The 53211-nt window shown below is 63.2% G+C and carries 63 protein-coding genes (1 of these 63 only partly in view); 18 read left to right on the top strand and 45 right to left on the bottom strand.

What is annotated here, in order from left to right; all coding sequences use genetic code 11:
* From AC5P5V_RS14640 to AC5P5V_RS14670, 7 genes are all read left to right on the top strand, one after another.
* Positions 1–439 (top strand): ClpB D2-like domain containing protein (locus AC5P5V_RS14640; protein WP_495215923.1); only part of this gene is annotated, 439 nt, incomplete at its 5' end.
* A gap of 16 nt (positions 440–455) precedes the next feature.
* On the top strand, positions 456–1886 hold the full coding sequence (cls, locus tag AC5P5V_RS14645; protein ID WP_236213252.1) for a cardiolipin synthase: 1431 nt from the start codon (positions 456–458) through the stop codon (positions 1884–1886).
* Between the two features lie 27 nt (positions 1887–1913).
* The gene (ftsH, locus tag AC5P5V_RS14650) at positions 1914–3797 is read left to right on the top strand and encodes an ATP-dependent zinc metalloprotease FtsH (RefSeq protein WP_236213251.1); all 1884 of its coding nucleotides are present in this window, start codon (positions 1914–1916) and stop codon (positions 3795–3797) included.
* On the top strand, positions 3794–6397 hold the full coding sequence (locus AC5P5V_RS14655; protein WP_495215924.1) for a putative bifunctional diguanylate cyclase/phosphodiesterase: 2604 nt from the start codon (positions 3794–3796) through the stop codon (positions 6395–6397). Before ftsH ends, AC5P5V_RS14655 begins: the two co-directional genes overlap by 4 nt.
* Before the next feature lie 183 nt (positions 6398–6580).
* On the top strand, positions 6581–7051 hold the full coding sequence (locus tag AC5P5V_RS14660) for a phosphate-starvation-inducible PsiE family protein (RefSeq protein ID WP_495215925.1): 471 nt from the start codon (positions 6581–6583) through the stop codon (positions 7049–7051).
* Positions 7052–7058: 7 nt separating this feature from the next.
* A complete protein-coding gene (locus tag AC5P5V_RS14665; RefSeq protein WP_236213250.1) occupies positions 7059–8024 on the top strand; it encodes a zinc metalloprotease HtpX in 966 nt (321 codons plus the stop codon).
* Between the two features lie 23 nt (positions 8025–8047).
* Positions 8048–9202, top strand: a complete 1155-nt coding sequence (locus AC5P5V_RS14670; RefSeq protein WP_236213249.1) for a S1C family serine protease — start codon at positions 8048–8050, stop codon at positions 9200–9202.
* 81 nt (positions 9203–9283) lie between these two features.
* On the opposite strand, the gene AC5P5V_RS14675 is transcribed toward AC5P5V_RS14670, so the two are convergent.
* From AC5P5V_RS14675 to AC5P5V_RS14810, 28 genes are all read right to left on the bottom strand, one after another.
* Positions 9284–9751: a lysozyme gene (locus AC5P5V_RS14675; protein WP_170265834.1), complete on the bottom strand. Its 468-nt coding sequence runs from the start codon at positions 9749–9751 to the stop codon at positions 9284–9286.
* Positions 9748–10224 carry a hypothetical protein gene (locus tag AC5P5V_RS14680; protein WP_236213248.1) on the bottom strand — a complete coding sequence of 159 codons (477 nt, stop codon included), beginning with the start codon at positions 10222–10224 and terminating at the stop codon, positions 9748–9750. Before AC5P5V_RS14680 ends, AC5P5V_RS14675 begins: the two co-directional genes overlap by 4 nt.
* Entirely contained in the window at positions 10221–10526 is a 306-nt protein-coding gene (locus tag AC5P5V_RS14685) for a DUF6127 family protein (RefSeq protein WP_020200523.1), read from the bottom strand. Before AC5P5V_RS14685 ends, AC5P5V_RS14680 begins: the two co-directional genes overlap by 4 nt.
* 65 nt (positions 10527–10591) lie before the next feature.
* The gene (locus AC5P5V_RS14690; RefSeq protein WP_236213247.1) at positions 10592–10942 is read right to left on the bottom strand and encodes a DUF2793 domain-containing protein; all 351 of its coding nucleotides are present in this window, start codon (positions 10940–10942) and stop codon (positions 10592–10594) included.
* A 3-nt stretch (positions 10943–10945) separates the two neighbouring features.
* On the bottom strand, positions 10946–11542 hold the full coding sequence (locus AC5P5V_RS14695) for a glycosyltransferase family protein (protein ID WP_236213246.1): 597 nt from the start codon (positions 11540–11542) through the stop codon (positions 10946–10948).
* A complete protein-coding gene (locus tag AC5P5V_RS14700) occupies positions 11542–13815 on the bottom strand; it encodes a phage tail protein (protein ID WP_236213245.1) in 2274 nt (757 codons plus the stop codon). Before AC5P5V_RS14700 ends, AC5P5V_RS14695 begins: the two co-directional genes overlap by 1 nt.
* Positions 13815–14027, bottom strand: coding sequence for a hypothetical protein (locus AC5P5V_RS14705; protein ID WP_120966998.1), 213 nt, complete (start codon positions 14025–14027; stop codon positions 13815–13817). Before AC5P5V_RS14705 ends, AC5P5V_RS14700 begins: the two co-directional genes overlap by 1 nt.
* Positions 14024–14251: a hypothetical protein gene (locus tag AC5P5V_RS14710; RefSeq protein WP_236213244.1), complete on the bottom strand. Its 228-nt coding sequence runs from the start codon at positions 14249–14251 to the stop codon at positions 14024–14026. Before AC5P5V_RS14710 ends, AC5P5V_RS14705 begins: the two co-directional genes overlap by 4 nt.
* Positions 14252–14269: 18 nt before the next feature.
* Entirely contained in the window at positions 14270–15058 is a 789-nt protein-coding gene (locus tag AC5P5V_RS14715) for a DUF2163 domain-containing protein (protein WP_236213243.1), read from the bottom strand.
* A 5-nt stretch (positions 15059–15063) separates the two neighbouring features.
* Entirely contained in the window at positions 15064–16647 is a 1584-nt protein-coding gene (locus AC5P5V_RS14720; RefSeq protein ID WP_236213242.1) for a hypothetical protein, read from the bottom strand.
* On the bottom strand, positions 16644–17702 hold the full coding sequence (locus AC5P5V_RS14725) for a hypothetical protein (protein ID WP_236213241.1): 1059 nt from the start codon (positions 17700–17702) through the stop codon (positions 16644–16646). Before AC5P5V_RS14725 ends, AC5P5V_RS14720 begins: the two co-directional genes overlap by 4 nt.
* Positions 17703–17722: 20 nt before the next feature.
* Positions 17723–20428, bottom strand: coding sequence for a coiled-coil domain-containing protein (locus tag AC5P5V_RS14730; RefSeq protein ID WP_236213240.1), 2706 nt, complete (start codon positions 20426–20428; stop codon positions 17723–17725).
* Positions 20428–21069 (bottom strand): DUF6441 family protein, encoded by a 642-nt coding sequence (locus AC5P5V_RS14735; protein WP_236213239.1) that lies wholly within the window; start codon positions 21067–21069, stop codon positions 20428–20430. Before AC5P5V_RS14735 ends, AC5P5V_RS14730 begins: the two co-directional genes overlap by 1 nt.
* A gap of 3 nt (positions 21070–21072) precedes the next feature.
* Positions 21073–21228, bottom strand: coding sequence for a hypothetical protein (locus AC5P5V_RS14740; protein WP_009521710.1), 156 nt, complete (start codon positions 21226–21228; stop codon positions 21073–21075).
* 29 nt (positions 21229–21257) lie between these two features.
* Positions 21258–21659, bottom strand: a complete 402-nt coding sequence (locus AC5P5V_RS14745) for a DUF6631 family protein (RefSeq protein ID WP_236213238.1) — start codon at positions 21657–21659, stop codon at positions 21258–21260.
* Positions 21659–22411, bottom strand: coding sequence for a phage tail tube protein (locus tag AC5P5V_RS14750; protein WP_236213237.1), 753 nt, complete (start codon positions 22409–22411; stop codon positions 21659–21661). The genes AC5P5V_RS14745 and AC5P5V_RS14750 overlap by 1 nt, the downstream gene beginning before the upstream one ends.
* A 2-nt stretch (positions 22412–22413) precedes the next feature.
* Positions 22414–22617: a DUF7210 family protein gene (locus AC5P5V_RS14755; protein ID WP_236213236.1), complete on the bottom strand. Its 204-nt coding sequence runs from the start codon at positions 22615–22617 to the stop codon at positions 22414–22416.
* 4 nt (positions 22618–22621) lie between these two features.
* Positions 22622–23047 carry a hypothetical protein gene (locus AC5P5V_RS14760; protein ID WP_023113946.1) on the bottom strand — a complete coding sequence of 142 codons (426 nt, stop codon included), beginning with the start codon at positions 23045–23047 and terminating at the stop codon, positions 22622–22624.
* A 10-nt stretch (positions 23048–23057) separates the two neighbouring features.
* Positions 23058–23336: a head-tail joining protein gene (locus AC5P5V_RS14765; protein ID WP_236213235.1), complete on the bottom strand. Its 279-nt coding sequence runs from the start codon at positions 23334–23336 to the stop codon at positions 23058–23060.
* Entirely contained in the window at positions 23336–24358 is a 1023-nt protein-coding gene (locus AC5P5V_RS14770; RefSeq protein WP_020200538.1) for a major capsid protein, read from the bottom strand. Before AC5P5V_RS14770 ends, AC5P5V_RS14765 begins: the two co-directional genes overlap by 1 nt.
* An 87-nt stretch (positions 24359–24445) precedes the next feature.
* A complete protein-coding gene (locus tag AC5P5V_RS14775) occupies positions 24446–24823 on the bottom strand; it encodes a head decoration protein (protein ID WP_236213234.1) in 378 nt (125 codons plus the stop codon).
* Between the two features lie 3 nt (positions 24824–24826).
* Positions 24827–26134 (bottom strand): S49 family peptidase, encoded by a 1308-nt coding sequence (locus AC5P5V_RS14780; protein WP_236213233.1) that lies wholly within the window; start codon positions 26132–26134, stop codon positions 24827–24829.
* 1 nt (position 26135) lies between these two features.
* The gene (locus tag AC5P5V_RS14785) at positions 26136–27668 is read right to left on the bottom strand and encodes a phage portal protein (RefSeq protein ID WP_236213232.1); all 1533 of its coding nucleotides are present in this window, start codon (positions 27666–27668) and stop codon (positions 26136–26138) included.
* Positions 27669–27670: 2 nt separating this feature from the next.
* Positions 27671–27892 (bottom strand): phage head-tail joining protein, encoded by a 222-nt coding sequence (locus AC5P5V_RS14790; protein WP_009521720.1) that lies wholly within the window; start codon positions 27890–27892, stop codon positions 27671–27673.
* The gene (locus tag AC5P5V_RS14795; protein ID WP_231281496.1) at positions 27892–28284 is read right to left on the bottom strand and encodes a hypothetical protein; all 393 of its coding nucleotides are present in this window, start codon (positions 28282–28284) and stop codon (positions 27892–27894) included. The genes AC5P5V_RS14790 and AC5P5V_RS14795 overlap by 1 nt, the downstream gene beginning before the upstream one ends.
* Positions 28284–28775, bottom strand: a complete 492-nt coding sequence (locus AC5P5V_RS14800; RefSeq protein ID WP_062794248.1) for a hypothetical protein — start codon at positions 28773–28775, stop codon at positions 28284–28286. Before AC5P5V_RS14800 ends, AC5P5V_RS14795 begins: the two co-directional genes overlap by 1 nt.
* Positions 28776–28792: 17 nt before the next feature.
* Positions 28793–30748 carry a phage terminase large subunit family protein gene (locus tag AC5P5V_RS14805; protein ID WP_495215928.1) on the bottom strand — a complete coding sequence of 652 codons (1956 nt, stop codon included), beginning with the start codon at positions 30746–30748 and terminating at the stop codon, positions 28793–28795.
* A 5-nt stretch (positions 30749–30753) separates the two neighbouring features.
* Positions 30754–31302, bottom strand: a complete 549-nt coding sequence (locus tag AC5P5V_RS14810; protein WP_029043081.1) for a hypothetical protein — start codon at positions 31300–31302, stop codon at positions 30754–30756.
* 117 nt (positions 31303–31419) lie between these two features.
* Between AC5P5V_RS14810 and AC5P5V_RS14815 the strand changes: the two genes are divergently transcribed.
* The 4 genes from AC5P5V_RS14815 (at position 31420) to AC5P5V_RS14830 (ending at position 33196) form a co-directional block, all read left to right on the top strand.
* Entirely contained in the window at positions 31420–31617 is a 198-nt protein-coding gene (locus AC5P5V_RS14815; RefSeq protein ID WP_055451284.1) for a DUF6900 domain-containing protein, read from the top strand.
* A 94-nt stretch (positions 31618–31711) separates the two neighbouring features.
* A complete protein-coding gene (locus tag AC5P5V_RS14820) occupies positions 31712–32275 on the top strand; it encodes a DUF3489 domain-containing protein (RefSeq protein WP_236213230.1) in 564 nt (187 codons plus the stop codon).
* A 98-nt stretch (positions 32276–32373) separates the two neighbouring features.
* Positions 32374–32733, top strand: a complete 360-nt coding sequence (locus AC5P5V_RS14825; protein ID WP_023113935.1) for a hypothetical protein — start codon at positions 32374–32376, stop codon at positions 32731–32733.
* A 97-nt stretch (positions 32734–32830) separates the two neighbouring features.
* On the top strand, positions 32831–33196 hold the full coding sequence (locus AC5P5V_RS14830) for a hypothetical protein (RefSeq protein WP_236213229.1): 366 nt from the start codon (positions 32831–32833) through the stop codon (positions 33194–33196).
* Here AC5P5V_RS14830 and AC5P5V_RS14835 read toward each other — a convergent pair.
* From AC5P5V_RS14835 to AC5P5V_RS14910, 16 genes are all read right to left on the bottom strand, one after another.
* Complete coding sequence (locus AC5P5V_RS14835; protein WP_495215929.1) at positions 33160–34422, bottom strand: site-specific DNA-methyltransferase; 1263 nt, start codon at positions 34420–34422, stop codon at positions 33160–33162. The two genes, AC5P5V_RS14830 and AC5P5V_RS14835, sit on opposite strands and share 37 nt — an antisense overlap.
* A complete protein-coding gene (locus AC5P5V_RS14840; RefSeq protein ID WP_236213227.1) occupies positions 34419–35831 on the bottom strand; it encodes a site-specific DNA-methyltransferase in 1413 nt (470 codons plus the stop codon). The genes AC5P5V_RS14835 and AC5P5V_RS14840 overlap by 4 nt, the downstream gene beginning before the upstream one ends.
* A gap of 378 nt (positions 35832–36209) precedes the next feature.
* Complete coding sequence (locus tag AC5P5V_RS14845; protein WP_009521732.1) at positions 36210–36614, bottom strand: DUF6362 family protein; 405 nt, start codon at positions 36612–36614, stop codon at positions 36210–36212.
* Positions 36607–36819 carry a hypothetical protein gene (locus AC5P5V_RS14850; protein WP_009521733.1) on the bottom strand — a complete coding sequence of 71 codons (213 nt, stop codon included), beginning with the start codon at positions 36817–36819 and terminating at the stop codon, positions 36607–36609. The genes AC5P5V_RS14845 and AC5P5V_RS14850 overlap by 8 nt, the downstream gene beginning before the upstream one ends.
* A 1-nt stretch (position 36820) precedes the next feature.
* Complete coding sequence (locus tag AC5P5V_RS14855) at positions 36821–37600, bottom strand: crossover junction endodeoxyribonuclease RuvC (protein ID WP_009521734.1); 780 nt, start codon at positions 37598–37600, stop codon at positions 36821–36823.
* A complete protein-coding gene (locus AC5P5V_RS14860) occupies positions 37597–39786 on the bottom strand; it encodes an AAA family ATPase (RefSeq protein WP_490003366.1) in 2190 nt (729 codons plus the stop codon). Before AC5P5V_RS14860 ends, AC5P5V_RS14855 begins: the two co-directional genes overlap by 4 nt.
* Positions 39783–40538 (bottom strand): PD-(D/E)XK nuclease family protein, encoded by a 756-nt coding sequence (locus AC5P5V_RS14865; RefSeq protein ID WP_236213225.1) that lies wholly within the window; start codon positions 40536–40538, stop codon positions 39783–39785. The genes AC5P5V_RS14860 and AC5P5V_RS14865 overlap by 4 nt, the downstream gene beginning before the upstream one ends.
* The gene (locus tag AC5P5V_RS14870; RefSeq protein ID WP_236213224.1) at positions 40538–40801 is read right to left on the bottom strand and encodes a DUF6511 domain-containing protein; all 264 of its coding nucleotides are present in this window, start codon (positions 40799–40801) and stop codon (positions 40538–40540) included. The genes AC5P5V_RS14865 and AC5P5V_RS14870 overlap by 1 nt, the downstream gene beginning before the upstream one ends.
* Before the next feature lie 155 nt (positions 40802–40956).
* A complete protein-coding gene (locus tag AC5P5V_RS14875; protein WP_236213223.1) occupies positions 40957–42633 on the bottom strand; it encodes a DEAD/DEAH box helicase in 1677 nt (558 codons plus the stop codon).
* 13 nt (positions 42634–42646) lie between these two features.
* Positions 42647–43252 (bottom strand): hypothetical protein, encoded by a 606-nt coding sequence (locus AC5P5V_RS14880; RefSeq protein ID WP_009521739.1) that lies wholly within the window; start codon positions 43250–43252, stop codon positions 42647–42649.
* 2 nt (positions 43253–43254) lie between these two features.
* Positions 43255–44130: an ATP-binding protein gene (locus AC5P5V_RS14885; protein WP_236213222.1), complete on the bottom strand. Its 876-nt coding sequence runs from the start codon at positions 44128–44130 to the stop codon at positions 43255–43257.
* Complete coding sequence (locus AC5P5V_RS14890; RefSeq protein ID WP_236213221.1) at positions 44127–44441, bottom strand: hypothetical protein; 315 nt, start codon at positions 44439–44441, stop codon at positions 44127–44129. Before AC5P5V_RS14890 ends, AC5P5V_RS14885 begins: the two co-directional genes overlap by 4 nt.
* A 5-nt stretch (positions 44442–44446) precedes the next feature.
* Entirely contained in the window at positions 44447–44917 is a 471-nt protein-coding gene (locus tag AC5P5V_RS14895; RefSeq protein ID WP_495215930.1) for a hypothetical protein, read from the bottom strand.
* Positions 44914–45126, bottom strand: coding sequence for a helix-turn-helix transcriptional regulator (locus AC5P5V_RS14900; RefSeq protein ID WP_009521743.1), 213 nt, complete (start codon positions 45124–45126; stop codon positions 44914–44916). Before AC5P5V_RS14900 ends, AC5P5V_RS14895 begins: the two co-directional genes overlap by 4 nt.
* A 182-nt stretch (positions 45127–45308) precedes the next feature.
* Positions 45309–46313: a hypothetical protein gene (locus tag AC5P5V_RS14905; protein WP_236213219.1), complete on the bottom strand. Its 1005-nt coding sequence runs from the start codon at positions 46311–46313 to the stop codon at positions 45309–45311.
* Positions 46276–47487: a hypothetical protein gene (locus AC5P5V_RS14910; RefSeq protein WP_495215931.1), complete on the bottom strand. Its 1212-nt coding sequence runs from the start codon at positions 47485–47487 to the stop codon at positions 46276–46278. Before AC5P5V_RS14910 ends, AC5P5V_RS14905 begins: the two co-directional genes overlap by 38 nt.
* Positions 47488–47710: 223 nt before the next feature.
* On the opposite strand from AC5P5V_RS14910, the gene AC5P5V_RS14915 reads away from it, so the two are divergent.
* The 7 genes from AC5P5V_RS14915 to AC5P5V_RS14945 all read left to right on the top strand — a co-directional run bounded on the left by AC5P5V_RS14915 (position 47711) and on the right by AC5P5V_RS14945 (position 52804).
* Positions 47711–48031: a helix-turn-helix domain-containing protein gene (locus AC5P5V_RS14915; RefSeq protein ID WP_236213217.1), complete on the top strand. Its 321-nt coding sequence runs from the start codon at positions 47711–47713 to the stop codon at positions 48029–48031.
* A 17-nt stretch (positions 48032–48048) separates the two neighbouring features.
* A complete protein-coding gene (locus tag AC5P5V_RS14920) occupies positions 48049–48939 on the top strand; it encodes an ImmA/IrrE family metallo-endopeptidase (protein WP_495215932.1) in 891 nt (296 codons plus the stop codon).
* A 17-nt stretch (positions 48940–48956) separates the two neighbouring features.
* Positions 48957–50171 carry a hypothetical protein gene (locus tag AC5P5V_RS14925; protein ID WP_236213215.1) on the top strand — a complete coding sequence of 405 codons (1215 nt, stop codon included), beginning with the start codon at positions 48957–48959 and terminating at the stop codon, positions 50169–50171.
* Positions 50172–50296: 125 nt separating this feature from the next.
* Positions 50297–50515 (top strand): hypothetical protein, encoded by a 219-nt coding sequence (locus tag AC5P5V_RS14930; RefSeq protein WP_236213214.1) that lies wholly within the window; start codon positions 50297–50299, stop codon positions 50513–50515.
* The gene (locus AC5P5V_RS14935; protein ID WP_236213213.1) at positions 50512–51018 is read left to right on the top strand and encodes a DUF2924 domain-containing protein; all 507 of its coding nucleotides are present in this window, start codon (positions 50512–50514) and stop codon (positions 51016–51018) included. Before AC5P5V_RS14930 ends, AC5P5V_RS14935 begins: the two co-directional genes overlap by 4 nt.
* The gene (locus tag AC5P5V_RS14940) at positions 51015–52370 is read left to right on the top strand and encodes a recombinase family protein (protein WP_236213212.1); all 1356 of its coding nucleotides are present in this window, start codon (positions 51015–51017) and stop codon (positions 52368–52370) included. Before AC5P5V_RS14935 ends, AC5P5V_RS14940 begins: the two co-directional genes overlap by 4 nt.
* On the top strand, positions 52367–52804 hold the full coding sequence (locus AC5P5V_RS14945; protein ID WP_236213211.1) for a LacI family transcriptional regulator: 438 nt from the start codon (positions 52367–52369) through the stop codon (positions 52802–52804). The genes AC5P5V_RS14940 and AC5P5V_RS14945 overlap by 4 nt, the downstream gene beginning before the upstream one ends.
* A gap of 3 nt (positions 52805–52807) precedes the next feature.
* Here the strand turns inward: AC5P5V_RS14945 and AC5P5V_RS14950 are convergent, their stop codons facing one another.
* On the bottom strand, positions 52808–53211 hold the 3' portion of the coding sequence (locus AC5P5V_RS14950) for a nucleotidyl transferase AbiEii/AbiGii toxin family protein (RefSeq protein ID WP_495215933.1). The gene runs 514 nt beyond the window's last position; 404 of the gene's 918 nt are visible here — the last part of the coding sequence; its start codon lies off the right edge, out of view; its stop codon occupies positions 52808–52810.

Consider the following 53211-nt stretch of genomic DNA (forward strand, 5'->3'; position numbering starts at 1 on the left):
CAACCGCATCGACGAGATCATCGTCTTCCATGCGCTGGGCAAGGAGGAGATCCGCCATATCGTCGGCCTGCAGCTCGATCGTGTGGCCCGCAACGCCGCCAGCCAGGGCGTGACGCTGACCTTCGATCAGACCTTGATCGACCACTTCGCGGAGGAAGGCTACAAGCCCGAGTTCGGCGCGCGCGAGCTCAAGCGGTTGATCCGCAGCGAGCTGGAGACGGCACTGGCGCGCGAGATGCTGGGTGGCGGTATCGGCAAGGGCGATCACGCCAGCGCCCGCTGGGACGACAAGGCCGAACGGGTGGTCTTCGAGCGCCAGGAGCCACCCGCGAAGCCGGCTGAGCCTGAAAAGCCCGATGCCGCGAACGTGGCCGAGGCACCGCCTGGCGACACGAGCAAGCCTGCGCGCAAGAAGAAGTCAGCGGACGGCGAATCTTGAGCGATGGGAGGCTGTCGTGTCCGACCCCAATGGGCTGACATGGGCAGCCACCCTCGTGTCGCTGGCGGTCGCTGTCCCCACAGCGGGGCACGCGGTCATCTACAAGCGTGACCCTCGATCGGCCACGCTGTGGGTACTGCTGATCGCCTTGTTGCCGCTGGCCGGTTCGCTGCTGTATGGGCTGTTCGGCGTCAACCGTTACCAGCGGCGGGCGCGGCGGCTCTTCCCGGGGGCAGATCCTGCTGCTCGGCAGGACCTCTCACCCACGATGCCCGAGGCTGTATCGCCGCCACTTGCCGGTCTGGCCCACCTGGTGGGGCGCGCCACCGGCCAGTCGCTGACCGGCGGCAACCGCATCGAGCCGCTTGTCGATGGCGAGCAGGCCTACCCGGCCATGCTCGCCGCCATCGAATCGGCGCGGTACAGCGTCGCCTTGACCTCGTACATCTTCGACAGCCAAGGCATCGGGGCGCAGTTCGTCGATGCGCTGCGCCGGGCTCATGAGCGCGGCGTGCAAGTGCGGGCGCTGATCGACGACGTGTATGCCCGCTGGAGGCCCCGCAGCGCCTACCGCGCCTTGCAGCGCGCCGGCGTTCCGGTGGCGACGTTCAACCCGACATTGATTCCCGCGCGCCTGCATGCCGCGCATCTGCGCAATCACCGCAAGCTGCTGGTGATCGATGGCGGGACGGGTTTCACCGGCGGCATGAACATCTTCGGTCCGTACTGGCGGCCCGATGCGCCGGGCCAGGCCTGTCACGATTTGCACTTTCGTCTGCGCGGGCCGGTGGTAGAGCATCTGATGCGGAGCTTCACCGATGATTGGTGCGATACCACGGGCGAGCGGCTCAGCAAGGGTTTCTGGGGCGAACCGCCCGTAACGGCTGATGAGCCGGGAACCAGTTGGGCGCGCGGCATCGAGGCCGGTCCCGACGAGGCCCTGGACCGGATGCGCTGGACCTTCATGGGCGCTTTGAGCGCGGCGAAGCATTCGGTGCGCATCTGGACACCTTACTTCGTCCCCGATCAGCCGATGATCGCGGCGCTGAGTACGGCCGCGTTGCGCGGCGTGCGTATCGACGTGCTGACGCCCGCAAACGGCGACCATCCCACGGTGCAATGGGCCGCGCGCGCCCACTACTGGCAGGTGCTGGAGCACGGTGTACGCATCTTCGAACGGCCTGGCCCGTTCGACCACAGCAAGCTGATGCTGATAGACGGCCAGTGGTGCTGCCTGGGTTCGGCCAATTGGGATGCGCGCAGCCTGCGCCTCAACTTCGAGTTCAATGTGGAGGTGTACGACACCGCGCTGTCTACGCGGCTGGAATCCCTTTTTGATGCCGCTCGTGATGCGTCGGGCGAGATATCGGCGAAGGCGTTGCGCGCCCGCCCGCTGGCCATCCGCTTGCGCGACGGGGTGGCCCGTCTGTTCACCCCCATTCTCTAGCGACACGACTTGCGAGGAACATTGCCCATGGAAAAGAAAGATCAATGGAACATTGGCTACTGGATCGTCGCCGGTCTGTTGCTGCTGACGCTGCAGAACGACTGGCAGGCGGCCAAGACCGTCGAGCCCGTGCCCTACAGCGAATTCGAGAAGGCGCTGGCCGAGGGGCGCGTTGCCGAAGTGCTGGTGTCGGACCGCACGGTCACCGGGCGCCTGAAATCGCCGGACAGCCGGGGCAAGACCACCATCGTGGCCACCCGTGTCGAACCCGACCTGGCCGAGCGGCTGTCCAAGTACGACGTGCCCTATGCGCGGGTGGTGGAAAGCACCTGGCTACGTGATGTGCTCTCCTGGATTCTGCCGGCGGTGGCCTTCTTCGGCGTCTGGTTCTTCTTGTTCCGCCGCTTCGCCGAGAAGCAGGGCATGGGTGGCTTCCTGAGCATCGGCAAGAGCCGTGCCAAGGTATTCATGGAGAAGAACACTGGCGTGACCTTTGCCGATGTCGCTGGCGTCGATGAAGCCAAGGCGGAGTTGGTTGAGATCGTCGATTTCCTCAAGAATCCGCAGGAGTATGGACGGCTCGGGGCGCGCATCCCGAAAGGTGTGTTGCTGGTTGGCCCGCCCGGCACGGGCAAGACCCTGCTGGCCAAGGCCGTGGCGGGCGAGGCCGGGGTACCGTTCTTTTCCATCTCAGGCTCGGAGTTCGTCGAGATGTTCGTCGGCGTGGGTGCAGCGCGCGTGCGCGACCTGTTCGAGCAGGCCCGCGGGCAGGCGCCGGCCATCATCTTCATCGACGAGCTCGATGCGCTGGGCCGCGCGCGCGGCGTCGGCGGCCCCATCGGCGGCCACGACGAGCGCGAGCAGACCCTCAACCAGCTGCTCACGGAGATGGACGGCTTCGACAGCTCGGTCGGGCTGATCATCCTCGCCGCCACCAACCGCCCCGAAATCCTCGACCAGGCGCTGCTGCGCGCCGGTCGCTTCGACCGTCAGGTGCTGGTGGACCGGCCCGACAAGAAGGGACGGCTGGACATCCTGAAAGTCCACGTCAAGAAGGTGACGCTGGCTCAGGATATCGATCTCGAACAGGTGGCTGCGCTGACCACGGGCTTTTCGGGTGCAGACCTCGCGAACCTGGTCAACGAGGCCGCGCTGGCCGCGACCCGGCGCAAGGCGCAGGCTGTGGAACTGCAAGACTTCACCGCCGCCATCGAGCGCATCGTGGCGGGCCTGGAGAAGAAGAACCGAGTGCTCAATCCCAAGGAGCGGGAAACCGTGGCCTATCACGAGATGGGGCATGCGCTGGTGGCGCTGGCGCTGCCCGGCACCGATCCGGTACACAAGATTTCAATCGTTCCGCGTGGCATCGGTGCACTCGGCTACACCCTGCAGCGGCCCACCGAAGACCGATTTCTGATGACACGTGCCGACCTGGAGCACAAGATCGCCGTGCTCCTGGGAGGGCGCGCGGCTGAGAAGCTCGTGTTTGGCGAGCTGTCCACAGGGGCTTCAGACGATCTCGCGCGGGCCACCGACATCGCCCGCGACATGATTACGCGCTTCGGCATGGATGAGGGCTTGGGGTACGTTGCTTTTGAGGCACAGAGGCCGCGTTTTCTTGATGCGCCTGAACTGGTACAGGGTGGCTGCCGGGTAGCCGAATCGACTCAGACACGCATCGACCAAGCCATCCGTGACATCGTGATGGGTGTGTTTGATCGTGCATACCGAATTCTCGAAATTAACCGAGAAGTGCTGGAGCGGTGCGCGCGCGAACTGCTCGCACGGGAAACGCTGGATGAATACAGCATCCGGCAACTGACGCAAGGGCTACAGCTCGAATCCCCATGGCACAGTGGTCCAACTGCCGGAGCCATTGCTTCCTCTGTGTCCCAAGGAGCCAGCTCATGAGTGCCAGCATGCATATCGTCTGCCCACACTGCCAATCCATCAATCGCGTGCCAGCCAACAAGTTGGCAGAGAAGCCCAATTGCGGGCGGTGCCAGTACCCGCTGTTCGCCGGAGAACCCATCGAGCTGACCACAGCGACGGTAGAGGACATCACCGATCTCAAAAGGATCGAGCAGGCGCTGAACTCTATGCGCCTACAGCGAGAAGAGTTGGCCAGCCACGTTCCCGGTATGCTTTACCAATACCGTCTTCGTCCGGACGGCAGCTCGCACTTCCCTTATGCCAGCGCGAAGATGCGGGAAATATACGGGGTTGCACCGGAGGATGTTGTTGAAGATGCCACTCCTGCGTTCGCGGCGCTCCATCCTGAAGACCGTGACCGTGTGCATGAAACCATACAGGCGTCGGGGCAGTCACTCGCGCTTTGGCATGACGAGTACCGAGTGCAGTTTCCAGACGGTCGGGTGATCTGGGTCGAAGGCGAGGGGTCGCCTGAAGCCATGCCTGATGGGAGCATTCTCTGGCACGGCTATATCCATGATGTCACCTCACGCAAAAGATCCGCGGAAGAGATTCGCCTTGCGGCTAAAGTTTTTGCGCACGCAGGAGAGGGCATCCTCGTTACCGACGCTCAGGCCCACATTGTCAACGTCAACCGGGCGTTTACCGTGATCACTGGTTATGCGCGGGAGGAAGTATTGGGCCAGACACCCCGTCTACTCCAGTCCGATCACTATGACGATGAGTTCTATCAGACCGTTTGGCAGGCTGTGCGTGAGCACGACTATTGGCACGGAGAGCTCTGGTGCCGGCGCAAGAACGGCAGTCAGCTTGCCGCGCTACTGACGATCAGTGCAGTCCCGGATATGCAGGGCCATATCGAGCATTACGCAGCCATGTTCTCCGACATCACGGCGCTGAAGGAGAACCAGCAACAGCTTGAACGCGTTGCTCATTACGACCTGCTCACCGGCTTGCCCAATCGACTATTGCTTGGAGACCGCCTTAAGCAGGCCATTCGTCAGACACGTCGGCGTGGCATGCACCTGGCGGTTGTCTTCATCGATCTGGATGGATTCAAGAAGGTCAACGACCAGCACGGCCACGCAGTCGGCGACAAATTGCTTTCCGTCCTGTCCAGGCGTATGGCGCAGGTGTTGCGCGAAGGCGATACCTTGGCCCGTCTTGGTGGTGATGAGTTTGTCGCTGTTCTGGTCGACCTGCCGGATGTTTCCATCAGCGTACCAATTCTCGGTCGCCTGATCGAGGTAGCGGCACAGCCCGTACCGATTGGTGACGCACTGTGCGAGGTGAGCGCGAGTATCGGTGTGAGCTACTACCCGCAAGGCGAAGATATCGACGCCGACCAACTGCTGCGGCAGGCAGATCAGGCTATGTATCGTGCCAAGCAAGCCGGCAAGAATCGATATCACGTTTTCGATACGGAGAAGGATCGTACGCTGCGCACCCGTCACGAAGGATTTGACAGCATAAAGAATGCACTGGCCAATGGGCAGTTTCTGCTTTATTTCCAACCTAAGGTCAACATGCGCACCGGTGAGGTGCTGGGCGCCGAAGCCTTGATCCGCTGGCAACATCCGGCGCGTGGCTTGTTATCTCCTGCCTCCTTCCTACCCCTCATTGAGAATCATCCGCTCGGGATTGACGTGGGGGAATGGACCATCGAGGCTGCGCTGACCCAGATCGAAGTTTGGCGCAAGGCCGGCCTTCATGTCCCGATCAGCGTGAATATCGGTGCGCGGCACTTGCTGCAACCGGACTTCATCATGCATCTACGGGGTATGTTGTCACGACATCCCGGCGCCCAGCCGCAAGACCTTGAACTGGAAATCCTCGAAACCAGCGCCGTGGAGGACTTCGCTCAAGTGTCTCAGTTGATGGCGCTGTGCGAGAGGATGGGATTGCGTTTTGCCCTCGACGATTTCGGCAGCGGCTATTCATCGTTGACCTATCTGAAGCGCCTGCCCGCGCACCTGCTCAAGATCGACCAAGGTTTTATACGCGACATGCTCGAGGATCCGGACGATACCGCCATCCTGGATGCGCTACTGGCACTGGCAAGGTCGTTTGGCAGGAACTGCATCGCGGAGGGAGTCGAATCCATTCAGCATGGTGAAATGCTGCTGCGTATGGGATGCGAGTGGGGCCAGGGTTATGCCATCGGGCATCCGATGCCGGCGCATGAATTCGAGCAATGGCTACACACCTGGCAGGTACCCTTATCCTGGAAGGGATTCAAACCTGACAGTCGCTACGCGCTGCCCGTGCCGTTCACATACGTCGACCACCGGGTCTGGATTTCCCAGATGATCGACTATCTGTCAGGTAAGACCCAAGTGCCGCCTCAACCCGAAGCACTCCAATACTGGCGGGATCAAAGTGGCCGCCCTACGTCCTTCGGCAAGGATCCTGATGATCAGGTCGATGTCCTGCATCAGAGTATTCAGCAGATGGCTCACGCCCTGAGTGAAATGAAAAAAGCCGGCCGTGTCGAGGCATTGAGGGCTGGCATCGACAAGTTGCAACATTTGCAGGCGGATCTGCTGGGATTGCTGCCGCCAGACCAGAAGCCGGATTGATGCCATGCATGGGTCAAAGGGTTGACGTGCAAGAGGCTGATCCACCCATCGGCGGCGCCACGGGCGCGCAGGACATTATGCGCTGGGTGGCTTCGCAATTGCCTCGGCAATCCAGGTGTAATCGAGTCGTCTTCTCGGACTCCCCGTTCCATTTACGTTTCATTGAAAGAGAGAGCAACGCTTATGCATAAAGAATCTGGCCACACGGCCCTTGACGAGATGCGCTCCCAGTGGCGGTTGATGACGGTTTACGAGCGCTTCGAGCAGTTCGTTGCCATCACGCTTTCGGGCGTCATCGCGTTGGTAATTGTGATTTCGCTGATTCAGTTGATTCGGCTGGTGTTCACACTGCTCGTCATGGATGCGCTGAATCCACTGGATCATAAGGTTTTCCAGCTGGTGTTCGGTGCCACCATGACGCTGCTGATCGCCATGGAATTCAAGCATTCGATCGTCAAAGTGGCTCTGCGCAAGGAAAGCATCATCCAGGTCAAGACCGTCATTCTGATCGCGATCCTGGCACTGGCCCGCAAGTTCATCATCCTAGAACCCGACGTTGATCCTGCCAAAGTGGCCGCCCTGGCGGGGACGGTACTGGCCTTGGGTCTGACCTATTGGCTCATGCGTGAACGCGATGACCGCAAGAGCGAGTAATGGAGGCATGACCCCCTATGGTCTAGTCGGCCGACACGATGCCAGGTCGAGGCACCGCTGGCTCAATCGCTTTCAAACCGCGCTGCTGGTTTTGACCCTGGTGGGGATCGCAGCTGCCGCTGGCAGTCTGCTGTTCGGCGAGATTGGCCTTTGGCTGGCACTGGCAACATGCGCATTGACCCTGCTGATCGAACCTGTCGCCGCCTCCGCGATGACCTTGCGTCTGTATGGCGCCCGTCCCTTGCGCCCTGATGAAGCCCCCGCAATCTGGTCGCTGTTGCGGGAGTTGGCCGCGCGCGCCGGATTGCCGAATACGCCGGTTCCCCACTATGTGCCCAGCGGCATCGTCAACGCTTTTGCTACTGGTTCGCGACGCCATGCCTCCATTGCCCTCACTGATGGCCTGCTCCGCAGCCTGAGTATCCGGGAACTGCAAGCCGTGCTGGCGCATGAAGTCGCGCACATCGCTCAAGAAGATCTGCGTGTCATGGGCTTGGCCGATTCGATCAGCCGGCTCACGAACCTGCTGGCGTTGTTGGGTCAGGTCGCGCTCCTGATCAGCATGCCAGCCTTGCTGGTCGGTGCAGCAGAAATTAACTGGATTGGCTTACTGTTGTTGGCCGCTTCGCCGCAACTTGCACTGCTCGCACAGTTGGGTCTGTCACGTGTGCGAGAGTTCGATGCCGACCGGATGGCAGTAGAGCTGACGGGAGATCCGCACGGGCTCGCCTCGGCGCTGGCGAAGATCGAGCGGGTGAGCCGCTCGTGGCGAGCCTGGTTGTTGCCCGGCTGGGGGAATCCCGAACCGTCCTGGTTGCGCACGCATCCGGCGACAGAGGATCGTATCGCGCGCCTGATGGCGTTGGCGCCTCAGCCATCGCAGGCCCTGCCGTTCCAAACGGAATATCTCGCGCCAAGGTCGTTCGCCCCGATGCGCCCGCCACGCCGGGGCCTGAGCGGCCTTTGGCGCTAAATCACTCGAAAGGAACCCCCGCCATGGCTTACCACGATCCTTACCCACAACGCCCAGCTCCGGATCATTTCGTCCGGCGGTGGCTCTTCATCACTGCGTGCGTTGCCGCACTCATGCTGTTCTGGCAGTTCCTGCCCGCCATCGAGGCCTGGTTCAGCCCGCGCCAAGCCGCTGAGCGCACCGTCACGCCGCGTGGCGATCTGGCCGCTGATGAAAAGGCCACCATCGAACTGTTCGAGAAATCCCGAGCATCGGTGGTCTACATCACGACGTCCCAACTGGTACGAGATGTCTGGACGCGCAACGTCTTTTCCGTGCCGCGCGGGACGGGTTCGGGTTTCATCTGGGATGACGCCGGTCATGTCGTTACCAACTTTCATGTGATTCAGGGGGCGTCGGAGGCCACGGTCAAACTGGCCGACGGCCGCGATTACCAAGCCGCGCTGGTCGGCGTGAGTCCGGCTCACGATATCGCGGTGCTCAAAATCGGCGTCGGTTTCCAGCGCCCGCCCGCCGTTCCGGTCGGCACCAGCGCAGACCTCAAGGTGGGACAAAAGGTATTCGCCATCGGCAACCCCTTCGGCCTGGATTGGACACTCACCACCGGCATCGTGTCCGCGCTCGATCGATCGCTGCCCGGGGAATCTGGCGGAGTGACCATCGAACACCTGATTCAAACCGATGCCGCCATCAACCCCGGCAACTCGGGTGGGCCGTTGCTCGATTCGGCCGGCCGCCTGATCGGCATCAACACAGCGATCTACAGCCCTTCCGGTGCATCGGCTGGTATCGGCTTCGCCGTGCCGGTGGACACGGTCATGCGTGTGGTGCCACAACTCATCAAGACCGGCAAATACATCCGTCCGGCGCTTGGGATCGAGGTAGACGAGCAGCTCAACCGCCGATTGCAGGCACTGACCAGTACCCAAGGCGTGTTTGTGCTCCGTGTCGCCCCTGGCTCAGCGGCGCAAAAGGCGGGGCTGAGCGGTATCACCGTTGGCCCCGAAGGCATCGTGCCGGGAGACCGTATCACAGGCATAGACGGCGCTCCCGTCGACGATGTCGCCAAACTGCTCGCACGGCTTGACGACCGAAAGGTAGGAGATGTTGTGGTCTTGTCAGTTGAGCGGGCCGGTAAACCACGGGAAGTGCGCGTGGAGTTGCAACCTGGCGCCTGATCTGGAGTTGAGGACTTCTGGGGATCGGCAAAGAATAGCGATGGGATGCATGAAGTATTCGCGCCGCAGAAACTCGATGCCCTACACTTTGGTGTCCAGTAAGGAAATTTCAGCCTCTCGTCGCGCGAAGAGTCCCGGCAGCACTTTGCCGCCACCATAGACCCATCGACGCAGCTCTGTTGCGGCTGCACCCCAGTCTCGTTGGTTGATCCGCCGTCGCAGCGTCGAGGTCTGCAGCCGCCCCGCCCCGAGGTTGAACGTGAAGTCCACGATGGCAGCGAGCCTGCTCTCTGGCTCTGTGGCCAGCACCGGGCAGTAGCGCAGCGTCGCGGCGAGTGCCGATTGCAGGTCGCGCGCCAGATAGACCTCAGCTTCTGCCTCCGTGATCGGCGAATGCTTGGGATCGCAGAGATGGCCGTACCCAATCGTCCAGAACCCTGCTGGGCAGATATAGGGAACGGCAGTGATCTCGATTCCGCGCTTCACCTTACGCTCGAATCCCTCAAAGCGCTTGGCCAGTTCGATGGCCGCCTTCGGCACCTCGATCACGGCCGCACCCGGTCAAATACGCGCCCGAGGAACCAGAAGTTCAGCACCCCGGCCCAGAGGGCTTGGTCTGCCTCCGTCCAGGCATACAGGATGGCAACGCCCCAGCCTGTGCCACCTGTCACAGCGGCGGCGACTGTTGCTGTTTTGGTCGCACAGTACAGCGCCATGAACCAGTAGGTGATGACCGGGCGGACGCTGGAGCTCAGCGCATCGGCCCAGCGCACACCGGTTTTCTCGCCCTGAGTGCGAACCGCTTCGCGCATGGTTTCGATGGCTCCGACGTTCCATGCCGCGTCGGCACCCGCGCCGATTTCCGACATTCGCTGCGCGCCACGCAGTTTCTCGAACTCCAGCGCCTTGTCTTGCATCGCCAGTTCGTGGCCACGTTCGCCTTTACGATCGAGCCATTTGAGGATTTCAGGTGCAAGACGGAATGCCCCGCCGAGGAGGCCACCAAGCAGTGTCTCGATCATTGCGGGCCTCCCATCAGTTTCAACTTGATGGCGGCACCGACTAGCAGTGCGGCCAGGATGCCTGTGGTGATGACCTTGACGGTGGTTTGCCACGCAGTACGGCGGGCATCGCGCCAGGCTTCGAGCAGGTCGCGCAGCTCACGGATGTCGCGTGCGGCGTGGCCGTTTTCCAGGCCAAGGTGGGTCAGGACACGCTCGGCTCCGCGTTCAGCGGCGCGGTCCAGCAGTTCGTCGAAGTCCTCGCGGCGCAAGAGGAGCATGTTCTCGACGAGCGCAGGCTGTTGTTGTTCGGGTTCGGTCATTGCGGTCTCCAGAAATGCGAAACCCGCCTCGTGGGCGGGTTTCTGGTGGGTACGAAGATGGGAAATCAGATGGCGATGCCTGCGCTCCAGCCAGTGGACTTGTAGGCCGAGAGCTTGGCCTCGTCCTCGATGTAGCAAAGCCAGCCGATCTTGGGCGAGTGGAACTCCCAGGCATCGGCAATGCGCACCGCGATCTGGTTGGTTTTGCCTGCCCACACGCCCGTGGCAGCGGCAGGAATGAGGTAGCGGTCACCGTTGGCGGGACTGGCCGGTGGCATGGTCAGGTCGCGGTCTTTCACGGACAGCCCGACCACTGCGCCGAGGCGCTTGAGGTTGGTGTCCATGCCGGTGTCCCAGCCGCTCTCGCCAAGCGTCCAGCCATAGTTGAGTCCAAGGTTCGGGTCGATTGATGACATGGTCTATCTCCAGAGATTCGAGGCTTGGCGAATGCGCCGGACTGCTTCCGGATCGCCGGTTCTGTGGCTTTGCTGCGGGTGCTGTCGCCAATGACGCCCAACGATGGGCAGGTACAGCACGCCGCCACGCTTGGCTACGAGCAGGGTCAGCAACCAGTCGGCGAAGTTGTTGAGGTCAGTGGTTTCCTTGAGCACGGCTTCGACGACGGATCGACGCATCACGATCAGGCCGTGCACGTGGCTGGCGCTGTTGGCGTGTTGCCAACGGCTGTAGGCCAGACGCCGCACGGCGATGTCCTGGCCGCTTTCGTCGGTCAGTGCTTCGTCGGTGTAGGCCATCACGGCTTGCGGGCAGGCATCCAGCGCATCGGCCAGTTGTGTGAAGGCACTGGCTTCGTACAAATCGTCGGGATCGACAAAGGACACCAGCGGCAGCGTGCCTTGTGCATAGCCTGCCGCGCGTGCCTCACCAATACGGCCAGGAATGCCGTGCAAAACGTGCAACTGGATCGGTGCGTCCTTGAGGCTGGCGATGCAGGCCTCACGCCATTCGGCAGGCTCGTTTAGCGTGAGCAGATGAACATCGATGCGCGGCTCCATCACACACCTCCCCAATACTGTCCCCAGCGCAGGCCGTAGCCCGCGCGATCCATGACCCGCACCTGCGGCTGCCAGCTACTCAAACCATCGCGCTCGGCACTGATCTCCACCGTGATGCGGTCGCCCAGCGCACCGGCATCCAGCGCGGCCACTGCTGCCGTCCAGATGTAGGCGGTGCCGAACAGCCCCGTCTCAGTACGAACCAGCACGTTGTTGCGATTGCGGATGTGCACCGTGTAGGTCACGCCCAGTTCTGGCCCGATATCGCCCTCGTCTTGCTGCACGAGGTAGGCGGTCTGCTGAGTGCGGTCGCGATGTGCCCACGCGACGTTGAGATCACCGGCCACAACGGCAGGCTCAGTCTGGCCATTGAGGCGGATACGACCGGGTGGATACGGCAAAGCCTGCCGACCAGCCAGCACCATCGGCTGCCCATTGGCGGCCAACACAGGATCGCCCTGATCGGTCGATGTGCGAGGAATCGCGCCCACAAACATCGATTCGCCCGGGGCGCGTTCGGCACCTTCCGATGCCAGCCATTCGCCGACACCGATCAGCCGACTCCCCAAGGCATGTGCTTGGGGTGTGGTGTCGAGCACACCGCGTGCGAGATCGATGGTCGCGTCGGCGGCATCGAAGGCTAGGATGGCAACTGCCTCTGCAATCGCCCCACTGGCATCCACCAGATAGGCGTAGTCGCCCTCGGCCAGTCTCTCCGGCTGGCTGATGGCCGTCACCGGCATGCCGATGGCATCGACCTCGCTGGCAGTCAAGGCTGCATCAAGCGTCAGCAGTGGTGCGTAGTCTTCGCCCACCACGGCAGTGAGGTCGCCGCCGGACGCGCCGGTAGCCAGTTGCCAATTCAACTGCCCGCTGCCACCGGCGGCGGCCAGCGCACCGAGATAGGTGTCCGTGTCGGTCAGGTAGGCCAGATCTGCGCGCGACAAGCGCCGGGCCAGTTCCCAATACGGCACCTCGACGGCCAGCACCACGGCGGGCGGCAAAGGTTCGATGGTCGGCTCTTCGACGTGCGGTGGCGGGGGCGACAGCACGGTGTTGCTCATCCCGAACACATCTTCCATGGCTTCGATGCGCCACTCGGCCGCGCCCAAGGTGCCGGTGTCGATGCCGGTGACGCGCACCACCATCTGATCCACACCCAAGCGCGGCCAGTTCAGCAGGAACACGTCACCCGGCAATGGCGCACGTTCCAGCGTGTCGCGTGCCACTGTCAGACTCATCCGGGCCAGTGGTGAACCCAAGGCACGCAGGTCACGCAAGGCCAGCCGCGCGGCCAGTGGCCCGTAGTTAACGCCCGGGTAGTCGCGGCGTTGATTGATCACGCCGCCTTGCAACTGGATGGCGGCCAGGTTCTCGACCGTGACGGCAGCATCACCGCCGGTCTGCCAGTCGGTGTAGACCACCGTTAATTCGTTGGGCAGCTCGCCCCACTGGGCGCGCTCGAAGCGTTCCAGCCGCACAATTTCGTCAGGCCCCAACTGCGGCAGGCTGTCGATCCAATAGTCGTCGCGCAGCAGCTTGAGCTCAAACGTGCCTTGCTCCGGGTCGGTGTAGAGGATGCCGCCAATGTGGTCGATGACCTGGCCGATGAAGCTCTCGATGGGCTGCTGGCGCGTCCAGATCAGATTGAGGCCGAAGCCCTCGCTCGACAGGGCCCACGCTGCGTTCCAGAAACTCCAACCGATGGTGCTCTGCGGATAGCCCATACCCCAATGCGGATCGGTGAGGCACTGCACCAGGATGTGTGCCGGGTTCATTCCGACGCTGATCTCATGGCCTTCGTCCTCATCCCAGGTGCGGACTTCAGCGTTCCACTCCATCCACGGAGCATCGAACCAACCCGCCGTGAAGCGACGCACCCGTACCGCCCATGGCTTGATGTAAGGGTTGTTGGCCGCGAAAAGGATCTTGCGTGCCACCAAGGACAGCACGCCCCGGAAGGCTGGAATGGCGCTGCCAAGGCGGCTCATCAGATAGTCGTTGCGTCCCTGTCCAGAGCCACCAGGCAGTACATCGATGTTGCCGACTACGCCACCTTCACGCTCGTCACCACCAAACAGCGTGGGCTTGTTGATGCTGAGAGTGGTCAGGCCGTGCCCGCTGGACAGCGGCGCACGGTCGGCATCACCCCACGCAGTGCGGTCGCCCATCTGGATCTCCTGCACGGCATCGACCGGCCCCTGGCATAGCACCAGGTGCAATCCCATCCGGTAGCGGTAGCCGACGGTTTGCTTCTTGCTGCTGCCACCCATCAGTGCTGCTCCTGCCGGGTGTGCGCACGGGCGTGCTCGACCACCCGCAAGGCCATCGCGTCGCCGGTGTCCAGCAAGGTGTCGGCAGCGCAGCCGTCACGCAGAAACGCGCGGAAGTCCAGGTCGTGGCGCGCGAACCAGACCCGCGTGCCGTTCACGCACAGGCCAACGGCGCGCACATCGTCGATGGTGACGGTTACATCCGTGCTCATTTCTTGCCTCCTTTTTTGCGGATCGGTTCGGCTTCCAGATCGCCGTACCAGACGACGTTGGAGCCACGCAGTAGCACGGTGCCGAACACGACGGGAATCGGTCGGCCTTCTTCTGCGGTGGGGGCATCGACGTCAGACAGGGACGCCGGTTTGGGTTCGGGCGGTTTCGGCGCGAGCGCGACCGAAACCAGCGCCGCCACCACGATGACGACGAGGTACCACATGGCGATTTCTCCAGGGATTCAGAACACGCCCGTCGAGAACGGGTTTTTGCTCGGGATGGCGGGAAAGCCGCCGTAGTTGTCGAGGTTGCCGAAGCGCGACTCGCACGTGGCCGTGCTGTGATCGCAGCCGACCGTCAGCAGCACCTCGGTGCCGACTTCAATGGCCACCGGATAGAGCAACTCCACACCACCACCGTAGTCATTGACGATCATGTGGCGCGCACCTTCCGGGGTTTGCAGCCAGCCACCGGCCAAGCCACCACTGACGCTGCCGGGCGTGCCACCGTCGAGATCGACGTTGCGGCCATTGCTGTTGCTCACCAAGGCGCTGGCAGAAATCGGGGAGGCACCACAGGCAGCCGAATACAGCACGTGGGAACACTTGCGGCTGTAGAGCCGCCGCAACCCGATACGCTTGAGACTGACTTGCGCCGACTCGCAGCGAACGCGAGCGACATCGTCAGCAACTTCGACGCCCAACACCCGGCCCATCCAGCGCGTTCCGGAGATCCACCAGTAGTCGCCCCAGGTGTCGCGCCGTCCGATGCGCAGGGTGATCGAGGTGGTGTCGCCGGTCAGCGAGTTGGCGAGCAGGTGGCGCACCAAATCACAGTTCGGCGGCAGTTTCAGATCCAAGCCAGCCTTCGCAGCTTCAGCACCCAGCGCCAGTTCGTTGCGTTCCAAGGCCAGGCTCTTGTAGAGGTTGCCATCCAGATCAACGTCGAATTCGTGCGGCGTCAGATAGAACTGCGCGCTGTTGCTGGCGAAGGCGTATAGCTCGACTTCCAGCAATGGGCTCTGGCTCATCGTGCTTACTCTCCCTCGTAGGTTTGACGATCATTTCCGCGTGGTTCGGGCAACTGACGTGCTGTCAAAGTGATCTCCAGCAGCGTCGGGCTGTGCCAGTACAGATCGATGGCATCGTGATCCAGGCGGCAGCGCACGAGGCGAATGACGCGGCTGCCTGCGGGCACCCAGTCGTCGTGGCCTGAGCGCAGCACCAGCACACTGCCTTGATCCAGATGGCATGTCGCTGTCAGGGCGTACTGCCGATAGCCGTCTGGATGCACGATCAAGCAGGCGGCGGGGCGATGCCAAAAATCCGAGATTCGCGCGGAGATGTCTTTGCCATCCACGCGCAGGAAGCCATCTTCGGGATCGGCTTCGACGTTCACCCACAGGATCGGGGCCAAGCTATCGGGCAGCCAGAAGGCTTCCAGACGCCCCTGGGTGCGCCACAACCGCGCCCGCCAGATCTCGATTTCATCGAGTGAGCTGGCCAGATAGCGCCGCTGCAAAGTCGTCGTCGCCCACGGATCGTCCCTGCGCACCCACGGATCTGCAGGCGAGAAGTCTTGGCGGGTGATCGTGGCTTGCGCGGCGGCTGTCGGATCGTCACGCCAGTTGCCATCTGGCCAGACCGGGATCTCGTCGAGCCATGGGTCATCGAGGACATCCTGGTCGGGTAGTGGCGCAGGCTGGATCTGTGTGGGGACGTTGCCGCCGACCATGCCAGGCACCCACTGCGTGAGATCCACCGGATCGATGGCCTTGCCCCACACCAAGGGCATGATGGTGCTGCCCACGGCTGCGGCGCGTGCCAAGGGCTCCGTCAGCCAGAGTAGATCGCTTTCCACACGCTCAAGTTGGGCGACTTGCCAGCCATCGGCGGCGATGATCAGCACCCAGCGTCCATTGCTCTCTGTCTCCTGCCAGCCTTGCACCCCGTCGTAGGTCAGATGCACATTGGCCGAAAGTGGCCCGAACTGTCGCCCGTCAGCGTCCGTCACGCTGAGCGCCAGTGCGCCACGTTCGCAGGGCTCGGTCAGGTGCACCGCGTACTGCGGCAGCGGCCACAGCGCCATTTGACCGAGATGATCGGCCAGCCAGTCGGCGACCAGTGCGTCGGTCGGGCGGGCATTGCCCACCTTGTAGGTGAGCCAGCGCCGAGGAACGCGGCGGCGTGCTTGCCGGGATTCGTTGCCGCTGGCCAGCCGTGTGACGCTGGTCTGCCACTCCAGCCGTTCGACCAAGGGCTCGGTCCAGTCGTGGCGGAAGGCAAACACACCGCGTTGCGCATCCGGCCAGGGTTGATCCCCGAAGGCGTCCATGCCAGTGGCGACGACGGCGCTGGATGCGGTGTCCCGGCGCAGCACCTCGACGAGGAATACCGGGGCATCGATGGGCGGCCACGGGTGCGCCAGAGACTCAGCAAGCCAAGTCGCAGCCAAGTTGGGCGGAACCGGTGCAATGGCGGTTTCGGGCGTGAAGGTAGCCGCACGGGCTCCGAACGATGCACGCGACAGCACTTCGCCCTGGAATTCCGGCAGTTCACTTCCGGGCGTCGGCCTGCTGGAGACCTCCGCGAGGTCTTGAGCGATGACGCGATCCGTCATGCCGACTCCACGCCGAACTCAGCGGCATTGAAGGCGGCCTCCGTCCATTGCACGTTGCCGTTCGGGTTGCGTTCGAACAGCGTGCTCTGCCACGCCAGTTGCTCCTGCAGGATGATGTCGGCGCTGGTGGCAGTTTGCGCACCACTGACCACGAGGCCTTTGACCTTGCCCAGCCCCGCATCGGTCTTGCGCGCCAGCATCGTGAGTTGCACGCCGTAGATGGCGGGCGTGGCCATCACCGGCAGCACCTCGACATCGAAGGACTGGCGCAGTCCTGCACTGGGCGCGCTGATCGCCGTGTCCTCGTCCTCGTCGCTCACGGCTTCCCATGCGGCAGTACCGACCGGACTGGCGGTCCACTGGTTCAGGCTGCCATCGGCCTGTGCCTGCAAAGCATCGACACGCACATCGCCCAGGAAGGTGTTGTTGATCGTGCCGGTGGTGTCGGCGATGTAGAAGTCATCGACGTCGATGGTCAGCGGGCACGACTGGCCCGGAACCGCACCCACGAATGCGGTGACCAGTTGGCCACCACCCTGGAGGGTGTTCTGCGCGGTCATCTGGATGGCCAGGATGCCGTTGATGCGCACCGACAGCACGCCGTTGCTGGTGCCTTGCGTGACCTGCAGCTCGATGTAGTGCCAGCCGCGTGCCGGGGCGCTGGCGACCGAGGTCGAGATCAACTGGTCGTAGCCGTATTGCCAGCGGTAGAGCTTGAGCCGCCCATCCTCGCCGATTTTGACGAGGTGGGCGACCTGCGCGTTGGCATCGCGCACGCCCAGCAGCAAGGGCTCGGTGTAGGTGTTCTGGTACGGCACCACGCGAATGGCCGCCCCCACGATCAGGCTGGTCTTGGTGGCGTCGAGGTTCTTGACGTAGCCACCGCCCGAGCCTTCCGGCAAACGCAGGGCATAGGAGGACGGGCGACGGCCATTGATGCGGGTGGCCTGCGGCGACAGATACGCCGCCTTGCCACGCGCGAGCCACGGATCGCCAAAGCTGTCCACGGCCTGCGGGTCGTAGTGATCGAAACCGTCGATGAACAAAAGTGCCATGTGGACTTTCCCCTCAAAATTCAGCCTTGGAGCGCCGAGCGGATGGCCCGCGCGTTGCGCCCGATGATGTTGACGATGACCCGCTCTCCGGCAGGCGACTGCAGGTGGTCGTGGGTCACACCCGGATCGACCGCGTTGACGATGCGCACCGCTTGATTCATCTGCGGCTGTGCAGGAGGCACTTTCACTTCCGGAACCAGCCCACCTGCTGCGAAGGCCAATTCGCCGCCCTTGAAACGCGGGCCTGCCGACAAGCCGTTGAGCGAATCGAGGAAGGCCACACCGACCTGGCGCACGGCGGCAGCACGCACTACGTACTCGCCTGCTGAGAGACGCGCCGGGATCGAATCCGATGTAGCGCTGCCCGGCCCGGAGACCAGACCGCCGCCCGCGAACTTCTTGATGCCGCCCAAGAGCGCCATGACCGCGGCGACCATCGCCACCATTGCGGCAATGGCCAGTCCCGGTCCAACGATGGGAATCGAGGCTTGCGACGCCGCCGCCCCGGCTCCCGCCTTGGCGGCATCCATCGACACCACGGCGGTGGTTTCGGTGGTCTTTTGCGCGACTTTGGCCGCGCTGGCCGCCGCATCGACGGTTTGCTCCTGCTGGATGAAACCGAGCTTGAGCGCCAGCATCCGCGCCTGCATGGCGATCCATTGCTGGAAAGGCTGAATCACGATCTGCTGCAGGAAGGCGTCGGCCACCTGCTGGAACAGGCTGGCCATCGCGCTGCGCCAGGTCTGCGCGCCGGTGATCATCCCGTTGAGCGCGCCTCCAAAACTCTCGCCGATGCGGTTCCACAGCGGGGTCATTTCGTCGACCGTGAGCCGGGTGCGCTCCAGTTCATTGCGCCACGCCTGCACGCGGATCACAGCATCCGGCCCGATGGCCTGCGCCGCCTGTTGCATGGTCGGCAGCAGGCGCTCCATCTCGGTGGCCGATTGCTGCTGCAAGGTCACGATCTGTTGGCGCGCCTGTGCTTCGGTTAGCAGCCCGGCCTGCTGCTGGGTCTGAAGGGCCTCCTGCGCATTGCGCAGACGCTCGGTGACCTGCCGCCATTGGGTTTCCAGTGCGGATAGGTTCGCTTGCGCCGCCTTCACGTTGATCAGTCGGTCAACGAGCGACACGCCGTCGGCATCGCTTTCTGCCGCCAGGCGCGCCCGCAGATCCCGGTAACTGCGCTCGATGGCAGCTTGCCGGTCGGCATCTGTAGCCGTGCCTGTGATCTGTGCCAGTTCCTCACGCGCCTGCGCCAAGGCATCGGCCAGCTCACGCTCGGCTTGCGCGGCCTTGCGCGCATTGGCCTGCTCGATGTCCGTGCGCCGGTTATTGAGCGTGATGAGGTCCGCTTCCGCCTTGGCCACTTCGGCCTTGGCACGCAGGCGGTCGTTTTCCGACTTGCCGTTGGTGGCGATCTGCTGACTGCGGGCCAGCTCCTGCTGCTTGCGGGCGATCTCGGCGTCGACCTCGCGCTGCTCGATGGCCGTTTTCTGCGTGTAGTAGTCGCGCACCGAGATCAGACGATCCTCAAGCGCTGCATCCAGCGCGGTTTGTTGCCGCGCCAGTCCGTCCTTGAGCAGCGCGAACTCGGCGTCCAGCTGCGCTTTCATCAGCGTGGTCTGCGCGCCAGTGGAGTCCTGCGCAGCCTTGCCCGCTTTGGGTTTGGTCAGCCGCTGCAACAGTTCCGGATCGGCCTGAATTCGGGGTGCCTTGACCTCGATGGGTTTGGGGTCGAACAGGCTGTCGCGGAAGGACGCCAGCTCATCGAGCCGCTGGATCAGGCTGCCTTTGAGGTCGGCAATGATGGCCTTGGCCCCGTCGGTGTTGCCCTTGAGCGCTTCGACCGCCGCAGCGACACCGCCACCAATCGCTTCACCCAAGGCGACGAAGGCCTTGCCAACCGTGGCGACACCGAGCGCCAGGGTCTTGAGCACCAGCACCACGCCATCCAGAATCGTGCGCAATGTGCCGCCTTGCTTGGCTGACTCGACCATGCCACCGGCCATGTCGTTCAGGGCGGGCAGCAAGGACGCGATGATCTGGTTGCCAATGCTCTGGGTCGCCAATTTCAGCTTGTCGAGCGCGTCGTTGAAGTTGCCTGCCTGCGCGGCGGTGTCCGCAGACAACTGCAGCCCGAGTTCAGCGGCTTCCTGCTTCAGCGCACCGATGCCATCCCGTCCTTGGTTGAGGAAGGGGATCATTTCGGCACCGGCCTTGCCGAAGATATCGACCGCCAGCGCCGCCTTCTCCGCGCCATCCGGCATGGCCTTGAAGCGATCGGCCAGATCCAGCAGTACCTGTTCGCTGTCGCGCAAGGTGCCGTCCTGGTTCTGGACCGCCACCCCCAGCGCTTCGAAGTTCTGTGCCGATGCCTCCGAGCCGGTTGCGGCCTCCAGCATGCCGGTGGCCAGCTTCTTGAGCCCGGCTTCGAACTTCTCGGTGGACACCGCTGACAACTCGGCGGCCGGCACCAGCAGCGACAGCGATTCGACGGCAATGCCGGTACGCTGCGCCATCTCGTCCAGCGCATCCGCCGAATCGATGCTGGACTTGATCATGGCCCCGATGCCCGCCAGCGAAACGCCCACGCCAAGGTTGGCCAGCACGCCGTTGACACTCTTGGCGGTATCGGTGAGGCCGCCCAAGCCCCGTTTGATCGAGTCGAAGGCGGTCTTGGTCTGGTCGACGGCACTGATCAGGATTTGGGCACGGTTGCTTGCCATCAGACTTTGTCCAGTTCTTGTTGAATCGCCCGCGCCAGGGCAGGCAGCGCGCGTTGCACGCCACCGGCCAGATTGAGTCGGCGCTTGAGATCGACGCGCTTGACCAGCACGGCAATCGGAATTTCCTGGCCGCGCTTGATCTGCTTGGCCCCGGTACGTCCACGCTCGGCGCGCTTGAAGCGGCCCAGTTGCCCGGCGTTCTCTTTGATGTTCTCGGCCATCAGCAGCACGCGGCCGTTCTTCTCGATAAAGAAGGCATTGCCCGAGCGCATCAGGCCATCGATGACCGCCTTGAAGCGTTTGGGGCCGATGCGACCGGGCAGCAGCGGAATCAGCAGATTGCCGCTCACCGTGCCGCCTTTTTCATGCAGACCGAGCCAAGGAATCTTGCTGCCCACCAGCAAGGCGGGCAGCAGTTCGGGCTTCTTGTCGAACACCTTCACGCCCATCGAGGAGATGAAGCTGTTGCGCTTGACGGTGAAGGCACTGCGCATCTCGGATCGCGCCGCATCACGCACTTCACGCCCGCCCGATTGCATGCCCTTTGCGACAGCGGTGTGGATAGCACGACGCCGCTCCGTGCTCCACGCCGCCAACTGGCGCGGGTCCAACAAGCCGGTGGTGGTGAGCGAGAGGCGCATGGGTCAGTCCTTGAGCAGATCGCGTTGCAGTTGTTCGATGCCACGCTTCTCGCCCTGGGCTGCCACGGCATGAATGCCGAGCAGCTGGGCAAGCTGCTGCCGTTCGATCTGGCCGTCGGCATCCAGAAAGGCTTGCGCCTGCGTGAGCGTGTAGGCCATCACGTCGCCAAGGCGGTGCCCGGCGCGGATCAGGCGGGCGACGGCACTGTCCCAGCCGAGGTCGTCAGCGAGCGCAGCGTCGGGGCGAGTCGTTGGGCCGCGCCCTGAATCGCCGGAACGACGTGCGCCACGAAAAAATCTGCGTTCACCTCGAACACGGCGGCGGCCAGAAGAACGGCGTCCTCCAGCGACAAGTCGTTGATCCACGCGCGCTCACGCCGGGTAGTGATCGCCAGCAGATCGAGCACGGCATCACCGTGCCGCCCCAGCAGCGCCATCCAGTCCGGATCGATGGTGATCTCCTCGGCCAGCGGGCGCACCACGGCCAGCAGCCGTGGCAACTCGCCCAGCCGGATCGGCGTCAGTTCCAGCGCGACACCGGACAGCGTCACGACCACCGGTGCGGGTGGGAAGGTTTTGAAGCCGTCCATCACAGCAGCACCAGACGGCCGAATTGACCGAGATCACCACCGACCGGCTTGGTCAGATCCGCCAGCACTTGGCCCGATAGCTCAAACTTCAGCAGTTCGTCGGTGATGATCGACAGTTCCTTGGCCGGGTTGATGGCCACGCGGTAGAGGTCGATCACCACCTCGCGGTTGCCATCGGCGGTGTTGAGCCCCTCGAAGCGAATCCAGCGCTCGGGCAAGGGCTGGGTGAACATCGCCGTGCTCTGCGCCGCGCCATAGGCGTAGTCGACGGTGAACGGCTCGGTGTACGGGCCGCCCGACGTGACATCGAGCACCACCAGTGAACCGTGCTTGGCATTGACGCTGTACTGGCTGACCGGGAGCGTCTTGGGCGTGGCATCCGAGTCTTGGATCTGCACGGCGGACACGTTTTGCATGGCCAACGGATACAGACTGCCCGGCGTGACCGGGTTGGGCAGCAGCTCGCCAGTCACCGTGCCAGGGGTGATGGTGGTCGTGGTGCCGTAGAGCGCGAGCGCCAGGTTGGTGGCGATCAGCTCTTCCAGCGTGCAGGCGAACTCGCCCTTCTTGGTCTTGATGAGTTGCAGGTCGGTCAGGCGCTGACCCGACTGCGCTTCCTGGTGCTCGATGGTGTCCACCGACAGCGACACCTTTAGCTCGGGCACGTTACCGACGAAGGTCAGCCCGGCCGGGTTGCCGAGTTCATCACGTGCGCCGATGTAGACGCGGCCTTGTCCGGAAAAGTAAGCCATGTTCAGTCTCCTTGGATGGTGGTGCCGGACGTGGCATCACGGCGGGTGGATTTGGAATCAGTGATGGGTGCGGCGGACGCAGTAGCGGGCTTGGCCACGCCCTGCGCGATCAACCAGCGGGCGCTGGCGTCATTCAGGTCAAGGCGATCACCCACGGCGAGGCGCTTGCCTGCGTGGGTATGGGGTTTCAGTAGTTCGATGTGCATGGGTTCATCCTGTTTGGGTGAGATCAATGGCGTGGGTGCGGTAGCGGATTTCGTAGCGGGCAGGCAGCGCGACGGCCCCGGCGTCGGCGTCGTCGAACTCCCATTCGCAGTCGATCTCGCGCACGGCGATGGCCAGACCGCCCAGATTCGGGTCGGCGAGCATTGCCGCGTGGGCCGCGACCAGCGCCTGGTCGGCGACGTCGAAGGCATCCGCACCCCGTGCCACCACGGCAAGCCGGACGATCAGCAGCCGGTCGACCAGGTGGTTGGCGTGGGCGGTGATGCTGTCGCCATCGACGAACAACAGCAGCGCGGGACTGGCCTCTCGGGTGACCGGCACGGCAGGCATGCGCAGCACCGGTGTTGGGGCAATCGCAGATGCCAGGCGCGTGACGATCTCCCGCAAGACGCGCTCGCGGACGGAGTTCATGGGGAGTTCCTCAGAGTTGGGAGAGCGAGGCGCGACGCTCGGTGCCGTCGCCGATGGCGCGCACGTCGCGCACCTGATAGGTATTGCCTGCCACCTCGACCGTGTCCCCGGCTGCCAGCGTCAGCCAGGACGCCGGGTAGTCGATCTGGTAGTCCCGCGACAGCGCAAAACCATCCAGCACGGTTTCGTCCGGGGCACGGAAGGCGCAGTGGACTGTGGTGCCCGCCACCGTGACGGCGGTCAGCAGTCCTGCACTGCGGGCTGCCTCGTACAACGTCGCGACATCCATCAGGCAGCAACGAGCTTGATCAGCACACCCGGTCGGTGGCACATCGGCAGCGGGTTGCTCTGCGTGTGCAGATCAGTGCCCCGGTCGAACTTGCGTGGCTCCTGCTTGGCATACAGCGGCTGGCCGATGGTGTTCACGGTCTCGTTGAAGTCCGCTGGCGCGAAGTAGGTCGCGAAGGTATCCACCGTGCCGACCGGGAAGGCATGGGCTTCCCCTGCGGCAATGAAGCGGCGCGACCCCAGCGTGCCGTCGGCCTGCACAAAGGAAGCCTGGCCACGGTATTCCTCGAAGGTGATGCCGCTGTAGCTGAAGCCCGAGCGCATGTCGTTGATCAGAACCGCGCCCTGCTGCCAGTTCTGGTAGGCGGTCTTGACCTCTTTGTGGGTGGTCAGTGCCCGGAAGAACTCGGTCGAGCACAGCACATGCACACCGGTCGAGAACTCGCCGGTGAGTCCATCTTCCATGAGGCCCAGCAACTCCAGGCAGGCAGTCTTGATTTGCCCGTTGTCGGCCGCCGTCGAAAACTCAAACGACACCGATTGCGCAGTGATGTCGAACTCGTCGAACAGATCGACGAGCTCACTGCCGTCGGCGTCGAGGATCTTGCCCTTGAGCGCGCCCATGCGCAGATGCTCCAGGGTGATCGCGTGCTTGTTGCGCATGGTCTCCAGATGACGGGCCATGACACCGCCGATGGCTTCCATTTCGGTTTCGGAACCGAAGGCGCGCAGTCCTTGCACTTCCTCGGGCAGCACCACGTCGTCGTGCGGGATGTGCGGGATCACGAAGGAGCGCAGGTTGCGCTTGCCACGTTCACCCACCGTGCCGGGCGAACCGGGCGCCCGGGTGGGCAGCAGGTTCAGACGACCGGCGTACTCCTCGACGATGATCTGCCGGGTGCGCACCGGCTTGGCCGGAAACAGGTTGAGTTGCTCCAGCCGCCCATAGCGGTTGGGCAGGAGGTTGATGGCGGCCGTCAGGCTGGCCATCGAGAAGCCGGGGTTTTCAAAAGGGTTCTGCATTTGGGATCTCCAGAAATGACGAAACCCGCCAGCGGCGGGTTTTGGGGGGAGTGAAACGGAGCGTTGGAAGTGGGTCAGGCGCGGGTTTTAGGCACTCTCGCGGGCCAGGACTCCACGTTCTGCGAGTTGCTTGATGGCAGCCACTTTGTGCGCAGTGCTGATGCCGGTCGGCCAGATTAATGCGCCGCGCGCAACGATGGCGTGGCGGGCGATCAGGATCGCGTCCTCACGGTCAATCAGCGTCGCATCGACGTCATTGCCGAGCACGCCAATGGCGGTTTCCGTACCGTCCGTAGCGCTCGGGTCGATTGCCTTGAGCTTGGCAGTGGCTGTTTCGCGGCCCACCACGGTACCCAGTAACAGGTTCTGCGCGGCAGCGACGGTGTCCTGGTCGCGCGAGTAGAGGTTCGGCGCTTCGTACTTCAGCAGGTCGCCGAGATTCTTGGGTTGAGAGACAGTGGGCATGGCTTACTCCTTGGCGGTGAGTTTCTTGACGGCAGCGACCACCGGGCTGTTTTCCGGGCGCTGGCTGGTTCCTGCCTCGGCGGTGATACGCGAGGCGATTTCGGGTTGGTCGGCACGGGCGTCGAGCAAGGCGCGGCGCACCTGCGCTTCCGAGAAGCCTGCCGCGAGGAATTCCGCCGTGCGTTGCGACTGGCCCGCGATCAGGCACATCTCTGCAATGGCCTGCGCTTGGCCGCGCCCGCTGGCGAAGGACTGCGCCAGTGCTGTTTGGGGAGCAGGCGTCGGTTGCGAATCGCTCTCAAGCTGCGGCTGGTCGTCCTGTGGGGCGGTGTCAGCCGGATCGTTCGGGTTTTCGAGGTCGTCTTTGGGGTCGGTCATGGTGTTCTCCAGGGTGAAAGGTTTGCTTTGGGGCGGGTTTGAGATGGCTTGCGTGGGTAGGCTTCGCGGCGAGGCGCGGGCCGCGCCGGGCTGCGTCAGCCGCTGCTTGGCCGCCAGCGCGTCGGTGAACTCGGTCATCACCGCATCAAACGGCATCACCGCGTCGGCGAGGCCTGCTGCCACCGCCTGCTCGCCATAGAACAGCCCCGCCTCGGTGGCGCGCACGGCATCCGGATCGATGCCGCGCATCTGTCCGACCTGATTCACGAAGATGTCGTAGAGGCGATCCACCTCGGTCTGCAACGCGGTGGTGGCCTGGGGGGTGAGTGGCTCGTGCGGGGAGAAATCGTTCTTGTGGCTGCCCGCGAAGACAGCGGTGTAGTTCAAGCCGTCCTTGGCGTCCTTCACCGACTGGTCGACGTGCAGCGCGATCACACCAATCGACCCGACGCCAGCGGTCTGCGACAGTGTCAGGCGCTGGCAGGCTGCCGCGATGGCAAAAGCCGCCGAGTACGCGGCATCGTTGGCGTGCGCCCAGATCGGCTTGATGGTGCTGGCGGCGCGGATTCGCTCGGCCAACTCGAACACACCCGATGCCTCGCCGCCGGGCGAATCCAGATCGAGCAGGATGCCCGCCACCTGAGGGTCGGCCAATGCAGCGTCCAGGCGGGCTTCGATCTCGCCGTAGGACATCAGGCCAGAGGCGGCTTCGATGCCCATCGAACGTCTGACCAGCGTGCCGACCACCGGGATGACGGCAATGCCCGCCTGACCCGATGTGGCGCTTTGGCGCGGCATGGGCAGCGGCATCGCCATGTCCAGATCGGGTAAGCCGATGCGGGAACCCAGCACGGAGAGGATCACGTCGAGTTTGGGACGTGCAATGAGGAGCGGCGTCCCGTAGAGGCGGGACGCCAGATGAACGAGTTGCATGTCAGTTGTCCTGTTGGTCTTGCGGCACGGCCACCGTGGCGGCCACATTCATGGGCGCGCTCGGCAGAGCCTTGTCATGGCGCGGGTCAGAGTCGAAGACCAGTCCGAGCGCATCGGCACGCTGGTTGTCGGCGGCGATCTCGCGGTCGATGTCCTCGGCGTCGTAGCCGAAGGCCGAGATGGCTTCCGATCGAGACAGCAGCCCGGCGCGAATGGCGGTCAGCATCGCGTCGAATTCCTTCTTGGGATCGACCCACTGCCAACCCTGTGGAATCCATTTGGCCGCGAAATAGTCGCGCTTCTTCTCGGTGAACTGCGGCAACGCCAGCGCGCCTTCAAGTAGCGCCTGCTCCATCCAGGCACGCCAGATCGGGCGGCACAGCTGGTGGACGATCACGCCGTGCTGGATGGCCTCACAGCGGCGGCGAAACTCCAGCAGCCCAGCCCGGATCGACGAATAGTTCACTTGCGTCAGGTCGCCGGTCAGCATCTCGTAGGTGATGCCCATCGCTGCTGCCACCGCCCGGAACTGCATGCGCAGGAATTCGGCGTAGCTCGCGCCAACGTCGGCGGGCTGACTGAACTTCACGTCCTCGCCGGGCTCCAGGATCTGCATCGTGCCCGGCTCCAGCCCGGCCAACGCTGCACCACTGGCATCCGGCAGTCCTTCACCCATCAGGTTGTCCTCGGGGGACAGGCGCGTGATGAAGCCCGCGAACATCGCGGCGGTTTTCTTGCGCACAAGCTCGGCGTCGTCGTACTGGTCGAGTTCGTTGAGCTTGACCAGTGCGCGCGCCAGCCACGGTTCGCCCCGGATCTGTCCGGGCCGCAAGGGACGAAACAGGTGAATGATTTCGCTGGCCGGGACACGCACAGTGTCGAGACCGCCCACCACGCCACCGGTGCCCGACATCGGGGCCAGTGAGCCATCACCCGGGTGCGAGCGATACAGGTGGTAAGCCACCCGCCGTCCGAGCTTGTCGAATTCGATGCCCGCACGGATCACATTTCCCGAAGCCAACTCCTGATTCAGCGTGGCTGGCAGGTGTTCGGGTTCGAGCAGCTGCAGTTGCAGGCCCACCGGCAGCCCATCCTCCGGGCGGCGATAGCGCAGCCGCACCAGACATTCCCCGCCTTCGAGCATGGCGCGACAGGCCAAGGCCTGCAGTCCGTAGAAATCGGTCAGTCCGGCGGCATCGGCCTCCTCGCACCAGTCCCACCACAGGCTGTGGATCGCTTCGCGCAGGGGCTGATCGGCCAGCATGCTCTGCGGCTTGATGCCGGTGCCGATGGCGTTCGAGACAAAGGCCTCGACGCCTGCCGCTGCCCAGGCATTGCGGCGTACCAGATCGCGGCTCTTGGCGCGCAACTCGTTCTGGGTGAACGCCAGTGCTGCGACTGCACCTGGATTGCCGACCTGCCATGCCAATGCGCGACGGCCACCACCGATGCCGTCATAGAACGGCGTGCCGCCAAGCAGGCTCATGCCGACGCCTTTTCGTATCCGATCACGCATTCGGTCAAACCATTGCATGTTCAGAACCCTTTACCGGTGGTGACCCGGATCTGGCGTGGTGCGCCGGGCCACAGCCCGGTGTCCACGGCCTGCTCGAAGAGGTCGCGCTTGACCGCCGCAATGGCGGCCTGGAGTTCATCGACGCTGCGGTACTCGACGGTCTTGTCGCCGAAAGTCACGCGTTTCTCGCCCTTGACCAGCGCCGCTTCCAAGGCGTCGAGGTGTGCTTGTGTGTAGGCCATCAGCGGTACACCGTGAGGTTGATTTCGGAGGAATCGGAAAACGATGCAGATGTGGTGGCGCAACTGATGTCGACGTACTGAGCGGTCTTCTGGTCGGTGCTGGATCGCACGATGGCAATGCGCTGCGTGCCGCTGTTGGTGCTGCTGCGGGCAAGCGCCGTCCAGCAATAGTTGGCGTCGGGCATGGCAACAGCGAAGGTCACGCGGTAGCGACCCGCCGCCGTCCGGGTCACGCTGGCCACGTTGTGCGATGCGCGCACGACGACCTGCGTGCCGACATAGCCGAAACACACCCACGCCCGGGCCACGCCGGGGTGGGTGGCGTCGATCTTGGTCTTAACCTCGAGCCCGACACGACTGGCCAGCGCACTGATGCGCGATGCGAGGCTCATCAGACCAGAGCACCCACAAAGACCGCGACGAAGTCTGTGTCGGTATTGCCGACATCGGTGGCTGCGACGGCACCGATGTTGCTGCGTGCCTGAAGTTGCTCGGCCACGGTCAGCGACTGCGCCGCATCGAAGCGCACGCGGTTGTTGACGGCGGCGAGCAGCGCATCCAGACCGCTAGTGCCGTTCTGCAGCAGTTGCTGGATTTCCACCAGCGTGTCGTAGGCGGCATCGGCACCGCCCAAGATCTCGGTCTTGAGCGCATCGAGCAGCGAGACGATCTTGTTGGACGAGTACGTGGTCGTGGCCGCGATGTGCGCATCGTCGATCACCGCCGAGGACACCACGGCGGCCTTCAGTTCGTTGATGGCCGCGACCAGATTCGACTTGTCGGTGGTGGTGAGGTTGGCCAGGTTGCCTGCCTTGGCGCGGACATCGTTGAACTCCTGCGCGACGCGGATGACCAGGCTTTCGATACGGGTAGCAAGACTCATGTTTTCTCCTTGGGGTGTCAGGACAGCCAGCGGCTTTTGATCACGCGCCGACCGGTGTTACGGTTGCCAGAAACAGCGAGGCCACCGCGTTGGGTGGCCTCGTTGATCGATTCAGTAGGTGTTTCAAGGGCTGGCGGAATGGCCAGCCCCAGTTGTCGCTCCAGCTCCCGCCAGTGACGTTCCTCGAAGCGATCCAGACCCGCCGCCGATGCAGCCGCGCGGGCGTAGACGTAGCAGTCGAGCGCTTCATTGCGCTCGCGCATCTTTTGCCACTCACGCACCGGGAAGCCGTTGCGGTCGCGGCGGGTGATCAGTTGCTCCGCGCAGAGTTGCTGGATGAACTCGGCGTCGATCTTGGGCAGATGGACGAACCCGGCCGGGAACACCGTGGTCAATCCGTCCTCCCCAACATCTGCGCTCTTGCGCAGGTTGTTGTAGAACTCGAGCTTGGCAATGCTGACCGCCACCCTGTACACCTTGATGCCCCGGCGCAGCTTCTTGCCACCTTGCGAGACATCGATGGCGGTCGGCGTGCCGATCAAGGCTGCCCCGCGAGGCACCCCCTTGACCGCCATCACACGCGAATCGCGGCAGGCCCTCACAAAGGCGTAGGCCTCCTGCGTGGCAAACCCGGTATCCAAGGCAAAGCGCACCAGCGGCATCGCCGCGCCCGAGGCATGTGTCCATGTTTCGGCCAGCATTTCAGCGAGGCTCTTCCACACCGCGTCGCGGGCGGTGTCACCCATCAGCACGCGGTGCTCAACCAGCCAGGACTCCTTGCCGCGCCCAAAGGCCCAGACCGACGCCTCGATGCGATCTTTCTGCACGTCGGCCGCGCCGACCAAGAGCAGACCACCTTGCGGCACCGTACCGACGCGGTAGTCCTCGCGGCGTTCGACCAGTCGTTGCCAGTCCGGGGCTTCGCCTTCCTCGACCCAGGTTTCGCCTAGCTCGGTGTTCTTGAAGGTCTTGATGGCGGCGGCCGATCCCGACTCTTTACTGACGGCGGCTTCCCACGCAGCGGCGATCTCTCGCCACGAACGCCAGCCCACCGGGCTATACAGCGACGACAGGTGGAAGCCTGCAGTCTTACCCGCGCCATCGGTGATCATCGCGCGCCACTCGCCGTGCTCCAGCATCCACGTCTTGTGATGCTCGGCAATCGCGGTGTCACATGACTCGCAGATGTAGGCAGCGGTTTCCGGTTGCCCTTTGTCCCAACGCAGCTGCTCGAAACGCAGCCACTGACGGTGGGAGCAATGCGGACACGGCACAAAGTAGCGACGTTGGTCACTGGCCTCGTACTCGCGCTCGATAGCCGACGCCCCTGAGATCGTTGGGGTCGAGACGATGAAGATCTTGCGCCGCGCGAAGGTGCGCGTGCGCGCTTCGGCCAGCGAGATCGCGTCGCCTTCGCCCTCGACGTCCAGCGGGTAGCCGTCCACTTCGTCGAGGAACAGGTAGCGCACCGGCATCGAACGCAGGCCGACCGCGCTGTTGGCCCCAGTCATCACCAGCACACCACCCCGGAACTCCTTGGCCAGGATGGTGTTGCCTGAATCCCGGCTGCGCGCCGGTGCAATCAGTTCAGCCAGTGCGGACGACTCCTCGATCAGCGGATCGATCCGTTGCTTTGAGTTGCGCTTGGCCATTTCTACCGTCGGCCACACCGCCATCATTGGCCCCGGCGCGTGGTGGATGACGTAGCCGATCCAGTTCGAGCCCATCTCGGTCGCGCCAAGCTGCGCCGCCTTCATGAACACCACGCGCTCAACCGGGGAGGTCGGCGACAGGCAATCCATGATCGCTTTCAGGTATGGCGTGCGGCTGGTGCGCCAGCGACCCGGTTCGGCAGAGGCCTTGCTGGAAAGCATCCGGTGGCGATCCGACCATTCGGACACGGTGAGCAGCGGGTCGGGAGTCAGTCCTTCGCGCCACGCACGCTCAATCTCGGCAGCGCCTTCGTAGTCCATGTCCATCAATCCACCCTCGGGCGCATCTCGCCCAGTTCCTGCAGGTGCTCACGCACGGCTGCCTCCAGGGCGATGTGCATCGTGTGCGGATCGACGCCGAGCTTGGCTGCCATTTGTGCCGAGATGCGCGCGGGCCAGTTGAGCCAGGCATCTCGTTCGGAGCGCGCCAGCTTGAAAACATGGGCGATGGCCTGTGGCCGATCTACCAGCTCGCCCTTGAGGCGGGCGAGACGCACCTTGTTGGTTTGCGCCTTGACCACTTCGTTGACCGTCCGCGCTTGCAACAAGGACGTGCCACCTGCTGCGGATGTTGCCAATGAGGCTGCTTGCCCGTCTCCTGTGGCCCCGCTGGATTCCTGGACGGCGACCTTGACCGCGCGGGTGGCCGTGCCATTGCGCGGTGCATCGGAATTGCGCGCCCACTCGCGGTCGACGCGCTCGGCATCAATCGTTCCGTCTGCCTCCGGCGTGATCCGCCCAGCAGCGATGGCCTTGCGCACCGCTGCATCGGACACCCCTCGGTGGCGTGCGTAGGCACGAATCGAAATACCCATATTTCCCCTTCGGGGCACCTTCAATCATTTGTTCGTCATTCCGGCGAATTGAGCTTGGCTTCCATCGGGAACAGCGCGTTCATACGTTCGTCATCAACACCATGAAAGGACACGGACATGAGCAAGCTCGAACAACTCCTGACCCAGATCGCGCAAAACAAGCTGGGCATCGAAACCCTGGAAACCCGCCGCTCGGACAGCCTCGATTTCCACGATGTAGCGGTCTGGTGCCTACGCGATGCGCTTGAAGCCGCCTTCAACGCGGGTCTTGAGCAGGGGCGCAATGCCAACCCGTCAGACAAGGCCAACACCTGATTGCGAAGCGAAGAAGCCAAGCAGAAAGCGCTTGGCTTCACTTGAGAACAGCGCGTTCATCACATCACCGTCCACCACATCGAAGGAGCAAAACATGACCACCACTCAACTGACCCCTGCCCAGCAAGCGATCCTGGCCCACGCGGTTGAACACACCAGCGGCAAGATCGACTGGTTCCCCGACAACATCAAAGGCGGCGCACGCAAGAAGGTGCTCGACGGACTTTTCAACCGCGCACTGATCACCACCGATGGCACCGACTGGCTTGTCGCTGCGGAGGGCTACGACGCCCTGGGCATTCCGCGTCCCGACGTGAACAGGAAGGGCATCGGTCAGTTCGAAGCCAATCTCGACCGGATCATCGCCAACGCTGAAGGCGCGCCTGCGGCCGCGAGCGATCCCGAACTGGAAGCGGCCGTAACCGCCGCCGAAGCCACGTGGGTCACGCCACGCACACGCGAGAACAGCAAGCAGGCCGAAGTGATCCGGATGCTGCAACGCCCCGAGGGCGCAACCATCGACCAGATCTGCACCGCCACCGGTTGGCAGGCGCACACGGTGCGCGGCACCTTCGCCGGAGCCTTCAAGAAAAAACTTGGGCTGACCATCGTGTCGGACAAACCGCAGGGCGGCGAGCGGGTGTACCGCATCGCCTGAAAAGATGGCGAGAGGAGCCATGAATAGCTTGGCTTCTCTCCCCACCAGCGCGTTCATACAGGTGTCGTGATTGACGACGCCATACCAGGAAAACCGCCATGAGCACCATGACCATCACCATCGAACGCACCCCACGCACTCTGCAGTTCGCAGGCCAAAGCCTCCAGGTCGAAGAGTTGAGCATCCGCCTGCCGTTTGCACGCAAACCTGCCGACCTCGGCGAACTGGGCGGGAGCGACCAGCACAAGGTCTACGTCACCGAGACCAAGGAGCTCACCCCTGCCGAATTCGACGCCTTTGGGCGCAGCCTGCTGGTGTCACGCGACTGGCTGCGTGGCAAGGGTGGCGGCACTGGCGACGGCTACCTCTGCGTCGAGGTCACTGCTCCCGGACGTCCTTACCTCTACGTCAATCCCGAGGGCGGTGATTACGCCCGCTACGTAGCCCGTCTCGGGTAAGCAAAATTGATCGAGAAAGAAGCCAGGAACAGCTTGGCTTCTCAATCGAACAGCGCGTTACTACAGGTGTCGCAACGATCAACCCGGAGAAGACATCATGACCACCAACCAGATCCCCACCACCCAGAACGAAGCCTGGGGTTTTTGGGGCACGATGAACGAACACGCCAGCGCCGCATGGCCCCTGGCCATGAACGCCATTTCGGACGCCACCCACCAGCCCCTCGAATCGGTGCGGACCTTCCTCGACAGTCGCCACGGACGCCACTTTGCCGACGACGTCCAGAACGGGCTTTACGAGGGCAAGGCCCTGTCGGACGCGATCAACGCCGCCACCCAGCGTTGGATGGGCTGGACGATTGGCCGCCAGACCAGCAAGCAGTACGGCATCCCGCGCGGCCTGCCTTACCTGACGGGCTTTGTGATTCACTGCGAGATCGTCGAAGAATCGCTGGCCGCCTGATCAAGCGCCGCGCCATCCGCCTCGCGGGTGGCCTGCTTGCCGGTGAACTCCTCCCACCGGCGCACGATCACGTCGACGTACTTGGGGTCGAGTTCGATCAGCCGCGCAATGCGGCCTGCCTTCTCGGCGGCGATCAGCGTCGTTCCAGAGCCACCGAACGGGTCGAGAACCACGTTGCCAGGGCGGCTCGAATTGCGAATCGCGCGCTCGACCAACTCCACCGGCTTCATCGTCGGGTGCAGGTCGTTCTTCTGGGGCTTCTTGATGTTCCACACGTCGCCCTGGTCGCGGTCACCACACCAGTGGCGCTGTGCGCCTTCGGGCCACCCGTAGAGGATCGGCTCGTACTGGCGCTGGTAGTCGGCGCGCCCCAGGGTGAAGGTGTTCTTGGCCCAGATGATGAAGGTCGACCATTTGCCTCCGGCGGAGCGGAAGGCGGCCTGCAGCACATCCAGCTCGCTGGAGGACATTGCCACGTAGATCCCGCCCCGGCAATGCGCCACGGTGGGCGTCAGTGCCGCCAGCAGGAAATCGTAGAAGCCGTCACCCAGGTTGTCGTTGAGGATCGCGCGATCCTTGCCGCGCATCTTGTCTTTGGCGCTGTTGGCGTAGTTCACGTTGTACGGCGGGTCGGTGAAGACCATGTCTGCCATGTCGCCTTGCATCAGCCGGGCATAGCTCTCTGCCACGGTCGAGTCGCCGCACAGCAGTCGGTGCTGGCCCATGATCCAGACATCGCCCGGGCGCGATATTGGAATTTCGCCAACCTCCGGTACCGCGTCCTCATCGGTCTGGCCCTCGTTGTGCGGCTCGTCGCCCGCGATCAGTTCGGCCAGCGCGTCGGCGTCGAAGCCGGTGATGTCCAGATCGAAACCTTCCAGCTGCAAAGCCTCAAGTTCGATCCGCAACATCGCGTCATCCCAGCCAGCGTTCTCCGCGATGCGGTTGTCTGCGATGACCAAGGCGCGTCGCTGGGTCGGGCTCAGGTGATCCAGTACGACCACGGGCACGATTTCCAGCCCGAGTTTCTGCGCAGCGGCCAAGCGGCCATGCCCAGCGACGATGATGCCGTCACTGCCTGCAAGGATCGGATTGGTGAAGCCAAACTCGGCAATCGATGCGGCGATCTGCGCCACCTGATCATCCGAGTGCGTCCGCGCATTGCGGGCATAGGGCAGCAGTTTGGCTGTCGGCCACTGCTCGATCTTGTCGGCCAGCCAGTTCATGCCGCCACTTCCATTTCGCGTTCAGTGGCGATCTCGTCGAAAGATTGGCCAGTGGCGATGAGAGTGACCGGCACGCCGGGGTGGTTTTGCTGAAAACGCTTAATGGCCACGTCCACGTACTCCGGCGCAATCTCGACGCTGCGACAAATGCGGCCAGTGCGCTGCGCGGCCAGCATCGTCGTGCCACTGCCGCCGAACGGCTCGAACACGATGTCTCCGGCGTCTGTGTAGGACTCGATGGCGAACTCCGGCAACGCCACCGGGAAGACGGCGGGGTGATCAATGTCCTGACCGATCTTGCCCTTGTGGCGCATCACGCGAATCACTGAGTCGGGGATTCGGGTGTCCTGCGTCGGTTGACCCTTGTGCGTCCAGCCGCCGACCTCGCCATCCTTACCGCGCATCGCCGTGGACGACCCGTCAGCGCGCAGGTGCGATTCCTGGCCTGCGTGCTTGCAAGGCACGATCTTGTTGGGTTTGCGGGTGCTGCGATTGAAGTGGAAAACAAACTCGAAGCTGGGAGCCAATCGGCCCTGCCAGTCGCCGGGCATGCCTGGCCCCTGATCCCAGACGTACCACGCGAAGCGCCGCCACCCTTGCTGACGCATCCAGGACAGCCAGCCGTCCCAATAGGGGATGACTTCGTTGTCGCGGTGGATCAGCCCAAGATTGACCAGCACTTGTCCGTCGCCCGCCATCGGCAGATGTGCGAACACACCGCGCATCAGTGCATCCCAATCGGCAATGCCGCCGGAGGTGTAGTCGCGCTGGTTGCCATACGGCGGCGAGGTGAAGCAAAGCTGCGCGGTGTCACCCTGCATCAGCGTGGCGACCACGGCTGGGTCTGTGGCGTCGCCACAGATCAACCGGTGCGAGCCGATGGCCCAGACATCGCCCTCGCGCGACACCGCCACCACTGGTTTGTCAGGTACGTCATCAGTCGTATCGGGTTCGTCGGCATCTGCATCATCTTGCGCCGCTGGTTCTGCTTCGGTGGGCGTGGCATCTGCCAGCAGCGCATCGATCTCGATGTTCTCGAAGCCGGTCAGCGCCAGTTCAAAACCAGCTTCGGAAAGCTCCGCCAGTTCGAGCGCCAACATCTCCTCATCCCAGCCAGCGTCAAGCGCCAGCCGGTTGTCGGCGATGACCAAGGCGCGCTTTTGCGCGGTGGTGAGATGGGCCAGTTCGATCACCGGCACCTGATCCAGCCCCAGCTTGCGTGCAGCAGCCAAACGACCATGGCCCGCGATGATGCCGTTGTCGCCATCAACCAGGACCGGGTTCGTCCAGCCATATTCGACGATGCTGGCGGCGATCTTGGTGACTTGCGCCTCGGAATGTGTGCGCGGGTTGCGGGCGTAGGGAATCAGCGCCTCGACCTTGCGGTACTCGACGTTGAGCGTATTCAAAGATGGTGTCCTGAAAATAGAAAACCCGCCGACGACAACCGTGGGCGGGTTTTTGGGGTTGGTGCGAACTGACGGGGTGCGAACTGCGAACCGTGCGAACCTTGGTTCGCACCCTGACGCTAAAAAAGCGCCGCGCTCGCGCCTCCCGCATCGCATGGTGGCCAGGAAGGACCCGTGGCAATGGGGCGTGGCCATCGCGGGCTGGAAACGACGAAGGCCACAGACTGTGCTGTGGCCTTCAGACGTACTTCGCTCGCGAGATTAGCCGTAATACTAGCGAAAATCCCTTCAGATGTTGCACGCCAAAAAGTCGTCGAAACCCGCAGCGTTCCGCAGGTTTCCGATTGGCTTTGCAACGGCTCGCAACTACACGCAACGTCAGCGCGCATTGGCTACCGCTCCATGTCTCTTCGCCCCTTGCAGCTGCTCGACCACGATCGCCAGTGCTGCCTGCCAACGACGCCAGGCAGTGGTCCGGTCACAGGCGAAGCGGCAACAGATATCTTTCCACGGGTACCGCTGTGCCCGCATCCAGACGAGGTGTCGCTGTTCCTCCTCAAGCCACTGGACCCACCGCATGGTCTCCAGCATCCGGTCGATGGCCGCAGGGTCGGGCGGAAAGCGGTAGACCGGTGGCTCTGCGCCGAGGTTTTCCCATGGCATGCGTTTGATCGCCGGCCAGCAGTTGAAGTAGCCCTGCACGCGAACCGGAGGAAGGCGGTGGGCAGTTCGTGCGGCCTCGATGAACCGGTCGGCCACGGTTTCGATCGTCCACTCAGCCATGTCGACGCTCCTTCGACCCGTACAGCCGATCGCCGATCCGGCGCAGCAGTTCGCGTTCGACCCAATCGAGTCGCGTGTCGTCGGGCGAGATCACCAGGATCTGCTGGTCGCGCCATCCTTCGCGCTTGATCTGCTCCGGATCGGGGCGCGGATCGGGCTGCAGTCGAGCCAGGGCACAGCGGTAGGCGTGAGTCGGAACCTTCATCTCACACCTCCTGTGTCTCGACGGCCCAGTGCAACAGCGCAATGGCATCGGCTTCGTTGTCGTCAGCCGGTGCGTGGCCACGCAACCGGGCGGCGCTGATCATCTGATCCTTGTTCGCGTTGCCCTTGCCGGTGGCGTGCTTCTTGATCGTGCCCACCGGAACGCCCTGGTACGGGATCTGGTGGTGCTCGCACCATGCGGTGAGGTGGGCCATGAAGCCGCCGTAGGCGTGTGCCGCATCGACCCCGGCGTGGCGGCGCACCTCCTCGAAGTACACGGCGTCGATGCCGTCGCAGGACTGCTTGATCTCGGTGAGCCAGCGTTTGAATCGCAGGTAGCGCATGCCGCCACCCTCGAAGCGCTGCGGCTTGAAGGATTCCGATCCACTGGTCACTGCGCCATCGCGGTCGCGCAGTGCCCAGCCTGTCTGGGTGCCGAGATCCAATGCCAGGATCGAGGACCGGGATGGCCGCCGATGATCTGATCCCGGGTGGCCGGCAAGCCCCCTACGTAGAGTGGAGGGACCATCTGGTCCCTCTCCTACGTAGTAGGAGGGGGAGTTTTCGCCAACTGGAGAATGGGAGAAAGTCCAGCAACCACGCGGGTTTGCGCCAGTTGGCAAGTTGGAATCGTTGCCAACTGCCAACTGCGGGTAATTTCCCGCAATACCCTGATTTACCTGGACTTCCAGTTGGCAGGGGTTTGCCAACTGCGGGTAGTTGGCAAGGAAATGGGTGCAGTTGGCAACGGCGCTACCAACTGCCGATTGGGCAATGTTCATGAGGCCTCCGGGTCGTTCAGTTCGTCGTGATAGACCCACACATCTGGGTTCTCGACAGGCATCGAGGCGCCGGAATGCGGGCACTTGTAGTGGGTGGGGAGCACCGTGTGCTCGCGCATCGGCAGCTCGCCGGTGGCGGTGTCGACATCGCCAGCTGGCAAGCGCAGCACCATGCCTTCTACGCAGAGATAGCCGAACTTGGTGCGGCCGCTGGAGGGCAGACCGTAGTCAGCCGCGTTGCGGAAATACTTGATGTAGCCCTGCGTCGAGAGCGCGGAGACGCGTTCGCGGATGGTGCGCTCGCCCCCCAGGCCAGCCTTGCCCTCGAAGGACTCCGCGAACTGGTTGGCGGTGTAGCAGCGCCCGTTGCCGGCCTCCTCGAACAAGATCTGGAGGATCGCGTCGCGCTTGCGGCGGCGCTCGGCATCCAAGCGCTCGCCGTAGTCCTTCATCACCAGCCGCTCGTTGGCATCGACCTCGCGCCACTCGCCGTTGATCTTGTCGACATGCCGTTGCGGGATACCCGCGCCGTTGCGCAGCTCAAAGATCAGCTGGCGGGTCGTTCTGGTCTCGTCGGGCCTGAACAACAACATCCCGGTCGAGTAGTAGCCGCGCAGACTTCCCGCGCCGGCCAGTGCCTGGAACGGGTCCTCCTCGAACTGCTTCTTGCCGAGCTTCTTGGTGTGGTGGGCGAGGATGACGCCGGCGTCCGGATTCACTGCCTGGCGAATGCGCTCCACCCGCTGGGACAGGAAGAACAGCATCGCGCCGTTGTCGTTCTCGCCACCGGCGTCACCGCCGTCGAAAACGTTGCGGATCGGATCGATGGCGATGATGTCGGGAGGCTCGCCGCCGAAAGCCTGCGCGATCGCCGGGATCACCTGCGCCAGCCCTGCGTCATCGAGCACCAGCCGCAACTGCGGTGTGGCGACGAAGTTGGCGCGGGCATCCAAAAGCCGGTGTGATGGCAGGCGCACATCCTTCACGCGCTCGCGCAGGTAGTGGTACTGGACCTCGGCCTGCAGGTAGAACACGCGCAGCGGACGGGGTGGCTGCATGCCGAGGAATACAGCGCCTGCAGCCATGTGCGCCAGCCAAGACAGCAGGAAGTCGCTCTTGCCGACTTTCGGTGCGCCACCGAACACCAACATGCCAGCCGGTGTCAGCACGCGCGGAGCGATCAGATCCGGGGGCAGCGGCGAGTTGTCATCGAGCAGTTCGCCGAGCGTGAAGGTGGGCAGAGAGGGAGCCGCTGCCTTTACGATCCGTCGGTCACCCTGGGCGATGAATGCCGCACAGTCGAAGCCCTCGTCGACAGCGTCTGCTGCATCCCACTTGGCCGGCTTGTCGGTCGGCGGCACCAAAATGGCCACGGATGCGCTGCCCGCCATCACGCAAGCGCGTGCTGCGCTCTCGGCGTAGTCCCAGCCAGGGGCATCCCGGTCCGGCCAGATGACCACGGATTTCCCGGCTAATGGACGCCAGTCGGTCTTGTCGACTGGTGCCTTGGCGCCGTTCATCGCGGTGGTGGCCGCAATGCCGCAGGCAATCAACGCAGCCGCACATTTCTCGCCTTCGACCAGGACGACCTCTCGCGCTTTCCCGATGGCCGGCTGGTTGTAGAGTGGCCTGGGGTCGGGGGCGCGCCACATGCGGGCTCGCACATCCCATGGGCGGTACTCTTTGCCTGTCGGCGGGTCATACCGGTAGACGCAGGCGATCAGCTCGCCATCGGGAGTCAGGTAATCCCATTTGCCGGTGTAGGCGCCGAGGTCATCCATCGGCACGCTGCGAACATCACGGCGCATCGGCGTGCCAACCGGGGTAGCAATGCCGAGCCACTGCCGGATCTCTGCGGCGATACGTGGGAAGTCGCTGCGGGCGGATCGACCTTGCGAGCGCGCCCACAGATCGATGATGTCGCCTCCCTCATCGGTGGAGAAGTCTTTCCACAGGCCGTGCCGTGGTCCGTCCAGCTCAACCACCAGACTCTTGCCCGGGTTGCCATCGACATCACCGACGTAGAACTTGCCACCCCGGATGCGCCCCTGCGGAAACAGGTAGTGGAGGACCGCCTCAAGTCGATCCAGCAAGCCAGCGCGCAAGGCATCGGTGTCAGAGGTCAGTTCGTCGCGCTGCTCGGGCGCGTCATTGAAGTCGAGCCAGATGATGTTGTCGGCCATCATGTCGAACTCCAACAGCGGTCCTGCCAGGGGCAGAACTTGCACTCGACATGCGTTGGGGTGGTTGCATGGCGCGGCAGCAGTTCCTGGCTGTCCGTTGCCGTGATGACCCGAACCGCGCGATCGGACATGCGCTGTGCCAGGCCGCCGTCAAACGGCACCAACTCGAACCAGATCTCCTCGGAGTCCTTGTTGATCGCAGTGAACAACGCTGGGTTCGTGGAAATGCCCGGGATGCTGGCTTCCATGTAGGCCTGATAGATGGCCATCTGCGCGGCATAGACCGGTTTGGATTTGCTGACGCCGTGCTTGACCGTATCCCGCCAGGACTTGTCGTTCATGGTCTTGCACTCCCACAGGGCCGGATAGCTCATTCGTAGCTCTGCGGGGCCGCCGTTCAGGACGCCATCGACGTGCCCTTGAATACGGCCGCCTGCAACGGAAAAGCCGAACTGACCGCCGCTGGCCTTTTGGGTGTACAGATCGAATCCGGCCATGCGCAGCCAACGAATGGCCAGCTCTTCGAGAGCGTGTCCCACCTCGAAGATGCGCAACACGCGACCCGGGATTTCCCTTCCAGCATCGACAGGGGTTTGGAGATACTCGTACTGCAACGCCCGCTCGCAGGCAACGCCCAACCGAGACGCACCGAGATAGTTGCGACGGGGTTGGTTGTCGCGTTCGGCGCTAAGTGCGGCGTCGATGAGCGCGCCGATCTGCTCGTGGATCTTGGGGCGGTGATTGAAGTCCAGCATCAGAACGGCACTCCCGTCGAAGCGGACTTGCCTTGGCGGGCGAGTCGCTCCTCAAGAAAAGCGCGGTCCTTCTCCGCCATCCGCTCGTGCTCGACGAGCATGTGTTCCTGGTAGGCGGTCACCACCACGTCGATCAGCATCAGCACTTCGTCTTTGCTGTAGTCCGCCAGCGGGCGCTGCATGCCGATGGCGCCGACATACTCTCCAAGCGGCGCCAGGCAGGACGCCATGGCGGCGAGCTCCATATCACTGGGATCGATCATGTGACCTCCCGTCTTTTCCATGAGTCGCGAAAATGCGTTCTGGCAGCGCATGGAGCAGAACACCCAGCGGTCCGAGTAACGTCGAGGATCGCTGCGCGGCAGGCGTGGATTGAAATAGCCGAATCCCTTGGCCTTTCGGGAGCAGACTGCACATTTCACGCGGCCTCCCGGTGGGCATCGTTGGCAGCCACCACGAGGCGCTGAATCGACGACTTGTTGAACTGGAACGACAGCAGCGCCGAGGCCTGATAGCGCGTCATGCCAAAGTCGGCGCGCAGCGCCTGCGGCAGATACTGCAGTTGCTTCGCGGTCGGCGGTTCGTTCAACCAGCGCCGGGTCTTGTGCGCGGAGTCTGCCGACTCGCGGTCATTCAGCCAGTCATCGGCCTTCGCCATGCAGACGGTGCGATCGCCAACGGCCAACAAGCGCGGCTGCAGATCCTTACCTCCGCCCACGGCGTGCCAGCGCCCATTCAGGAAGAACACGCCACCCCAGGCGTTGAAGCCGGTGGCCATCAGTGCGTCGTCGCAACCGAACAGGTCGCACCAGCGGAAGTTGGAGCGCTTGAGCAGGTCGATCTCGGTCATCACGAAATCGGCCAGCGCATCACCTTCCTCTGTGGTCTCGTTCTCCCAGACGAATCCGCATAGCGGGCATTCGCGGCAACCGAGCGGGACGGTGGCTTCACAGGACGGGCAGTCTTTGGTCGGCGCTTCCCCGTGATGCTGGTGCCCGTCGAGGTTGACGTCCTGTTCCAGGGAACCGTGCATCAAGGTTGCGGTGCCGAAGTCCAGGACCACGCAATCGGTCTTGATGACTCCCGGATGCTCCGCTGGGTCGATGGTGCGCAGGCCGCGCCCGATCATCTGGGTCAGCGTGGACTTGTGCGAGCTGGGTCGCAGCAGAACGACACACGACGTGGGCGTGAAGTCGTAGCCTTCGGTCAGCACAGCCACGTTGACCACGACTTGCGCGGTGCCGGATTCGTAGTCGGCCAGTCGTGCCTTTCGCTCTGCGTCTGGGAGCTCGCCATGCACGATCACGGCAGACACACCGGCATCCTGAAAGGCCCGGCGCACGCACTCGGCATGGGCGACGGTCGAGCAGAACACGATCGTCTTGCGCTCGCCGGCCTTCTCCCGCCAATGACGGATCACCGCATCGGTGATGGGCGTCTTGTTCAGAATCGCCTCGACTTCCGTCATGTCAAAGTCGGTGGCCGTGCGACGAACTCGCGTCAACTGCTCCTGGGCGCCGACATCGATGACAAAGGTGCGGGGCGGTACGAGGTGGCCGGAGGCGATCAATTCGCCGAGGGTGATTTGATCCGCGACGTTACTGAAGACCTCTCGCAGTCCCTTACCGTCACTGCGGGCAGGTGTCGCCGTCACCCCGAAAATCTGAGCGTGCGGGTTCTTGTCCAGCACCCGGTCGATCACACGGCGGTAAGACGTCGAGGCGGCGTGGTGCGCCTCATCGATCACCAGCAGATCGAGTGTTGGTATCGCGGCGAGATGGTTGTCGCGCGACAGCGTTTGCACCATCGCGAATGTGGCGCGCCCGGACCAGGATTTGTCCTTGGCATCGAACACGGAGGTGCTGACGCCCGGATTCACCCGTGCAAACTTGGTCAGGTTTTGGCCGGTCAGTTCATCGCGATGAGCGAGGATGCAGGCCTTGACATCTGGCTCGGCCAACAAGCTGCCGGCTACCGCCGACAGCATGATGGTCTTGCCCGACCCGGTGGGGCCAACAGATAGGGTGTTGCCGTGTTGGGCGAGCGCCGCCAAAGAGCGCTCGACCAGCAGGGCTTGGCGGGGGCGGAGCATCATGGCGGCGTCCCCCTTACTGTGCCCAGCTCGGGCGACCCGGCACGGAGGCACGGCCCGTGGCCTGTGCATACGCATTCGACCCGTTTGCGGGTGCTGGCGCTTTCGCTGCTCCCTGCGCGCCACCCATGAGGGCGGCGTAGTCCTTGTGGTCGGGCGTGATCGCAGCCTTGATCACGCTCTTGTCCTGGCCGTTCTGGTCTTTGTCCCAGTCGACCTTGCCGAGAAACTCGATGCCATCAAGATCGGCAAACCCGCTGATGCGGCGCGCGTTTTGCGCAGCAGGACTGTTGTCGCCGGGGTGAACGCCGCGCGCTGAGTTGAGGATCGCCTTGACGAAGGTGCGGCCCATGTTGGCCCACTCAGGGCCTTTCGGGCTGTGCAGGCCGATCAGCGACCACATCTTGCGACGGGCGAACTCACCCTCCATCACGACGAACTCGCAGTTCAGGTACACCGAGCCGGTGTTGTCGTTGCGGGTGGCGTAGCCGCCGGTCCATCCCTGCGACGGATCATCGAAGCCACCCGGCTTGATGGTCATGCGGACGCGCACCAGCGTGCCCTTGGGAATCAGGTCGAATGAGGTCTGTTCGGAAGCGGAATTAAAATCGAAATAGGTCATGATCAGGACTCCTGAGTGGAAGTGGATTCGGGGATGGCAGCGGGCGCGGGGCGCGCGAAATCGAGTCGCTCGGTGGCGGGCCTGGCAGGGCCGCCGATCTTTTCCATCAGGCGGCCGAGGTGCGGTTCCTCGATCGGATCGAGTCGGCCAGAGCGGTCCTTGGCGGGGTAGCCCCATGCGTTCAGCGTGTGGCAGACGAAGGCGCGGTAACTGGCGCCGTCATCGGCCTTCAGCTCGGCCAGGGTGACGACCTCATCGACGATGCCGGGCAGTTCCAGACCGGTCTTGGAGCCGTCGATCTGCAGCGAGAACACGCGGCGATTGAAATCGTCCAGCCGCTCGTCGAGGATGCCGACGAACCACACGTTCTTGCCGCGCGTGTGCTGCAGGTGGGTCAGCCAGCCAATCATTTCCTGGCCCATCAGCCCATACGCACCCCGGCTGTCGGGTTTGCCGGTTTTCTCGGAGTAGGCCTGGGGCTGGCCTTTGCACCATTGCAGGCACAGGCGACCGGCCACGGTGATGGAGTCGACGAACACGGTGTCGTACTTCTCCAGCACGGCCGGATCGCCGAAGCGCGCGCACACGGCATCGAAGTGGGCTTGGCTGAACGGCTGGTCGTCGCGCAGTGCCGGGTTCGGCCCGCCGATGTACACCGCGAAGTCACGACACTCTTGCCAGGTTCGCGGACGGATGGTGTCGCCCGCCCAGCCCTCGACGGCCAGATCCCCAGCCTCGAGATCGAAGAACAGCGTGGCCGTGGGTTTCAGCGTCCAGAGCTGAGACGTCTTGCCGATGCCGCTCTTGCCGACGAGCACGCCTTTCACACCACGGCGCTCGGCCAGGCGCTGGTCTGCAGTAATGATGGGGAGGCTCATTTGCCGGCCTCCTCGGTGCTGATGCTGGAAAACGCGTCAGCGACGGTGGTCACGCCGAGTGCGCCGTGCTTGCGGGCCATTTCGTACAGGTCGCGCAGACCGCCCAGACGGCGATGGATCAGACGGGATTCCGACTCCATGCCCTGGATCGCGAAGGCCAGGTCATCGATGGTGGCGTCTTCGAGGCGACGAACGACTTCGTCCGGGCGATTGCCGTCCAGTGCCGGGATGCGGATGTTGTCCGGCAGATCACGGAGATACATTTCCGGCTGCTTGCGCAGCAGTTCGAGCAGCGTGGGTTTGGTTTTCATGGCGATTACTCCTGAAGCAGAGCGAGACGAAAGCCCGGCTTGCCGGTCTTGAGGGTGCGTGCCGGGGCGAAGGCGCTCTTGAGCGACTCGGGCCACGCGTTGAACTTGGTTTCCGAGATCCGGTAGCTGATCTCCACATACTCGGACGGGTCGTCACCGTTGGCGGCGATGCGCTGGGTGATCTCGGCGAGCCGCTTCTGATCCCAGTCGACTTTCTTGGGCAGATCGGCGGTGATGCGGACATGCCCGTCGTCGAAATGGACGACGCCGGTGTCCTTGCCTGCTGCCAGGCGGAGCTGGTGCGCGTGTTCGGCATACTTGAGATCCAGTGCGCGATCGACGTGCTCGACGATCGCCTTGGCAGCGGCGAGAAGATCAGCAGCGTCGTTCTTGAGCTGGAACAGCGACTCGCTGGCAAGCGCAGCCAGTTCGCCGGCCGGGGTGGTCAGGACCTCGTCGGGGGAGATGCGGTTCACAGCGCACCTCCCGCATTGACGCGTTCAGAGGTGCTCTTGCGCAGGCTCTCGGACTCGTAGGCTTCGATGTCCTCGATGCGATAAGCGACGCGACCCTGCAGCTTCAGGAATACCGGGCCGATACCTTCGGAGCGCCAGCGTTCAAGCGTTGCTTCGCTAACTCCCCAACGTTCGGCCAATTGGCCTTGATTCAGATGTTTGACACTCACGATGCACTCCTTCTGGTTGTTGCGAATTCGTGAGGTCAGTTTCGAAGTCGGCCTGTACGGGCGTCCGCCGCCGCCATGTACGGGCTGATGTACGGGCGCAGCTTCTGCGGGGAAAAACGAGGCCCAGAAAGCAAAAAACCGCCCGAAGGCGGTTGTGCGTGGTCCTGCCAACTGGTGGCCGGTCAATCTCGGCGGAAGCCATACTTCCCCTTTTCAGGGTTGTCGATGTAGTCCTCCCAGTCGGTGTTGCCACTGAACAGGTTCTGCATGCGCTGACTGCGTGCCGTCTTCTTGTCTGCATAGGCTGCGTCGAGAATTTCAGCGGCTGGGAGAATCCACCTGTCGTTGATAGCCTGCTCGAACATGTAGCGGACTGCCGCAGCCTGACGCTCGCCCTTGATCGTCCAGGGCTTGGTCTTGGTGCGGATGGTCAGCGTGTTGGTGTACTCGTCGAAGTGCACCGGCAACACGGGGCGGATCGCGCCATCGGGCGGAGCGGCCAGTATTCGATGCAGGAGATCCATGTCGATGCACGGCGTGGCGACGTAGTCGACGATTGAAGCTCGTAGCGATGCGAATCGGTAGCATCGCGGCGGCCGGACAAACTGCGGCAGCACACCGCCTGACGACAAGATCAGGCCCTGATCAGGCAGACTGGTTTGGCTGAAATGCCGAAACACCTGTTCGACGGATCGCGCCAACCCACGAACAAGCCAGACGTCTGTCAGTGCTGGTCCCACTCTGGTCTTGCCAAGATGCCACAGTGAATCGTCCAGCAAGGGCGCCTCGATTCCCTTGCGCAGGGCCTGCGCGATACCGAGAAGATCAGAGACGACGTTCAGGATTGCTGGCGGTCGGACGCTGAAGACTGCGACCTCTGCGGCCGGGACGAACTTCCATCGAAAAGTCTCGGGGCACCGGTATCGATAGCGGTCAGGCTGGTCATCCTCCGCCAGGTCGACATGCACGCGGTCATCGCCGAGTGGCGCTGGGTAGCTGCCGGAATAGCCGACGCAATCCGCCCAGTGTTCCAACTGCTTGGCGGTCAGGGAGGTACGCCCGAAAGCGCTCCACCCTGGGACGCCATGAAGCCGCTGTCCATCTCCATCGAGAATCGGCTGTCCCGACTGCTCGAACAGGTCGATCAGCTCAAGCAGCGACTGCGTCGGCAGGGGCTTCGACGACATGGCCAATCTCCTTCACCAGATTCCATTTGGCGAGCAGCCGATCGCACAGCGCCCGGTCCTTTTCCCGCTTCGTCTTGATGTTGCACTTGTTGTCGTCACGCAGGATCACGGTGATCGTCCGCGCGCGGTCCTTGCCGACCTTTTTCAGCTTGATGGACAGCTTGGCGTAGTTCAGGTGGTGATCGCGGAAGTCGAAGGTGGGGCTGATCAACGACCGAGCAGCGGTGTAGATGTCGTCGGCATCCTTGGTCCAGATTTTCACGAGCAGCGAGCGACCGTTTGCAGCGGAATAGCCGAGCTCGACGACCTTGACGGACGTCACCAGCTCACTGGCAATGTCGAAGTTTCGTGGTGCCGCCAGGCTCTGGTAGTCGTACTGCTTGAGCGGGATCTTCTCGCCGGTGATCGGCGATTGCAGCAGGGAGTCGGCCACGATTCGGGCCAGCGCTTCGCGCCCATCCGTATCCTTCGACAGCACCTCCAGGTGTCCATTGGTCGGCTCATAGGTGATGTGCGATGACACCGCCCGGATCACCTCTTGTGGCACCAGTTCGCTGGCCTGCACGCAGTCGATGATTTCCGGCGGGCGGTTGTGGTGGATGCTGATCTGGTAGAGGTCCACGTCTTCGCCGGTCTGCGTATCGGGCCGCAGGCGCTTGAAGATCTGGATCGCGACGGCGTCATCGGAACACCCGAGCTGTTGGGCGACGGTTTGGTGGAACGCCGTCTTGGCAGCTGCATCGTCGAGTACAGCAAGGTTGGCGGGCGCCATGAAGCCCGAGTAACAAGAGGCGCTTTGCCGAAACACGTCGGCCTGCCGGGCGTTCAGCGCTTCCTCGAAGAGTGCGGGCTCATGGACATGGAGCCACAGCGCCCGCTGGTACTGGTTCGGGATCGCGGCGAAGGCTTCCCGGGCGGCGTCATCGAAAATGTCGTCCTTGAAGCCGTCGATGACGTCCTGGCCGGCGCCGTCCGACAACAGCACGATTCGTTCGGCCACTTCCTCGATCCGCTGCCGCTCACTCACCCCAAGGGCGGACAGCACGGCCTCCATCTGTTCACGCTGCTCCTTTTTCGGCTTCTTGGTGTCCAGGTCCGGCATGGCCAGGCTGAACTCGTCCACGATGAATTCACGGAACACTGCCGGCGGCAGGTGGCCCAGGAGTTTGGTCAAATTCTCTGCATCGTTCATCTACATACCCCTCAAAAGGTTTGGATTGGCTTGGTATCAGCCCCGACGGCCCCTTTTCCTGAGTGGGGTGTGCAGACCGATGACGTTCGGTGTACCGAACGATTGTGATTGTCTCGAAGCGATTAGGGGTTTGTCAAGCAGGTACGAATTCGTTCGGCGTAGTGGTATCATTTTCGGCCTGACGCGAACACATGAGGAGATAACGGTGCCATCGCCCCTGGGGGACAAGATCCGCGCATTGCGGAAGCAGAAGAAGCTCAGCCTGGAGCAGTTGGCCGAGCTGACGGACTCCAGCAAGAGCTACATCTGGGAGCTGGAGAACAAGGACGATCCGAAACCATCGGCCGACAAGATCGGCAAGATCGCCGCCGTCCTCGATGTCACCACGGAGTTCCTGTTGACCGAGTCGGCCGCCACGCCGGACGAGCAAGTGCTCGATGAGGCCTTCTTCCGCAAGTACAAAACCATGTCGGAGCCGGACAAGAAGAAGATCCGCAAGATCCTCGATGCCTGGGAAGATGAATGACGGATGCGAAGAAGCCCATGGCCGAGGCCAATCGCATCTCGTCCATGCTCAACACGGTTCTCGGTGCGGATCGCTTTCCGGTCAAGGTTGATGAGCTGGCGCTGGAGTATTCCCGCCAGTGCTTCTCAGACTCGCCGATCGACAAGGTCCAGGGCGAAGATCTAGACGGTTTCGATGGTCTGCTGAAAGCCAATAAGTCGCGGTCGAAGTGGCTGGTCCTCTACAACAGTGCCACCCCGTCGGAGGGTCGCAAACGCTTCACGATTGCGCATGAGTTCGGCCACTACATCCTTCACCGTCACCAGCAGGACATTTTCGAGTGCGGCGACGGCGACATCGAAACGGGAGACAACAACGAGCGCGACATCGAGGCAGAGGCGGACTTGTTTGCTTCAACCCTGCTGATGCCGCTGGACGACTTCCGGCGCCAAGTCGACGGCCAGCCGATCAGCTTCGATCTGCTGGGCCACTGCGCAGACCGCTATGGTGTATCGCTCACGGCCGCCGCCTTGCGCTGGACCGAGATTGCACCCAAACGAGCGGTGCTCGTGGCCAGTCGCGACGATCACATGCTCTGGGCCAAGTCGAACAAGGCAGCGCTCAGGTCCGGCGCCTACTTCGCGACGCGCAAGAACACCATAGAGCTGCCGCACGATGCGCTTGCGCACAGCTACAACGCCTTTGGCATGGCCGACAGCCAGACAGGGCGTGCCCAGTCCTGGTTTGCCCGTGAACCCGCCAGCATGCCGGTCACGGAGATGACGCGCGTCGCGGGTCAGTACGACTACACGCTGACACTGCTATTGCTGCCTGAGGCCGAGTGGCAGGGAGCGCGGCACGATGATGAGGAACCGGAGGAAGACACTTACGACCGCTTCATCCGCAATGGCCAGTACCCGGTTCGATAGCTGATGGCGGATCGGTCATGAGCGCCCACAAGTGGCAATTCGCTTCCCGCTTTCGCCGTCATTCCTTTGGCTGGCGGTCCGACACGCCGGTGCAGCGGATCAAGGAAGCCATCACGGAGATCAAGCAAGTCGCCCGCAAGGAGCCCGTGCTCGCGGCTGAGGGCGCCATTACCCTGCTGGAAAAGCTCTCCCCGGCGCTGGAACAGGTGGACAGTTCATCGGGCGCACTGGGTTCGGCCGTCAACAAGGCCATCGATACCCTGGTGCCCATCATCGTCAAGGCTGACGTTGAGCCGAAGCTGCGGCAACGCTGGCTCGAACGCTTGTGGCAAGCGCTGCAAGACGACGAGATGCCCTACATCGAACTGCTCGGCGATTATTGGGGCGAGTTGTGTGTGACACCGGAACTGGCGTCGCACTGGGCCGATGAGTTTTTGCCGGTCGTTGAGAGCGTGTGGAGCCCGAAGGCTTCCGGACATGGATTCTTCAAAGGCACCAGCGCTTGCCTGGCATCGATGTACGCGGCGGGTCGCCACCAGGAGTTGCTGGCACTGCTCGACAAGGCGCCGTTCAAGTGGTGGCACGATCGGCGCTGGGGTGTGAAAGCGTTGTCAGCGATGGGCAAGAAGGCGGAGGCGATCCGCTACGCCGAGGAGTCGCGCGGTCTCAATGATCCTGGCTGGCAGATTGCCCAAGCCTGCGAAGAGATCCTGTTGTCCTCCGGTTTGCTCGACGAAGCCTACCGCCGCTATGCCATCGAGGCAAATCAGGGCACGACGAATCTGGCGACGTTTCGCGCCATCGCCAAGAAGTATCCCCACAAGCAACCGGAAGAGATCCTGCGCGACCTGGTAGCCAGCGCGCCTGGCGCCGAGGGCAAGTGGTTCGCCGCCGCGAAGGATGCGGGCCTATTTGATGTGGCGATCGAACTGGTCACGCGCAGCCCGACCGATCCGCGCACGCTGACACGCGCTGCCCGTGACTATGCCGAGAAGCAGCCAGCATTCGCGCTCGCAGCCGGCTTGGCCGCGTTGCGCTGGATCTCTCTTGGACACGGCTATGAGATCACCGGCACTGATGTGCTCGATGCTTATTCGGCAGTCACGCAGGCGGCGGTGAACGCTGTTGTGCCAACCCAGCAGGTCAATGAGCGGATCCGGGACATGATCGCCAGCACCCAGCCCGGCAATTCGTTGATGACGACCATCCTCGCCCGTCATCTGGCGAATTAAACGGGACCTGCTTTTCGCATCAACCCGCATCGGTTCGCACGACTCCGAAACTCCCTCATGGTGTCGGCGGCAGTCCATCCGGACAATTTCACTGCATGTGAGTTTGACCGAGAGGACCGCCACCAATGCATCAAATCAACCATCTACCACCGGAGCGGATGACCCCAGAACAGCGTCGCCACGAGATCGCGTCGTTGCTGGCTAACGGCCTGGCACGCATGCGGATCAGCGACGCGGAACAGTGCGCACATAGCGCCGAAGCGAGCGAGTTTGAGCTTGGCTTCTCTGGCAACCAGCGCGTTCATACAGACCCCGTCAACAAGACAACTACGGAGTCGAAATGAGCACGCAAACACCATCATTTTCCACGCCGCCATCGGTGGCGGCGCAGATCGCCAGGCTGCCCGAGATGCCGATGGCAGAGATCCGGGCGCTTTGGCAGAAGCTGGTCGGTGGCGACACGCCCACCCACAACCGCCAGTTCCTCGAACGCCGGATTGCCTACCGGCTGCAGGAGCTGGAATTCCGCAAGGTCGACGCCAACCTGCTGGATCGCAACCAGCGTCGCATCGAATCTCTGGTCGAAACCGGCAAGGTGAAAAAACGCGACCGCGATTACCGTCCGGCCGCAGGCACGGTACTGGTCCGCGAATACAAAGGCGTGGAGTACCGCGTGATCGCCACCGCCGACGGCCAGTATGACTTCCAGGGACGCATGTACCCGAGCCTCTCGATGATCGCCCGCGAAATCACCGGCATGCGCTGGTCGGGGCCACTGTTCTTTGGGCTCAAGCCGCCATCCAATGCCAAGACCAAGCCGTCCAACAAGAAGAGAGGTGGACGATGAGCGAAGTCTTGAAGCGCCGCATGCGCTGCGCGGTCTACACGCGCAAATCCACCGACGAAGGACTCGACCAGGAATACAACTCCATCGATGCCCAGCGCGACGCCGGTCATGCCTACATCGCCAGCCAGCGCGCCGAGGGCTGGATTCCAGTAGCCGACGACTACGACGATCCCGCCTTCTCGGGCGGCAACATGGAACGTCCGGCGCTGCGCCGCATGATGGCGGACATCGAGGCCGGCAAAATCGACGTGGTCGTCATCTACAAGATCGATCGCCTTACGCGCAGCCTGGCGGACTTCTCCAAGATGGTCGAGGTGTTCGAGCGCTACGGCGTGTCATTCGTGTCGGTCACCCAGCAGTTCAACACGACGACCTCGATGGGTCGGTTGATGCTGAACATCCTGCTGTCCTTCGCCCAGTTCGAGCGCGAGGTCACCGGCGAACGCATCCGCGACAAGATCGCAGCCAGCAAGCGCAAGGGCATGTGGATGGGCGGCGTGCCACCGCTCGGCTACGACGTCGAGAACCGCCGACTGGTGCCCAACGAACGTGAGGCCAAACTGATCAGGCACATCTTTCAGCGTTTCGTCGAACTCGGCTCCAGTACTGCGCTGGTCAAGGAGCTGAAACTGGATGGCGTAACGTCGAAGGCGTGGACCACGCAAGACGGCAAGACGCGCGATGGTAGACCGATCGACAAGGGCCATATCTACAAGCTCCTCAGCAACCGAACCTACCTTGGTGAGTTGCGGCACAAGGATCAGTGGTACCAGGCCGAACATCCACCCGTCATCAGCCGCGAACTGTGGGACAGCGTCCACGCGATCTTGGCCACCAATGGCCGGGTGCGCGGCAACGCAACGCGGGCAACCGTGGCGTATCTGCTCAAGGGCATCGTATTCGGCAACGATGGTCGAGCACTGTCGCCGTGGCACACGACCAAGAAGAATGGCCGTCGGTACCGGTACTACGTGCCTCAGCGTGACGCCAAGGAGCACGCGGGCGCCTCAGGCCTGCCGCGCTTGCCGGCCGCCGAACTCGAGTCGGCGGTACTCGACCAACTGCGCGCGATCCTGCGTGCCCCGAATCTACTCGGCGACATGCTGCCGCAGGCGATCAAGCTCGATCCAACCTTGGACGAGGCGAAGATCACCGTGGCCATGACCCGGCTCGACGCGATTTGGGATCAACTTTTCCCGGCCGAGCAGACCCGGATCGTGAAACTGCTGGTCGAGAAAGTCATCGTGTCACCCAACGACCTCGAAGTGCGGCTGCGCGCCAACGGCATCGAACGCCTGGTGCTGGAGCTGCGCCCCGAGCCGGTCGAGCAACAAGTGGAAGCACTGGCATGAGCGACATCCGCATCCAGAAGACCGGCGAGCCCGACATCCTGCAGACCAGCGACGGCAGGCTGACCTTGTCCGTGCCGATCCAGATCAAACGCCGCAGCGGCCGCAAGCTGGTCACCTTGCCAAACGGCGAAACCGCGCCGGTTAGACCGTGGGACGTAGCACCAACCTCAATCCAACTGGCGCTGGCCAGGGGCCACCGCTGGCTGGCGATGCTGGAGTCAGGAGAGGCGAAGTCCTTGAAGGAGATCGGCACGCGGGAAGGGATCGACAACAGCTACGTGAGCCGGATGGTCAACCTGACCACGCTGGCCCCCGACATCGTGGCGGCCATCCTGGACGACGCATTGCCGAACCACATCACGCTGTTCGATCTGGCGGTTGATCCGCCAGCGCTGTGGGATGAGCAGCGGGAGCGAGTCGGCCTTCCGCGTTGAAAATCAACCCGCGTCTGCAGGCGACCACGGACCACCTGCCTGCCAGCGGGCTGAAAACACCGCGCTGGCATTGGCCGCCTTGATGACGGGAAGCATGAACGCGACCAGTGCAGCAATGACGTCATTCAGCGCCAGCGCTTCCAGGCGGTTCTTTTTCAGGAAGGCCTGCCACTGCGCCTGTTTCTGCGCATCTTGCGCAAACGCATCGGTGAGGCCGAATGGGACCTTCCCAGTCAGAGCGGTTTTACGTCGACCGAAGGTCGCCTGAATCGCTTGGCGAAGGGTGTCGCCATCGAAGTCGGTGTGCTGCGCCAATATCCACAGATCGAAATAATCCTTCATGCGACTGTTGGCGATGCCAAGGGACGACAGCGCCTCGAATTTCTCGGCCACCACGGTGTAGCGCG

This window comes from Stenotrophomonas sp. YJH_SMC_130, assembly GCF_059369035.1.

Bases quoted from the DNA above. Each gene is read 5' to 3' on its own strand.
- AC5P5V_RS14750 (WP_236213237.1), bottom strand. From the start codon at position 22,411: ATGGCTTACTTTTCCGGACAAGGCCGCGTCTACATCGGCGCACGTGAT.
- AC5P5V_RS14780 (WP_236213233.1), bottom strand. From the start codon at position 26,134: ATGCAACTCGTTCATCTGGCGTCCCGCCTCTACGGGACGCCGCTCCTC.
- AC5P5V_RS14665 (WP_236213250.1), top strand. From the start codon at position 7,059: ATGACCCCCTATGGTCTAGTCGGCCGACACGATGCCAGGTCGAGGCAC.
- AC5P5V_RS14825 (WP_023113935.1), top strand. From the start codon at position 32,374: ATGAGCACCATGACCATCACCATCGAACGCACCCCACGCACTCTGCAG.
- AC5P5V_RS14720 (WP_236213242.1), bottom strand. From the start codon at position 16,647: ATGACGGATCGCGTCATCGCTCAAGACCTCGCGGAGGTCTCCAGCAGG.
- AC5P5V_RS14940 (WP_236213212.1), top strand. From the start codon at position 51,015: ATGAGCGAAGTCTTGAAGCGCCGCATGCGCTGCGCGGTCTACACGCGC.
- AC5P5V_RS14770 (WP_020200538.1), bottom strand. From the start codon at position 24,358: ATGCAGAACCCTTTTGAAAACCCCGGCTTCTCGATGGCCAGCCTGACG.
- AC5P5V_RS14755 (WP_236213236.1), bottom strand. From the start codon at position 22,617: ATGCACATCGAACTACTGAAACCCCATACCCACGCAGGCAAGCGCCTC.
- AC5P5V_RS14920 (WP_495215932.1), top strand. From the start codon at position 48,049: ATGGCCGAGGCCAATCGCATCTCGTCCATGCTCAACACGGTTCTCGGT.
- AC5P5V_RS14715 (WP_236213243.1), bottom strand. From the start codon at position 15,058: ATGAGCCAGAGCCCATTGCTGGAAGTCGAGCTATACGCCTTCGCCAGC.
- AC5P5V_RS14905 (WP_236213219.1), bottom strand. From the start codon at position 46,313: ATGTCGTCGAAGCCCCTGCCGACGCAGTCGCTGCTTGAGCTGATCGAC.
- AC5P5V_RS14835 (WP_495215929.1), bottom strand. From the start codon at position 34,422: ATGAACTGGCTGGCCGACAAGATCGAGCAGTGGCCGACAGCCAAACTG.
- AC5P5V_RS14760 (WP_023113946.1), bottom strand. From the start codon at position 23,047: ATGAACTCCGTCCGCGAGCGCGTCTTGCGGGAGATCGTCACGCGCCTG.
- AC5P5V_RS14775 (WP_236213234.1), bottom strand. From the start codon at position 24,823: ATGCCCACTGTCTCTCAACCCAAGAATCTCGGCGACCTGCTGAAGTAC.
- AC5P5V_RS14695 (WP_236213246.1), bottom strand. From the start codon at position 11,542: ATGGAGCCGCGCATCGATGTTCATCTGCTCACGCTAAACGAGCCTGCC.
- AC5P5V_RS14945 (WP_236213211.1), top strand. From the start codon at position 52,367: ATGAGCGACATCCGCATCCAGAAGACCGGCGAGCCCGACATCCTGCAG.
- AC5P5V_RS14795 (WP_231281496.1), bottom strand. From the start codon at position 28,284: ATGAGCCTCGCATCGCGCATCAGTGCGCTGGCCAGTCGTGTCGGGCTC.
- AC5P5V_RS14860 (WP_490003366.1), bottom strand. From the start codon at position 39,786: ATGATGGCCGACAACATCATCTGGCTCGACTTCAATGACGCGCCCGAG.
- AC5P5V_RS14745 (WP_236213238.1), bottom strand. From the start codon at position 21,659: ATGGACGGCTTCAAAACCTTCCCACCCGCACCGGTGGTCGTGACGCTG.
- AC5P5V_RS14655 (WP_495215924.1), top strand. From the start codon at position 3,794: ATGAGTGCCAGCATGCATATCGTCTGCCCACACTGCCAATCCATCAAT.
- AC5P5V_RS14690 (WP_236213247.1), bottom strand. From the start codon at position 10,942: ATGTCATCAATCGACCCGAACCTTGGACTCAACTATGGCTGGACGCTT.
- AC5P5V_RS14785 (WP_236213232.1), bottom strand. From the start codon at position 27,668: ATGCAATGGTTTGACCGAATGCGTGATCGGATACGAAAAGGCGTCGGC.
- AC5P5V_RS14885 (WP_236213222.1), bottom strand. From the start codon at position 44,130: ATGAGCCTCCCCATCATTACTGCAGACCAGCGCCTGGCCGAGCGCCGT.
- AC5P5V_RS14730 (WP_236213240.1), bottom strand. From the start codon at position 20,428: ATGGCAAGCAACCGTGCCCAAATCCTGATCAGTGCCGTCGACCAGACC.
- AC5P5V_RS14660 (WP_495215925.1), top strand. From the start codon at position 6,581: ATGCATAAAGAATCTGGCCACACGGCCCTTGACGAGATGCGCTCCCAG.
- AC5P5V_RS14865 (WP_236213225.1), bottom strand. From the start codon at position 40,538: ATGCTGGACTTCAATCACCGCCCCAAGATCCACGAGCAGATCGGCGCG.
- AC5P5V_RS14925 (WP_236213215.1), top strand. From the start codon at position 48,957: ATGAGCGCCCACAAGTGGCAATTCGCTTCCCGCTTTCGCCGTCATTCC.
- AC5P5V_RS14710 (WP_236213244.1), bottom strand. From the start codon at position 14,251: ATGTGGTACCTCGTCGTCATCGTGGTGGCGGCGCTGGTTTCGGTCGCG.
- AC5P5V_RS14845 (WP_009521732.1), bottom strand. From the start codon at position 36,614: ATGGCTGAGTGGACGATCGAAACCGTGGCCGACCGGTTCATCGAGGCC.
- AC5P5V_RS14930 (WP_236213214.1), top strand. From the start codon at position 50,297: ATGCATCAAATCAACCATCTACCACCGGAGCGGATGACCCCAGAACAG.
- AC5P5V_RS14685 (WP_020200523.1), bottom strand. From the start codon at position 10,526: ATGACCGAACCCGAACAACAACAGCCTGCGCTCGTCGAGAACATGCTC.
- AC5P5V_RS14765 (WP_236213235.1), bottom strand. From the start codon at position 23,336: ATGGATGTCGCGACGTTGTACGAGGCAGCCCGCAGTGCAGGACTGCTG.
- AC5P5V_RS14790 (WP_009521720.1), bottom strand. From the start codon at position 27,892: ATGGCCTACACACAAGCACACCTCGACGCCTTGGAAGCGGCGCTGGTC.
- AC5P5V_RS14890 (WP_236213221.1), bottom strand. From the start codon at position 44,441: ATGAAAACCAAACCCACGCTGCTCGAACTGCTGCGCAAGCAGCCGGAA.
- AC5P5V_RS14680 (WP_236213248.1), bottom strand. From the start codon at position 10,224: ATGATCGAGACACTGCTTGGTGGCCTCCTCGGCGGGGCATTCCGTCTT.
- AC5P5V_RS14810 (WP_029043081.1), bottom strand. From the start codon at position 31,302: ATGGGTATTTCGATTCGTGCCTACGCACGCCACCGAGGGGTGTCCGAT.
- AC5P5V_RS14830 (WP_236213229.1), top strand. From the start codon at position 32,831: ATGACCACCAACCAGATCCCCACCACCCAGAACGAAGCCTGGGGTTTT.
- AC5P5V_RS14740 (WP_009521710.1), bottom strand. From the start codon at position 21,228: ATGGCCTACACGCTCACGCAGGCGCAAGCCTTTCTGGATGCCGACGGC.
- AC5P5V_RS14670 (WP_236213249.1), top strand. From the start codon at position 8,048: ATGGCTTACCACGATCCTTACCCACAACGCCCAGCTCCGGATCATTTC.
- AC5P5V_RS14805 (WP_495215928.1), bottom strand. From the start codon at position 30,748: ATGGACTACGAAGGCGCTGCCGAGATTGAGCGTGCGTGGCGCGAAGGA.
- AC5P5V_RS14800 (WP_062794248.1), bottom strand. From the start codon at position 28,775: ATGAGTCTTGCTACCCGTATCGAAAGCCTGGTCATCCGCGTCGCGCAG.
- AC5P5V_RS14875 (WP_236213223.1), bottom strand. From the start codon at position 42,633: ATGATGCTCCGCCCCCGCCAAGCCCTGCTGGTCGAGCGCTCTTTGGCG.
- AC5P5V_RS14705 (WP_120966998.1), bottom strand. From the start codon at position 14,027: ATGAGCACGGATGTAACCGTCACCATCGACGATGTGCGCGCCGTTGGC.
- AC5P5V_RS14870 (WP_236213224.1), bottom strand. From the start codon at position 40,801: ATGATCGATCCCAGTGATATGGAGCTCGCCGCCATGGCGTCCTGCCTG.
- AC5P5V_RS14855 (WP_009521734.1), bottom strand. From the start codon at position 37,600: ATGAACATTGCCCAATCGGCAGTTGGTAGCGCCGTTGCCAACTGCACC.
- AC5P5V_RS14725 (WP_236213241.1), bottom strand. From the start codon at position 17,702: ATGGCACTTTTGTTCATCGACGGTTTCGATCACTACGACCCGCAGGCC.
- AC5P5V_RS14735 (WP_236213239.1), bottom strand. From the start codon at position 21,069: ATGCGCCTCTCGCTCACCACCACCGGCTTGTTGGACCCGCGCCAGTTG.
- AC5P5V_RS14700 (WP_236213245.1), bottom strand. From the start codon at position 13,815: ATGGGTGGCAGCAGCAAGAAGCAAACCGTCGGCTACCGCTACCGGATG.
- AC5P5V_RS14850 (WP_009521733.1), bottom strand. From the start codon at position 36,819: ATGAAGGTTCCGACTCACGCCTACCGCTGTGCCCTGGCTCGACTGCAG.
- AC5P5V_RS14815 (WP_055451284.1), top strand. From the start codon at position 31,420: ATGAGCAAGCTCGAACAACTCCTGACCCAGATCGCGCAAAACAAGCTG.
- ftsH (WP_236213251.1), top strand. From the start codon at position 1,914: ATGGAAAAGAAAGATCAATGGAACATTGGCTACTGGATCGTCGCCGGT.
- AC5P5V_RS14820 (WP_236213230.1), top strand. From the start codon at position 31,712: ATGACCACCACTCAACTGACCCCTGCCCAGCAAGCGATCCTGGCCCAC.
- AC5P5V_RS14880 (WP_009521739.1), bottom strand. From the start codon at position 43,252: ATGACCTATTTCGATTTTAATTCCGCTTCCGAACAGACCTCATTCGAC.
- AC5P5V_RS14935 (WP_236213213.1), top strand. From the start codon at position 50,512: ATGAGCACGCAAACACCATCATTTTCCACGCCGCCATCGGTGGCGGCG.